This window comes from Streptomyces sp. NPDC045022 (genome assembly GCF_056432605.1).
Map to the genome: position 1 here is coordinate 653,354 of NZ_JBWKIR010000001.1, position 57,529 is coordinate 710,882.

The window sequence follows — 57,529 nt, forward strand, 5'->3', positions numbered from 1 at the left end:
AACACGCAAGTCAGTGGCGTCGTCCATGGGCATCGGTTTGGGCCTGTCCGCGGCAGCTGCAGAGGCCTGGGAAACCTCGCGGGCGTGTTCCACTCTCTGAGATTTCGTGAGCCGAGTCGGCCAATGCTCCACAGGCACCTTGCCTCCGATCAGGTCCAGCAAGAGAGGCAACAGGTCCTCGTCGGACTTCGGTGTGAGACCTTGCTTGCGTAGATCACGCATGACCTGACGCACTCGGGCGTCGCTGAAAGCAGGCATGCGCCCCTCCTCCGGGAGGCCGACCCAGCGCAGTTGGTGCCACTCATGGGTCAGCGGATCCTGGAAGTAAACAAAGCAGGGGTCACGCGGATCCCGGTGGAACACATATTTGTTCTTGGCAACCCCGCCCCGGCCAGAGAGGCGGAAACGCCACTCGTCCAAGGCAGGGCCGTCGTACCAAAGATTTCTGATTTTCACGCCTCGTCGACCGTGGATCGTCACGCGGTGTGTGGGCAACAGGCGGTAGTAGAGATCTGCTGGCGGGATCTGAAGGGCGAACCCTCCCTGTGCCATGGAGGATGCGAACAAGGAGTTCGGACTGTGGTCACCTGATGGGTCCCAACTCGGTGCATATGACCCGAACCTGCGGTTCTGCCAGATCTTCACGATCCATGTGGCAATGAGATGCTCCATCTCGGCAACCGTGAGGCATGCGTCGCCTTCTGGGTCGACGCCTCGGTCGGCACTGTCGATCCCTTGAAAGCCTGGAAGGATTCGGAACAGCAGGGACTGAATAGCGCCGAACGTCCGCTCCACGGCCTGCTTGTCCGGCGGTCGCAGCACCCGGCTCGGGCGGATGTTCGCTCCGATCACCCGCTGTACCTCGATCAGATGGTGATTCTTGTAGACCGAACCGTGGTCCGTCGTCACCGTCTCGGGCGAGAAGAACGGCAGGCCGGCGACTTTACCACCGGCGAAACCGGCCACAACTGTGCTGGGCACCCCGGGGTACGCCCACTCCATTTCGTCGCCCCAGTCGGGTCGCATGGGCAACGGCATCATGACATCACGCAGGATCATGGCAATGTCGACGGAGGTGTCCGAAACCAGAGTGAGCCGGAAAGCGACAATCGAATGTGTGTAGACATCCAGGGCCAAAGTAAGGTGCACCGAAACCGGATCACCGAATACTGTTTCGCGTACCTTCACCGGCAGGACCGTTGTGTCGAGCGCGACCACCTGACCAGGGCGGCTCACCACCACGTGTCGGCCCGTAGCCACCGCCTGGGCTCTGGCCGCCGACACCGCATAACGCTGACGGGCCCCCGAGGAGCCGAACCACTCGCGCCACACGACGCGAAGTGTTTCGTAGCTCGGTACCTTCTCCTCCTCTCCGAACTCCTCCCGCACGTACTGATGGATCAGGCGTTCACGGTCCTTGGCGGTGAGCTTGGAACGGTGCAGGGTTTCATGGCGCACAGCGAAGATCGCCTCGCGCACCGCGCTCGAGATGTGACGCCCGGTTGCCTCCCGCAGCCAGCGGTCATCGGCGCACCCCGCCGGCCCGAATCGACGTCGGTCGAGATCCCAGCGGACCAGGGTGCGGTAGCTGACCTTGTCCAACCTCTGTTCTGCCGCCAGATCCGGGTTAGCGACAGTGTCCTTTCGCAACTCCCGTACCTTCGCATGGCGGCGCTGTGTGAGCGTGGTGGAGTCGGGGTCGTACTGAGCCTTCGGCTCTCCCGGCAGCGCCTTCATGGGATCACCACTGCGAAATCCTGAATCCACCTCTCGTAGATGGTCCACGCGCAGCATCACCAACCGCTGCTTGTCAGGGGGAAGGTCGAGCATGCTCTTCGGCTGGCGCCCACGGCTTGCCGCCGGCAGATCCTTGCGAGTCCGGGTGGACTGGCGGACATCCGTGCGGTGGATCAACTGCCGTACGGTGGTCTGCCACGGCTGGTGTTCGGGCCGTACGAGAACGACTTTGCCGACCTCAGGGTGGAAGGTCTCCACTGTCCAGGGCAGGCCGTTCACAATGAATTCGTTACCCGCGGAGAGGTCCCACGCTGTGGAGGCCACCATCACCGAACCCGGGCCGCGGCTTCAGACACCGGGGAGAGACGTACGGTGCTCCGATCCATCAGCGGCCCCGACATGTCCAGGCCCAATCGACGGTGCCACAACAAATGGATCGCCTGCGCTCGGGCAACTGCTGGGATGGTGCAGTGCTCCACCAGGGCCGAGAATGGCTGCGGGCCGTCCGCGGCCGCAGACAGCAACTGTTGTTGCAAACCCAAAGGGTCCGACAGCTGCCTCCGACCTGCGGACAAGGTGTCGACCAAACCCACCACATGGTCATGCCAGCCTGTGACTACGGCGTAGTTCCAGCCTGCCGCCAGCGCGACTTCTGCGGAAGCGGCGAATTTGACGTCGTCCTCGAAGGAAATCCGGCCAACGGGACGCACATCGATGAGCAACGGAATGGTTTGCGTCAACAGCAGGAAGTCGGGAACGTGTTCCTCAGCCCCTCTAACACTGTTGAAACGTAGCCTGAAGGGCTGAGCCAAGGCTTCCACCAGCGACCCAGAGAAGTCGGCGGCCAGAAGCAGGAGTTCCTCCTCATAGCTCTCGAATCCGTGGTGCCGGTCCGTGCTGACCAGGTACTCAAGGCCTGGTCGGTGCCATTGGTCCGTGCGCCAGGTGAATCGGCGCACAGGAACGCTGGACAACACGTCGACCTGGTGGAGGTCCCTCACTGTGCCGCCGATCAGCGTTCTTCCGAAGCGCCAAGCCGTTGTCCACCGGGCGGTCCAGTCCGGCGGCATGACGAGCTGGGCGACAGCCTCTGCCGGAATCGCGTGTGTGCGTGCGAGGTCGGACAGTGAAGAGACGTCCGACCACAGGCAGGAGGCGGAGGTGTCAATCGGCGCTGGCTCGCGCAGGAGGATCTTGGACGGCATGTCTCTGCCTTGTGTTCAAAGCGGTGAGGTGGAAATTCGACTGATCATCGTGAGACGTGTCCTGATGCTGCAACTCGTCTCATCGGACCGCGGTGTCGATCAGAGCGACTGTGCTATGTGGCGGGCAATCTCGTCGGCGGCCTTGTGGGCCAAGTGGCACAGGTCCGAGCGTCGCCACTTGGTGAACCGATCTTGAGCTCTGCACGTCTGGGCAGTGCGCGTCGTGCGAGATGGATGACTACCCTTTCGAGTGAATGATCCTCTGACAATCTGGGCAGGTACTGATCGCAGAGCGGTGCCTCATTCGCGCGGCGGTGCCGTGGGTACGGAGGACGCCGTGAGCTGGGAGCCGTCGGCGTGTACCAATGTGCCAAGAAAGCTCGGTAGCCGGCGCAGCGCGATGCCGCCGCTGGTTGGCAAAAGCGCAGGTCAACGGCGACAAGAGGTGACAACCAATGGCTGTGGTCACACCTTCGGGCATGGGCGACCCCGGGCTGTTCACGCCGAACTCCGTGACCTGGCAGATGCACGGCGACCCGATGATGTGGGTCGCCGGCATCCGTGCGCTCTATCTCCAGGCCCTGCACCCGCGGGCGGTCCGCGGCGTCATGCAGAACTCCGACTTCCGCCGCGACGCGTGGGGCCGGCTGATGCGCACCGCCGACTTCGTCGGCACCACGACGTACGGCACGACCGAGGCCGCCGAACGCGCGGGCGCCCGCGTGCGCAAGATCCACAGCATGCTGACGGCCACCGACCCGGACACCGGTGAGCGGTACGGGATCGACGAGCCGGAGCTGCTGTTGTGGGTGCACTGCGCGGAGATCGACTCGTACCTGCACATTCTGCGCCGCTCCGGCTTTCCGCTCAGCGACGCCCAGGCCGACCGCTACATCGCCGAACACCGGGTCAGCGCCCGTCTGGTGGGCCTCGATCCCGGGACGGTACCGGCCGACCGGGCGGAACTCGCCGCGTACTTCGAGCGGATGCGGCCCGAACTGGCCGCGGGAGCCGAGGCGCGCGAGGTGGACGATTTCCTGCTCCGTCCGCCGATACACCCCCTCCTCGTCCCGGCGCGCGAGGTGCTGTGGCGGCGCGTGGCGCACCTGGCGTACGCCGCTCTGCCGCCGTACGCCCACCAGTTGTACGGAAGACCCGCCCCGACACCCGCCGTCGTCACCCGCGGACTCCGGACCACGGGCGCCCTGCTGCGGCGTGTTCCCGCACGTCTGCGCTGGCAGCTTCCGCCCAAACACATCCTGCGCGCGATGGCGCGGCTCGGCCCGGAGGCGCGTCCCGCACCGTACAAAGTCGGGCGATAGGCCGCCATACTGGGCGAGCAGGGGGGTGTGTCGCGGACCGGGCCGGCCCGGTGCGACCGCGTGCGGTCCGGCGACGGCTCCCCGGGGGCGGGGCGGGGCGGGCGGCGACGGGGGCGGCGGATCGCTATGGGGGAGCACAGGCTGATTCAGGGCCGGTACCGGCTGCTCGACCTGATCGGGCGAGGCGGGATGGGCGAGGTGTGGCGGGCCCGGGACGAGTTCCTGGGCCGGCAGGTCGCGGTGAAATGCCTCAAGCCGTCCGGCCCGTACCACGATCCGTCCCTCACCCCGGTCCTGCGGGAGCGGTTCCGCCGGGAGGCCCGGACGGCCGCCGCGCTCTCCCACCGCGGGGTGACCGTCGTCCACGACTTCGGCGAGGACGGCGGCGTCCCCTACCTGGTGATGGAACTGCTCGAGGGCCGTGACCTGAGCCGGCTGCTGGAGGACAACAAGGGGCATCCGCTGCCCGTGGACGACGTGGCCGAGATCGCCGGCCAGATCGCCGGCGCCCTCGCCTACACCCATCAACAGGGCATAGTGCACCGCGATCTGAAGCCGGCCAACATCGTGCTGCTGACCGACGGTACCGTGAAGATCTGCGACTTCGGCATCGCCCGTCCCGGCCACGACATCGGCTTCACCGCCCGGCTGACCGGCACCGGTGTCGCACTGGGCACCCCGCACTACATGTCCCCGGAGCAGATCGGCGGCGGCGCGGTCGACCAGCGCAGCGACCTGTACTCGCTGGGCTGCGTCCTGTACGAAATCGCCACCGGCGCGCCGCCGTTCGACCTGGAGGACGCCTGGGCGATCCTCATCGGCCACCGCGACACCCCGCCCCGGCCGCCACGCGAACAGCGCCCGGAGCTGCCGTCCTTCCTCGACCGCGTCATCCTCGACCTGCTCGCCAAGCGACCCGAGGAACGTCCGTACGACGCCACCGAGTTGGCCCTGCGCATCCAGGCCGGACGGGCGATCGCCGCCGGTGTCCCGGCCGTCTCGTCCCCGCTTCCCGGTCTTCCGCTCGCGACAGGCCTGCCGTCCTGGACCCGCGGCATGACCACCGGCCACAAGGCGGTCGGCGCCGGGCCGCACGCCCTGCCCCCGGACCCCGGTGCCGTCCTGACGGGCCGGTGGTCCCCCGGTGCGGCCGGTGCGCCGGCCCTGCTCGCCGGCTCGGCACCGGACGCGCTCGCCGCCCTCACCGCACGGCACCACGAGGGCATCCGGCTGGCCGGGCAGGGCCGCTGGGCGGAGGCGGGCGAGGTGCACCGGGCGGTCGCCGCCGAACGGGCCGCCGTCCTCGGCCCCGACCACCCCGAGACCCTGGCCAGCCGCCACGAGGCCGCCTTCACCCTGATCCGCACCGGCCGCGCCGCCGAAGCGCTGCGCGCCTACGCGGACGTCGCCGAGGCGAGAACGCGCGTGCTCGGCCCCGACCACCCCGACACCCTCGCCGCCCGCCAGGAGACCGCCTACGCCCTGGGCCGGCTGGGCCGCCACTTCGAGGCCCACCAGGTCTACACCGAGGTGCTGGCCGCCCGGGAACGCGCCATGGGCCCCGACCACCCGGACACCCTGCGCTGCCGGCACAACCTCGCCTGCGCGCTCGGCCGGCTCGGCCGGCTGGACGACGCCTGCCACATGGCCCGGGACGTGGCCGCCACCCGGGCCCGGCTGCTCGGCCCGGACCACCCCGACACGCTGGTCTCCCGCTGCGAAGTGGCCTACGCCCTCGGCCAGTCCGGCCGCTGGCAGGAGGCCCTGCACCTCTACCACGAGGTCGCCGCGGCCAGAGCCGCGGTGCTCGGTCCCGACCACCCCGACACGCTCGCCGCCCGCTACGAGACCGCGCTCAGCCTCGGCCGGCTCGGCCGCAGCGCGGACGCCCTGCGCCGGTACCGGGACCTCATCGAGGACCGCACCCGCGTGCAGGGCCCCACCCATCCGGAGACCCTGCGTGCCCGGCACGGCCTCGGCGTCCACCTCGGACGGCTCGGCCGATGGGAGGAGGCCCTGACCGAGGCCCGCGACGTGTGCGCGCTCCGCGAGCGGGTCCTCGGCCCCGGCCACCCCGACACCCTCGTCAGCCGACGTGAGGTCGCGGTCGCGCTCGGCTGGCTGAGCCGATGGGCGGACGCCCTCACCGAGTACCGCCGGGTCACCGCCGCCCGCGAGCACATCCTCGGCCCGGACCACCCCGACACCCTCGCCGGCCGCAACGACGAGGCCCACTGCCTGGACCGCCTCGGTCGCGGCACGGAGGCCGCAGATCTGTACCGCCGGGTCGCGGTGATCCGCCAACGGCGGCCATCCGGCCAACCCTGACGGGACCGGAAACCGGTGTCCGGGGGAGCCGAAAGCCGTCGGCCGGTGCCCTGCGGGGTGTGGCCTCTTGCCGGGTCGGGCTCTGGCCGCCGTGGATCAGCACGTGTTACGAAGGACCATGCCTGCCAACGAGGGAACCCGCGCCTACGACGTCGTCATCGTCGGCGGCGGCCACAACGGCCTGGTCGCCGCCGCCTACCTGGCCCGGGCCGGCCGCTCCGTGCTGGTGCTGGAACGGCTGGACCACACGGGCGGCGCCGCCGTATCCACCCGCCCGTTCGCCGGTGTCGACGCCCGGCTGTCGCGCTACTCGTATCTGGTCAGCCTGCTCCCGCAGAAGATCGTGCGCGACCTCGGACTGGATTTCCGGGTCCGTGCCCGCACCATCTCCTCGTACACCCCCGTGGAGCGGGAGGGACGGCCGACCGGACTCCTCGTCGGCGGTGGCGAGCAGCGCACCCGGGAGGCCTTCGCCCGGCTGACCGGCGGCGAGCGCGAGTACGCGGCCTGGCAGCGCTTCTACGACATGACCGGCCGGGTCGCCCAGCGCGTCTTCCCGACGCTCACCGAGCCCCTGCCCACCCGCGACGAGCTGCGCCGCCGCATCGACGACGAGACCGCCTGGCGGGTGCTGTTCGAGGAGCCGATCGGCGTCGCCGTCGAGGAGACGTTCAGCGACGACCTGGTACGGGGTGTCGTACTCACCGACGCGCTGATCGGCACCTTCGCCGACGCCCACGACCCCTCCCTCGCCCAGAACCGCTGCTTGCTCTACCACGTCATCGGCGGCGGAACCGGCGCCTGGGACGTGCCCGTCGGCGGTATGGGCGCCCTCACCGACGCACTGGCCGCTGCGGCCCGCTCGGCGGGCGCGGTCATCGCCACCGGGCATGAGGCGGTCCGCATCGACACCGACGGGCACACCGCCGAGGTCGCCTACCGCACGGCCGACGGCGAGGGCGTCGCCGCCGCCCGGCACATCCTGGTGAACGCCTCCCCGCAGGCACTGGCCGCCCTGACCGGCGACACCGCGCCCGAGCCCGCCGAGGGCGCCCAGCTCAAGGTCAACATGCTGCTCACGCGTCTCCCCAAGCTCCGCGACCCCGACGCCGACCCCCGTGAGGCCTTCGCCGGCACCTTCCACATCGCCGAGGGATACCGGCAGCTGGCCACCGCCCACGCCCAGGCCGCCGCCGGTGAACTCCCCGCCACGCCACCGTCGGAGATCTACTGCCACTCCCTGACCGACCCCACCATCCTCGGCCCCGACCTCGCCGAGCGCGGCTACCAGACGCTCACCCTCTTCGGACTGCACACTCCGGCCCGGCTCTTCGACCGGGACAACGACGCCGTCCGCGAGGAGCTGCTGAAGTCCACCCTCGCCCAGCTCGACGCCCACCTCGCCGAACCGCTCGCCGACTGCCTCGCCACCGACGCCGACGGCCGCCCCTGCATCGAGGCGAAGACTCCGCTCGACCTCGAACGCGACCTGCGGCTGCCCGGCGGCAACATCTTCCACCGGGCCCTGTCCTGGCCGTACGTCCACGAGGACACGGGCCGCTGGGGCGTGGAGACCCGGCACCCCAATCTCCTGCTGTGCGGCGCGGGCGCGGTCCGCGGGGGAGGGGTGAGCGGTGTACCGGGACACAACGCGGCGATGGCGGTGCTGGAGCGGGCAGGGTCGGCCGGCTGACGGGCGGCCCTCACACGGGCTGCTGGACCCAGGACAGCCTCAGGCCGTAGCGCGCCGCCAACTCCTCGTAGCGGCAACGCACTTCGTCCACGGTGAGCCGTGCGGCGGCGGCATACACAGGAAGAACCGCCTCCTTGATCTCCTGTGTGGGGTCGATGCCCGGTGAGTAACCGTCGCGGTCCTTGGACAGCAGCACCCTGTCGGCCTCCGCCGTCTCCGTGGACGCGAGGGACCACAGCGCAGCCCGTCGTACCTGGCCGGATGTCTCTTCGTCCGTCATGGCCCCGTGCAGCACGCGGAGAGCCCGCTCGTCTCCCAGGGCGGCGAGAGCGGCCGTCATGCGTGCGCCGGGTTCCAGGGATGCCGTCCCGCTCGCCGCCAGCAGTGGCCGCAGCGCCCTGGCGTCACCGAGCCGTCCGAGCGCGTCGATGACTTCGGTGCGGGGATCTCCGTCGCCGTCCAGCAGCGCCGCCAGGAGCGGGTCGACGGCTTTCGGATCGCCGAGGGAACCCAGTGCTTCGACGACGGCGGAGTCCGGTGCGCCGTGGCTGTCGATCAGAACGGCGAGCAGTGGGTCCAGCGCCCTGGGGTCACGGATCTGTCCGAGGGCCTGGGCGATCTGAGGCACCGGCCGCCCGTCGGCGTCGTGCAGGAGGCCGAGCAGGGGATCCACCGCTCGGGAGTCGCGGAGCCGACCGAGGGCCTCGACGACGGTGTAGCGGTGCGGATCGTCCTCGGTGGCGGCCAGCAGGCCGAGCAGGGGCTCGACGGCTCTGGGGTCGCCCAGGAAGCCGAGGGCTCGAACGACGCCCGCGTCAGGCGGTCCGTCGGTGTCGGTCAGGAGGGTGAGCAGGGGGTCCAGCGCTTCGGGGTCGCGGAGTTCCCCGAGGGCGCGGACGACGTCGGCACGGGGTGTGCCGTCGGCGTGCGTGATCCGGGCGAGGAGCGGACGCAGCGCCCTCCGATCGCCCAGGCGGGCCAGCGCGAGGGGCACGGCTGCGCTCGGCGGGACGCCGGTGTCGGCCAGCAGGGCGTGCAGGGGCTCGACCGCTTCGGTGGAGCCGAGGTCGCCGAGAGCCCTGACAACGGCCTCGCGGGGTCTGCCGCGGTCGTTGGTGAGCAACCGCAACAAGGGCTCCAGCGCCAATGGGCTGTCCAGCTCGTTCAGGAGAAGGGCGGCGTCGACGCCTGCGCGCGGGTGATGAGTGGCGGCGACGACGGGAGCCAGGACTCGGGGGAAGAGTTTCACGTAATAGGAGGCGATCTGATCGCGGGTCTCGCCGTTGGCGACGACGAAGTGATCCATCACCGCTGCTGCCATGCGCTCGGACGCCGGTGTGGAAGTGTCGTCGAAGCACCACAGCAAGAACACGATCGCCTTCGGAAGAAGGCGGTTCGAGGCGACCGCGTCCGCCAGTCGTTGCAACTCACCATCTGTCGGTGCCCAGAACGCGTCCGGGCGTGCCGACTTGAGCCAGCCCAGTGCCCATGCTGCCGCCATGGCCTCACAGGGGCCTCGTGAGAGCAGGGCCAAGAGCCCCTCCACCAGGCCCGGAACCATCACGAGCTTGCCGCTGAACGCCCCTTCCATCAAGGCCAGTGCCGCCTCGGTCACCACTTCCTTCTTGGCCTCGCCGAGGAGGGCGACCTGGTTGCGCACCCAGGTGCCGAGTGCCTCGCCCCCAGGCGGCGCGGCCTGCCCCAGCACCAGGGAGGCCGAACCGGCCAGCCTGCCGAAGTCCCCGGGGTTCTCCACCCATGTGGTGACGATGCCGCGGCTGAGCAGGGCGGCCCAGTGGGAACCTCCCACCTCCTGCAGCGCCGAGTCGGCCGCCGTGATGGCGGGGCCGGTTCCGTCTTCCTCGGTCAGTACGGCAATGAATCGCTCGACGACCTCGGCGGCCACCTCCTCGCTGACGTTGGGCTCGTCGGCGAGGCAGGAACAGGCCAGGGTGGCCCGCGGCCTGGCCGTGGCCGCGCCCTCCTCCCCGGGCGACGGGGTGCAGATGGCGCGGAGGACATCGTCCACGTCGTCGTCGTTGCACGTCACCACGCTCAGCCGGATGGCCTCGCGCCAGTTCTCCGCGACAGCCACGTCTTCGCCTCGCACCGAGGTGGTGAACGTGGAGGTCTGCGCGGTGAGCGTCGCGATCTGTTCCGCCAACGACTTCTGCCGGTCGCGGCCCGGGTATCGTCCCGTCACCAGGGCCAGTCCGGCGAGGTATTCCTGGAACGTCAGATGCCGGAACTCGTAGACCGGAACGAGGCGGCCATGGTGGCGGACGTGCCCGGATTCGACCAGGATTCCGGTCTGTCGTTCCAGCAGGCGCAGGAACTCGATGGCGGAACGCCGACGGACCGGGCGGACGGCCGGGAACTCCCGGCGCATCCGGTCCAGGGTGTCGACGATCTCGTCCTGCAGGAGTTGCTGGGCCCCCGACTCGCACATGGAGTAGGCCAGGTACTGGAGTTGCGGGAGGGCCTCGTGCGGGTCGATTCGCTCGTCCACGTCACTGCGCCAGTGCAGGAGCACGTCGACGGCCTCGCGATAGAGGTCCGCGCGATGACTCGGCAGCTTTCCGACCTTTTTCTTCACCAGCGCCATGGTGGTCAGGAGCATGGGGTTGCCGGTCAGCCGCTCGATGCGGTCGGTGCTGTGGATGTCGCTGATGAGCTGTTCCGCCGCGGTGTACCGGCGGGCCGGTGTCTCGGCCACGACGCACCAGCGGCGGGCGAAGTCGTCTTTGTCGCGGGGAGTGAGGTCTTGCACGGTGACGTGCTCGAACCCACGCGTGATCCGCAGCCCCATCTCCTTGTAGCCGACGATCCGTGACGTGACGATGATGGGCGCCTCGGGGAAGGCGATGTGTATTTTCTCCACCTTGCGGCAGAAACGGGCCCGCAGTGAGGCATCGGATATCTCGTCGAGTCCGTCGATCAGCAGCAGCACACGACCGCGGCGGAGCCGGTCGAGCAGAAAGGGAGTGAGCTCGCCGGCCTCGTCGTCGGAAAACCCCAGGTCGCACAGATGATGCCGGATCATCCGCTCCGGTGACCCGGTGATCCTTCGTCTGTCCAGGTCGCGGCAGCGGATGAACAGCGGGAGCCAGTCGGCCTCGGGCAGGGTGTCGACGTCCGGCAGCTGACTCCAGTCGGGATCCGACTTGAGGCGGAGAAGATACGCCGTGGCGATCCAGCGCAGCAGGGTGCTCTTGCCGGCGCCCGGATCACCCAGTACCACCAGGCGTTTCGAGGCTCCGAGCCGCTCGCCGATCGAGAAACGGGCTCCGGGACCCTCGTTGCCGTCCTCGCCCTTTCGGTCCGCCTCGAGGCTCTGCAGTTTCTTGTCGCGATCGTGCGGATCGATGCCCGGCGGAATGTCCACCGAGACGCGCAGGGACACGTATAAGCTGCGCAGGAGCAGGTTTCTGGTGAAGAGTTCGCGGTCGCCGATGGGGAAGTTGGCGAGATCGACGATGTCGCACGTCTCGAGCGTGAGATCCCGGTACTGCTGTTCGAGAAGGTCCCGGCCCAGGTCGGCCGGGTTCTTCTTCGCTCCGGTCGGATAGTACTCCGCGAGCGACTTGAGGAGTTCGGAGATCGCCCTGGCCGGGTCCTCCCAGTACCGTGCGATCCTGCCGTCCAGTGCCAGCGGGTCCAGGTACGCGTTCCTCTCCATCTGGAGAGCGAAAATCCTGGCCTCCCCGTGCCGCCTCGCGGCACTGACCAGGTGAACAGGCAGCCCCGTGCCGATCGCCATGATCGTCGCACAGAGGACCACCGGGCAGCCCTGGGAAATGGCGAGGGACGCCTTCTGCAGCAGCGAGTCGCCGACGAACAGCGAACCGTGGTGCAGCACCTCGTATCCGGCGCTCTCGAGAGGCTCGGCGATCTTGGCGGCGAGTTCCTCGTCGCCCTCGGCGTGCGCAATCAGGACCTGGACCATTGAGCCCCCCGGAATGGTCAGCGGATCGCCTTGATGAGTTCTTCGAATCCGAGGTCCCAGTCCTGGGAAAGGTCCGCGTACCGGAGATCCGACAGGATCGCGGGAGTCGAACCGCTGAACCTCACCGGCAGGATGCGTACGTCGAAGCCCTCCAGTTGGCGATGGAGAGCGGACATCCACTCCCGGGTGGTCCAGGGGCTCATGACCCCGGCATCCGAATAGCACAGGACGAGATAGGACATGCCCTCGAGGCCGGAGTTCATCCGGTCGACGATGGAATCGCCGATGCCGATTTCCCATTCGTCGAACCAGACGGTGTGCCCTGCGGTGGAGACGCCCTCGGCCAGCCGGCGGGCTGCGGGCGCGTCGACCATGCGATGACTGATGAAGACGTTCGCCATGCCCGTTCCTTTTGTCGACCGCCTGTGCAGCGGGAGGCCGCCCCGATCCGGGGGGTGCACAAGGCCATGTGATGCCGACATATGCTACCCAGCGATCGCCGTGGTCGGCTACGCCGACGACGTCCGGCGGATCCGCCGAGTACCCCGTGTCCCGGGCGAGTTGGCCTGGCCGGCAGATCGGCGACGAGCCGGAGGGGCGGCCGGCCGGTGCAGGGCCCCGTGGATCTGACGGAGCATCAGAAGAGCTCTTCCGTCGTCCGGGTGACTGCGGCATCCTGCGCCCATGCAGACGGAGCTGAGCAAACGCCTGGGAGTCGAGTACGCCGTCTTCGGCTTCACGCCGTTCCCCGCCGTCGCCGCGGCCATCAGCCGGGCCGGCGGGTTCGGCGTGCTCGGCGCGGTCCGCTACACCGCCCCCGACGACCTCGAACGGGATCTCGACTGGCTCGACGCGCACGCCGGGGGCCGGCCCTACGGGCTGGACGTGGTCATGCCCGCGAAGAAGGTGGAAGCCCCGGGAAACCGGACACTGACCGAGGCCGACGTCGAGGCGATGATCCCCGAGGGGCACCGGCAGTTCGTGCGGGACACCCTCGCCAGGTACGGGGTGCCGGAGCAGGCCGAGGGCCAGGCGTCCGGGTGGCGCATCACCGGGTGGATGGAGCAGGTCGCCCGCACCCAGCTGGACGTCGCCTTCGGCTACCCGATCCGGCTGCTCGCCAACGCACTCGGCTCCCCGCCCGCCGACATCGTCGCCCGCGCCCACGACCGGGGCGTGCTCGTCGCCGCGCTCGCGGGCAGCGCGCGGCACGCCCGCAAACACCAGGAGGCGGGCATCGACATCGTCGTGGCCCAGGGCTACGAGGCCGGCGGCCACACCGGGGAGATCGCCTCCATGGTGCTCACCCCCGAGGTCGTGGAAGCCGTCGACCCGCTGCCCGTGCTGGCCGCGGGCGGGATCGGCAGCGGCCGGCAGCTGGCGGCCGCCCTGACCCTCGGCGCCCAGGGTGTGTGGCTGGGATCCATATGGCTGACCACCACAGAAGCCGATCTGCACTCGCCCGCCCTGACCCGCAAGCTGCTCGCCGCCGGCTCCGGGGACACCGTGCGCTCCCGCGCCCTGACCGGCAAGCCCGCACGTCAGCTCCGGACCGAGTGGACCGAGGCCTGGGAGGACCCGGCCGGGCCCGGCACTCTGCCCATGCCGCTGCAGGGCCTGCTGGTCGCCGAGGCGGTCTCCCGCATCCAGCAGTACGAGGTGGAACCGCTGCTCGGCCTGCCCGTCGGCCAGATCGTCGGCCGGATGACCAGCCGACGCAGCGTCCAGGCCGTCTTCGACGACCTCACCCGCGGCTTCGAGCAGGCCGTGGACCGCATCAACCGCATCGCCGGAAGGAGCGGCCGGTCATGAGCACACCCCCCGCCGGATTCTGGGCGCAGGCCGCCCAGGACCCGAACCGCACGGCCCTGATCGCCCCCGATGGCGAGGAATGGACCGCCGGACGCCTGCACCGCGCCGCCAACCGGCTCGTGCACGGGCTGCGCGCGGCCGGACTGCAGCGCGGCGACGCGTTCGCGGTCGTCCTGCCCAACGGCGTCGAGTTCCTCACCGCCTACCTGGCCGCCGGTCAGGCAGGCCTGTACCTCGTCCCGGTCAACCACCACCTCGTCGGCCCGGAGATCGCCTGGATCGTTGCCGACTCCGGCGCCAAGGTGCTCATCGCGCACGAGCGGTACGCCGCCGCCGCGCGCGCCGCGGCCGACGAGGCGGGACTTCCGGCCACACACCGGTACGCGGTCGGCACGGTCGACGGCTTCCGGCCCTACCTCCGGCTCCTCGACGGCCAACCGGACTCCGCGCCCTCCGGCCGTGAACTCGGCTGGGTCATGAACTACACCTCCGGTACGACGGGACGCCCGCGCGGCATCCGCCGCCCGCTGCCCGGCAAGACACCCGAGGAGGCCTACCTCGGCGGCTTCCTCGGCATCTTCGGCATCATGCCGTTCGACGACAACGTCCATCTGGTCTGCTCGCCGCTCTACCACACGGCCGTCCTGCAGTTCGCCGGCGCGTCCCTGCACATCGGCCACCGCCTGGTGCTGATGGACAAGTGGACCCCGCAGGAGATGCTCCGTGTCATCGACAGCCACAACTGCACGCACACCCATATGGTCCCGACCCAGTTCCACCGTCTGCTGGCCCTCCCGGACGAGGTGAAGGCCCGCTACGACGTCTCGTCCCTGCGGCACGCCATCCACGGCGCCGCCCCCTGCCCGGACCATGTGAAGCGGGCCATGATCGACTGGTGGGGGCACTGCGTGGAGGAGTACTACGCGGCCAGCGAGGGCGGCGGCGCCTTCGCCACCGCCGAGGACTGGCTGAAGAAACCCGGCACGGTCGGCAAGGCCTGGCCCATCAGCGAACTCGCGGTCTTCGACGACGACGGCGACCGGCTGCCCCCCGGCCGGCTCGGCACCGTGTACATGAAGATGAGCACCGGCGGCTTCTCGTACCACAAGGACGAGGCCAAGACCCGCACGAACCGCATCGGCGACTTCTTCACCGTCGGCGACCTCGGCTACCTGGACGAGGACGGCTATCTCTTCCTCCGCGACCGCAAGATCGACATGATCATCTCCGGCGGGGTCAACATCTACCCGGCCGAGATCGAGTCCGTGCTCCTCTCCCATCCGGCCGTCGCCGACGCCGCCGCCTTCGGCATCCCGCACGACGACTGGGGCGAGGAGGTCAAGGCCGTCGTCGAACCGGCCCCCGGCCACCGGCCGGGTCCGGCCCTCACCGCCGTCCTGCTCGACCACTGCGCCGAGCGGCTCGCCGGCTACAAACGGCCCCGAAGCGTCGACTTCGTCACCGAGATGCCCCGCGACCCCAACGGCAAGCTCTACAAGAGGCGGCTGCGCGACCCCTACTGGGAGGGGCGCACCCGGCCGGTATGACGGCGGCCCCGGGTGCTTGACCGGCACGTCCGGCGGCCCGAGGATCGGCTGTCATGATGCAGGGACACGGCAGCACGGTCGACGGGGTCCTACGGCGCAGCGCCCGGCGCACCCCGGCGCGCGTCGCGGTGGAGTACGGCGGCCGCAGATGGACGTACGAGGAACTCGACGACGCCGTCTCCCGCGCGGCCGCGCTCCTGCGTGCGCAGGGGCTCACGCCGGGCGACCGGGTCGGCGCCTACGGCCACAACTCCGACGCCTACCTGATCGGGTTCCTGGCCTGCGCCCGCGCGGGTCTGGTCCATGTGCCGGTCAACCAGAACCTCACCGGGGACGACCTGGCGTACCTCGTCGGCCAGTCGGGCAGCACGCTGGTCCTCGCCGATCCCGGCCTGGCCGGACGACTTCCGAAAGACGTACGGGTGTTGCCGCTGCGGGATGCGGAGGACTCGCTCCTGACCCGGCTGCCGGACACACCGCCGTACGACGGGCCCGAGCCCCGCACCGAGGACCTGGTGCAGCTGTTGTACACCTCCGGCACGACCGCCCTGCCCAAGGGCGCGATGATGACCCACCGGGCCCTGGTGCACGAGTACCTGAGCGCGATCACGGCCCTCGACCTGAGCGCCGGAGACCAGCCGGTGCACGCGCTGCCGCTGTACCACTCCGCGCAGCTGCACGTGTTCCTGCTGCCCTACCTCGCGGTCGGCGCGACCAACATCGTCCTGGACGCGCCGGACGGGGACCGGCTCTTCGATCTCATCGAAGCGGGCCGCGTGGACAGCCTGTTCGCGCCGCCCACGGTGTGGATCGGCCTGGCGAACCGGCCCGACTTCGCCACCCGCGATCTCGGCGGTCTGCGCAAGGCGTACTACGGCGCGTCCGTCATGCCCGTGCCGGTGCTGGAGCGGCTGCGGGAACGCCTGCCGGGGCTGGCCTTCTACAACTGCTTCGGCCAGAGCGAGATCGGCCCGCTCGCCACCGTGCTCGGCCCCGACGAACACGCGGGCCGGCTGGACTCCTGCGGCCGGACCGTCCTGTTCGTGGACGCCCGCGTCGTGGACGACGCGGGGGAGAACGTCCCCGACGGCACGCCGGGCGAGATCGTCTACCGTTCACCGCAGTTGTGCGAGGGCTACTGGGACAAGCCCGAGGAGACCGCCGAGGCGTTCCGGGACGGCTGGTTCCGCTCGGGCGACCTCGCGGTGCGCGACGCCGACGGTTACTTCACCATCGTCGACCGGGTGAAGGACGTCATCAACTCCGGCGGGGTGCTGGTCGCTTCCCGTCAGATCGAGGACGCCCTGTACACCCACGAGGCGGTGGCCGAGGCCGCTGTGTTCGGCCTGCCGGACGAGCGGTGGATCGAGGTGGTCACAGCGGCCGTCGTCCCGTGCGGCGAGGTGACGGAGGATCAGCTGATCGCCCACGTGAAGGAGAATCTCCCGGCCTTCAAGGCCCCCAAGCGGGTGCTGTTCGTGGACGCTCTGCCGCGCAACGCCAGCGGGAAGATCCTCAAGCGCGAGCTGCGGGACCGCTTCAGCGGCTGACCGGGTTCTTCGCCGGCGACAGCGCGTCGGTCGGCAACCGCCAGTGCGGCAGCGCGGATTCGCCCGGTTCGACGCCGATCACCTGCACGGCCACGTGGTCGGCGCCCGCGGCCACATGGCCGTGCGGCTTGCGGACGACCGTGTCCGGGTCACCCCAGTACACCAGGTCGGCCACGAAACGGTCGCTGCCGCCGCCGGAGAGGTCGTCGTCCGTGTATCCGAGCCGGCGGAACTTGACCAGGTTGTACGGGATTTCGAGGTAGCCGCGCAGATGCTCGTGCGCCAGGGCGTGGCCCGTCCCCGGCGCGTGCCAGGGCGCGGGCCCGGCCCGGATCGGTCTCGAACAGCACCGCGTGTCCGACGGCCAGGAAGGCGTCCGGCCCGGCGCCTTGCGTGCTAACGCGGACGCAGGTCCACGATCCGGCGGATCTTGCCCACCGAGCGTTCCAGCGACTCCGGCTCCACGATCTCCACGTCGACGGACACGCCGATGCCGTCCTTCACGGCCGCGACGATGGACCGGGACGCCTCCTGGCGTACCTCGGGTGTCGCGCCCGGGCGGGCCTCGGCCCGGACGGTCAGCGCGTCCAGACGGCCCTCCCGGGTGAGACGCAGCTGGAAGTGCGGCGCCACGCCGGGCGTACGCAGCACGATCTCCTCGATCTGGGTGGGGAACAGGTTGACCCCGCGCAGGATCACCATGTCGTCACTGCGGCCGGTGACCTTCTCCATCCGCCGGAAGACCCGGGCCGTGCCGGGCAGCAGCCGGGTCAGATCACGGGTCCGGTACCGGACGATCGGCATGGCCTCCTTGGTCAGCGAGGTGAACACCAGCTCGCCCCGCTCGCCCTCCGGCAGCACCTCGCCCGTGATCGGATCGACCACCTCCGGATAGAAGTGGTCCTCCCACACGGTCAGCCCGTCCTTGGTCTCCAGACACTCCTGGGCCACACCCGGACCGATCACCTCGGACAGGCCGTAGATGTCGACGGCGTCGATCGCGAACCGCTCCTCGATCTCACGCCGCATCTGCTCGGTCCAGGGCTCGGCCCCGAAGACACCCACCCGCAACGAGGTGCCGCGCGGATCCACGCCCTGCCGTTCGAACTCGTCCAGCAGCGTCAGCATGTAGGAGGGAGTCACCATGATGACGGCCGGTTCGAGATCCCGGACCAGCTGCACCTGCCGCGCCGTCATACCGCCGGAGGCCGGGACGACCGTACAGCCCAGGCGTTCGGCACCATAGTGGGCGCCCAGACCCCCGGTGAACAGCCCATAGCCGTACGCCACATGCACGATGTCACCGGGCCGCCCGCCGGCTGCACGGATCGACCGCGCCACCATGTCGGCCCACATGGAAAGGTCGTTGTCCGTATAGCCGACCACCGTGGGGCGTCCCGTGGTGCCGCTGGAGGCGTGCAGCCGGCGGATCCGCTCGCGGGGCACGGCGAACATGCCGTACGGGTAGTTCTCCCGCAGGTCGGCCTTGGTCGTGAACGGGAAATGCGCCAGATCCGCGAGCGAACGGCAGTCCTCCGGGCGGACGCCGGCCTTGTCGAACGACTCCCGGTAGAACGGCACGTGGTCATAGGCGTGCCGCAGCGAGGCACGCAGTCGCTCGAGCTGAAGCGCCCGTAGCTCCTCGGGCCCGAGCCGCTCGCCCGCGTCGAGCAGATCCGTCGCATCCGCCATCGAGACGTCTCCCTTGCCGGCCTCACATTTCGGGCGACCGATCATTCGGTCGATCTGTCGGGGCCAGTAATTCAGGCCACCCTGCCCTGAGGCAAGAGGGCGGCGGCGACTTTCCCTGCGCCGGCGCCCTGGGAACGGAAGCACCGGCGCCCGGGCCCCTCATCGTGCGTGCGGAAAGGCGTTGCCTGCCGGTGGGGTCGACCCTCATGATCAGCAACATGCCGACCTTCACAGCAGCCGACGGCACCCGGCTCGCCTACCACCTGCGGGGTGAGGGCGAACCCCTCGCCGTCCTGCCCGGCGGTCCCATGCGCGCCTCCGCCTACCTCGGGGACCTGGGTGGACTGACCGCGCACCGCCGGCTGGCCCTGCTCGACCTGCGGGGCACCGGCGACTCCGCGGTACCGGCGGACCCGGCGACGTACCGCTGCGACCGGATGGTCGAGGACGTGGAGCTATGGCGCGCCCACATGGGCCTGGAGCACATGGATCTGCTCGCCCACTCGGCGGGCGCCGCCCTGGCGATGCTCTACGCGGCCCGCCACCCGCACCGGATACGACGGCTCCTGCTGATCACCCCCAACCCGTCCGCTCTGGGCCTGCGGGCGACGGCCGAGGACCGGCTGGCGGCGGCCGGGCTGCGCACGCGCGAGCCGTGGTTCGAGGACGCCTTCCCCGCCTTCCGGGCCTGGCTCGCGGGGGACGCCGACTTCGACGACGTGTTCCTGCCGTTCTTCCACGGCCGCTGGGACGACGCCGCCCGGGCGCACACGGACGCCGAACTGCAGCAGACCAACGACGAGGCGGGGGAGTGCTACTTCGCCGACGGCGCGTTCACCCCGGACGCGACCCGTGCCGCGCTCGCCACCCTGACCGCCCCCGTCCTCGTGTACGCGGGCGAACTCGACGGCGGCCCCCGCCCCGGCCTCGCGCGCCGTGTCGCGCAGGCCTTCCCGAACGCCGAGTCCGCCGTCCAGCCCGGCGCCGGCCACTACCCCTGGCTGGACGACCCGGAATGGTTCCTGGGCCGTACGCGTGCCTTTCTCGACCGGTCCACGGGCACCGCTCAGCCGTCGGCGGATTAGACCGCCCCGCACCGGACCGCTCGGCTAGCGTGCCGGACATGGACACCGCGGCGCTGCACACCGTCGAGGCGAACGGAATCACCCTGGCCTGCCGCACATGGGGCCCGGCGGACGCCCCGGCCGTGCTGCTGTTGCACTGCCGGGGCGCCGATGGCGCGGACTGGACACCGATCGCCGAACGCCTCGCGGCGCCACCCCGGCCCCGCCGGGTGTACGCCCCGGACCTGCGCGGCCACGGACACAGCGACTGGCCCGGGGACGACTACTCGGCCGAGACGATGAGCGAGGACGTCCATGCCCTGCTGGCCGCCCTCGGACTCACCGGCGCCGACGTCGTGGGGCATTCGCTGGGAGGCCTCGTCGCGTATCTCCTCGCGCAGCGGCATCCCGGTGCCGTACGACGCCTGGTGCTGGAGGACGTGTGCGCGCCGGTGCCGCTGGACCCGCCCCGGCCGCCCGCCGAACGGCCCGACGGGGAGCTGCCGTTCGACTGGGCGATGGTGCGGGCCGCCGATCGGCAGCGTAACGCGCCCGATCCTGTGTGGTGGGACCACATGGACCGGATCACCATGCCCACGCTGGTCATCGGGGGCGGCCCCACCAGCCTCATCCCGCAGGACCAGGTCGCCCAGCTGGCCGAGTCGATACCGGACGCCCGGCTGGTGACCCTCGAGGCCGGGCACTTGGTGCACGAGACCCGGCCGGAGGAGTTCCTCGCCGTGGTGGAGGAGTTCCTCGACGAGTGAGCCCCGGTGAGCGCCGGGGAGCTTCGGTGGCCGTGGTCAGTCCCGCCGTGGCCCGTACGCCGCCATGAACCGGTCCCGGAACTCACTCATCGCCCAGACCGGGGCGTCCGCGGCAGGCTCCAGTCCCACCGGACTCGAGTCCAGGCGAAGTGATCAGCATGTTCCTACCCACAGGGAACTGATGTTGTCGTTTCTGTTGTACTGGGAGGTGTTTCCCTGCCAGTTCCCTACCGGCCACGTGGCGCCGTCACGGTTGATGTTCAGCCACGTGCAGAAAGTCTTGCCGGTCCTGTTCCACACAGAGGAGATCTGGTCGTTCAGGTTGAAGTCGCGGAGGTCGTCGGAGCCCAGCTGGAAGCGCGCCATCCGGCCCCATCCACCCGCGTCCTCCCAGACGCAGAACCAGCCGACCGGGCAGTCCTGGTACGCGTTGACCGACTTCGGAGCCGCCGGGGTGGCGGCTACTGCCGCCGCGGCTGGTGTGGCGAGCGCCGCGGACATTGCCAAGCCTGCCGTGGCGGTGAGGGTGAAGAGTGAGCGGCGCAGTGACATCACAGGATCCTTTAGTCGGGAACATGTGGATTACTGCCTGCCTACTAGAGCAGCTGCAAGCGGGGAGCGACATGCGGAAACAGGCCTTTACCGCGGGCATGTCGCCACATCCCTGCAGGGGCGGCAGGAGGAGGCGTCCGCTCGCGTCGCGGGCCTGCGGTGGCCCCGGCCCACGGCGGACCCGGCTTGCGGCATGCCGGGCCTTCGGGGCTCCGACTACCGGTGATCCGCCGCCACCGCCACCTCCCGTGCCCACCGGTAGTCGGCCTTGCCGCTGGGGGACCGCTGGACGGCGTCCGTGATCACCAGCTGGCGGGGGACCTTGTAACCGGCCAGCCGGGTACGGCAGTGGCTCTGGATATCGGCCAGCGACGGGTGCGGCGCTCCCTCGCGCAACTGCACCACGGCCGCCACATGGCTGCCCCACGTGGCGTCCGGCACGCCCGCCACCAGCGCGTCGTAGACGTCCGGATGTGCCTTGAGCGCCTGCTCGACCTCCTCCGGATAGACCTTCTCGCCACCCGTGTTGATGCACTGGGAGCCCCGGCCGAGGACGGTGACCACGCCGTCCTCGTCGACTGTCGCCATGTCACCCAGCAGCACCCAGCGCTGCCCGTCCCTCTCGAAGAAGGTCTCGGCGGTCTTGCGCGGGTCGTTGTAGTAGCCGAGCGGGACATGGCCGCACTGGGCGACCCGGCCGATCTCTCCGCCGGCGACCGGCTCGTGCGTCGTCGGATCCACCACCCGGGTACGGGAGTTGACCCGGATGCGGAAGCCGCGCTCGGGTCCGGAGTCGTCGGTCGCCGTCCCGTTGAAACCGGACTCGGAGGAACCGTAGTTGTTCAGCAGCATCGCGTTCGGGACCAGCTCGCGCAGCTGCCTGCGCACCGTCTCCGACATGATCGCGCCCGACGAGGAGATGCTGAACAGGGCCGAGCAGTCGGTGCCCCTCATCGGCCCGTTCAGGGCGTCGATCAGCGGCCGGAGCATCGCGTCGCCGACCAGCGACATGCTGGTGACCTTCTCCCGTTCGACGGTCCGCAGCACCTCCTCCGGGCTGAACTTGCGGTGCAGAACGACGCGTTGGCCGAGGTGGAAACCGATGAACGCGGTGAGGGTCGAGGTGCCGTGCATCAGCGGGGGAGTGGGGAAGAAGGTGATCCCGGCACCGCCCGCGGCGACCCGCTCGGCCAGTTCTTCCGGCGCCTTCACCGGTTCCCCGGTCGGCGCCCCGCCCCCGAGCCCCGCGAAGAACAGGTCCTCCTGGCGCCACATCACGCCCTTGGGCATGCCCGTCGTGCCACCGGTGTAGATGATGAACTGGTCGTCCCCCGACCGTGCCGGGAAGCCGCGCTCGGGTGACCCGGCGGCCTCCGCGTCGGCGAACGGCACCGCCCCGGGCGCCCGTGCCGGGCCCGCGCCCACCCGCAGCAGATGCCGAAGTCCCGGCGCACGCGGCAGCGCCCCCGCCACCCGGTCCTCGAACTCCGCCTCGAAGGCCAGCGCGACGAGATCCGCGTCCCGGTAGAGGTACACCAACTCCTCTTCGACATAGCGGTAGTTGACGTTGACCGGGACGACCCTGGCCTTCAGGCAGCCCAGTACCGTCTGCAGGTACTCGACCCCGTTGTACAGGTGAAGGCCGAGGTGCTCACCGGGTCGTACGCCGCTGTCGATCAGATGGTGCGCGATGCGGTTGGCGGCGGCGTCCAGCCCGGCGTACGTCAGCCGGCGCTCCGCGCCCGTGCCGGGGTGGTCGAGGTACACGAGCGCCTCGCGGTCCGGGACCGCGTCGACGACCGACTCGAACAGATCGGCAAGGTTGTACTCCACCGCTCCTCCTGACCCCGGCAGTCCGGACGAAGAAAGGCGCATCCGTGGGTTCGCCGGTCATCAGAGCAAAGGGGAAAGCAACTGTGAAGGGACCGCACCAACAAATCTGACTGACTGTCAGAAAACCCTTGAAGTGCCCCGCCGCCTCCTGCAACCTGTTCTCGTTCTTACCGAGGGGAGATGGCCCATGGGTGGGACGGAACACCTCACCGTGCGGCGCGAGGGTGCCACACTGGTACTCACGCTCAACAGGCCCGACGCCAGGAACGCGCTCTCGCTCCCGATGCTCGTCGGCCTGTACGACGGCTGGCTCGAGGCCGACGCGGACGACGCGATCCGCTCCATCGTGCTCACCGGGACCGGCGGCGCCTTCTGCGCCGGAATGGACCTCAAGGCACTGGCCGGGAACGGCATGCAGGGGGAGCACTACCGCGACCGGCTCAAGGCCGACCCCGACCTGCACTGGAAGGCGATGCTGCGCCACCACCGCCCGCGCAAACCGGTGATCGCCGCCGTCGAGGGGTACTGCGTCGCGGGCGGCACCGAGATCCTCCAGGGCACCGACATCCGGGTCGCCGGCGAGTCCGCGACCTTCGGACTGTTCGAGGTCAGGCGTGGGCTGTTCCCGATCGGCGGCTCCACCGTCCGGCTGCAACGCCAGATCCCACGCGCCCACGCCCTGGAGATGCTGCTGACCGGCCGGCCGTACAGCGCCCAGGAGGCCGCCGGCATCGGCCTCATCGGGCATGTCGTGCCCGACGGGACAGCGCTCGCCAAGGCGTTGGAGATCGCCGAACAGATCAACGCCTGCGGGCCGCTCGCCGTCGAGGCCGTCAAGGCGTCCGTGTACGAGACCGCCGAGATGACGGAGACCGAGGGGCTCGCCGCCGAACTCGCCCGCGGCTGGCCGGTCTTCGACACCGCCGACGCCAGGGAGGGCGCCCGCGCGTTCGCGGAGAAACGGCCCCCCGTCTACAAGCGCGCCTGACCCGAGGAGCTGCCATGCCCGAAGTCCTCAAAGCACCACTCGTCGTCGAGTTCCCCTTCACCCGCTCCCTCGGCCCCGTCCAGAGCGCCTTCCTCACCGGCCTGCGTGAACGCGTCGTCCTCGGCGTGAAGACCACCGACGGCCGCGTTCTCGTCCCGCCCGTCGAGTACGACCCCGTCACTGCCGACGAGATCCGCGACCTGGTGGAGGTCGCCCCCACCGGCACGGTCACCACCTGGGCCTGGAACCACGAGCCCCGCCGCGGCCAGCCCCTCGCCACCCCCTTCGCCTGGGCACTGGTCCGGCTCGACGGCGCCGACACCGCCCTGCTGCACGCCCTCGACGTCCCGGGCCCCGACACCGTGCACACCGGCATGCGGGTACGTGTCCGCTGGGCCGGGGACCGCACGGGAGCCATCACCGACATCGCCTGCTTCGAGCCGTACGACGGCGACCCGGAGAGCCCGGCCGGTCACACCGGCGAGTTCGCGGACCCGGTCACCGGCATCGTCGCCGCCGCCCGTCTCGACTACACCTACTCACCCGGCCGGGCCCAGTCCGCCTACATCGAGGCCCTCGCCGGACAGCGGACCGTCGGCGAGCGCTGCCCCTCCTGCCGCAAGGTGTACGTACCGCCGAGGGGTGCGTGCCCCACATGTGGTGTCGCCACAGCAGAACAGGTCGAGGTGGGTCCGCGCGGCACGGTGACCACCTTCTGCATCGTCAACATCAAGGCGAAGAACCTCGACATCGAGGTCCCCTACGTCTACGCCCACATCGCACTCGACGGCGCCGACCTCGCCCTGCACGCCCGGATCGGCGGCATCCCCTACGACCGGGTGCGGATGGGCCTGCGGGTCGAACCGGTGTGGACCGAGGGCGCCCGCTATCCCGACCACTACCGGCCGGCCGGCGAACCCGACGCGGAGTACGACACCTACAAGGAGCTGTTGTGACGCGTGACATCGCGGTCGTCGCCTTCGCCCAGACCGGCCACCGGCGCACCAGCGAGGAGTCCTCCGAGGTCGAGATGCTCATGCCGGTGCTGCACGAGGTCCTCGACCGAACCGGTCTCAGGACCGCCGACATCGGCTTCACCTGCTCCGGCTCCAGCGACTACCTCGCCGGCCGCGCCTTCTCCTTCACCCTCGCCCTCGACGGGGTGGGCGCCTGGCCGCCGATCTCCGAGTCACACGTCGAGATGGACGGCGCGTGGGCGCTGTACGAGGCGTGGACCAAGCTGCTGACCGGTGATGCCGACACCGCGCTCGTCTACGCGTACGGCAAGTGCTCACCCGGCTCGGTGCGGGACGTGCTGACCCGGCAGCTCGACCCGTACTACGTCGCTCCCCTGTGGCCCGACGCCGTAGCCCTCGCCGCCCTCCAGGCGCAGGCCCTCATCGACGCCGGCGACACCGACGAACGCGCGCTCGCCGCCGTCGGCGCACGCAGCAGGGCCGACGCCACCACCAACCCCCACGCCCAGCTCAAGGGCAGGGTCCCGCAGGGCGGCCACCTCGTACGCCCCCTGCGCACCGGCGACTGCCCGCCCATCGGCGACGGTGCCGCCGCGGTGATCCTGGCGGCGGGGGAGCTTGCCCGCGAACTGTGCGAGCGGCCCGCCTGGATCCGGGGGATCGACCACCGCATCGAGGCCCACGGACTCGGCGTGCGCGATCTGACCGACTCGCCCTCCACCCGGCTGGCCGCCGAACGGGCCGGAGCCTTCGAACGACCCGTCGACACGGCCGAGTTGCACGCTCCGTTCAGCTCGCAGGAGGTGGTCCTGCGCAAGGCGCTCCGCCTCGGCGCCGGCGTACGCGTCAACCCCTCCGGCGGGGCCCTCGCCGCCAACCCGGTGATGGCCGCCGGACTCGTCCGCATCGGCGAGGCCGCCGCCCGCATCCACCGCGGCGACTCCGACCGTGCCCTCGCCCACGCCACCTCAGGACCCTGTCTGCAGCAGAACCTGGTCGCCGTACTCGAAGGGGATCCACGATGAGCAAGGAGCCCGTGGCCGTCGTAGGGATCGGCCAGACCAGGCATGTGGCCGCCCGCCGGGACGTGTCGATCGCCGGTCTCGTCCGCGAGGCCGGACAACGCGCCCTGGCCGACGCGGGGTTGGCGTGGGCCGACATCGATGCCGTCGTCATCGGCAAGGCGCCCGACTTCTTCGAGGGCGTGATGATGCCCGAGCTGTACCTCGCCGACGCCCTCGGCGCGGTCGGCAAGCCCATGCTGCGGGTGCACACCGCCGGCTCCGTCGGCGGGTCCACCGCCCTCGTCGCCGCCAACCTGGTCGCCGCCCGCGTCCACGGCACGGTCCTCACCCTCGCCTTCGAAAAGCAGTCCGAGTCCAACGCCATGTGGGGCCTGTCCCTGCCGATCCCCTTCCAGCAGCCGCTGCTCGCCGGGGCGGGCGGCTTCTTCGCCCCGCACGTGCGCGCCTACATGCGGCGCAGCGGAGCCCCCGACACCGTCGGCTCCCTCGTCGCCTACAAGGACCGGCGCAACGCACTGAAGAACCCCTACGCCCACCTGCACGAACACGACATCACCCTGGAGAGGGTCCAGGCCTCGCCCATGCTGTGGGACCCCATCCGCTACTCCGAGACCTGCCCGTCCTCCGACGGCGCCTGCGCCATGGTCCTCACCGACCGGGCCGGCGCCGCCCGCGCACCCCGGCCGCCCGCCTGGCTGCTCGGCGGCGCCATGCGCAGCGAACCGACCCTCTTCGCGGGCAAGGACTTCGTCTCCCCGCAGGCCGGCAAGGACTGCGCCGCCGACGTCTACCGGCAGGCCGGCATCGCCGATCCGCGCCGGGACATCGACGCCGTCGAGATGTACGTGCCGTTCTCCTGGTACGAGCCCATGTGGCTGGAGAACCTCGGCTTCGCCGAGGAGGGCGAGGGCTGGAAGCTCACCGAGTCGGGGGTGACCGAACTCGACGGGGACCTTCCCGTCAACATGTCCGGCGGTGTGCTGTCCACCAATCCCATCGGCGCCTCCGGCATGATCCGCTTCGCCGAGGCGGCTCTCCAGGTGCGCGGACAGGCCGGGGAACACCAGGTGGACGGCGCCCGCAGGGTGCTCGGACACGCCTACGGCGGCGGCTCGCAGTTCTTCTCCATGTGGCTGGTGGGGTCCGAACCCCCCGATTCCTGAAGGTCCTTCCCGCGTGGCCTGTCGGCCGTCGTGAGCGGTCGCTAGGCTGGCCGCGGACGACGAATCGGGAGGAGCACGGACGTGGCCGAGACCACCATCCAGCAGCCGCTCAAGGGCTGGGACAAGCCGGAGCTGGACCTCAGCAAGGCCGAGTGGCAGTCCAGCAGCCGAGGCGTGGGCGATGTCCAGATCGCCTTTGTCGAGGGTTTCATCGCGATGCGCAACAGCGGCCGGCCGGAAAGCCCTTCCCTGATCTTCACCCCCGCGGAGTGGGGTGCCTTCGTATCCGGCGCGAGGGAAGGCGAGTTCGACCTGACCTGAGCGAGGGGTGTTCCGACCCGATTTCCGGACACGCGACCGGCAGCGCCCTGCCGGGGCCGCCGCTTGGGCGAGGCTGGCCCCAGCAAGGGGGAAGTCGTGTTCCGGAGGTGAGGAAGCATGAGCAGTGCGCCGGTCATCGCCGCGGTCGACGGTTCCGAGGGCAGCATGCGGGCCCTGGAGTGGGCCCTGGCCACCGCCCGCCGCCGGGCGGCACCTTTGCGTGTGGTGCACGTACGGCAGTACGCCGCCTGGGGCCAGGCCGACGTACTGGTGGCCGGGCCGCCCGGGGCGGAGGGCGATCCCGTGCTCGACGAGGTGCGTGCCCGGCTCGCGGACCGCGCCGAGAGGCCGGCCGTGGAGTACGTCGCCCTGGAGGGCGTGCCGGGCGCCGTACTGCCCGAACTGGGCGCCGAAGCCCAGCTGTTGGTTCTCGGGTCTCGGGGGCGCGGCGGCTTCGTAGGCCTGCTGCTCGGCTCCAACGGCATCGCCGCCGCGCGGGACGCCGAGTGCCCGGTGGTCGTCGTACCCCCGCCCGGCCGCGAGGTGCACGGGGACGGCCCCGCCGAGCCGGGGCCCCGGGTGGTCGTCGGGCTGCACGCCGACAGCCCCGACGAGGGCGTCCTCGCCTTCGCGTTCGCCGAGGCGGCCCTGCGCGACGCCCGGGTACAGGTGATCGCCGCCTACCCGTGGCCGGTGCAGACGTGGTCCGCCCCCGGCCAGCTGGTGCCGCCCGCGATCGACCAGGACGCCGTCGAGAACGAGACCCGCGCCCTGGCCGAGGGCTTCCTCGCCCCGCACCGCAAGCGGCACCCCGAGGTCCGCGCCGACGCCGAGGCGCTGCCCGGCGACGCGGCCGGCCATCTCGTCGCCGCCTCCAGGGACGCCGACCTGGTCGTCGTCGGACGGCACCGGCGGCGACTGCTCGCCCCGGCCCGCATGATGGGCTCGGTCACCCATGCCGTACTGCTGCACGCGGCGAGCCCGGTCGCGGTGGTGCCACCCGCACCGCCGCAGGAGTAAGGCCGGTATCTCCACGGGCGACTCGGCCTAGCAGACCGCACAGCGCCCGGCAATCCGTCCGGTGCGGACTGACGCCCCGACGGCTGTGGTGCGCGGCGCCATGGTGCCCGCACACGCCCGAACCTACGGTTCCGCCACGCCCGGTGCTCCAGGCGCCACCCCTGCGCGGGAGGCCGGGACATGTGTGCCCACCGAAGGAGCCGCCATGCCACCGCACCCGTTCAGGAAGCCGCCCGGAGCGCACCGCGAGCCGGTCGCCGAAACCGACGCCCAGGGACGGCCGCCCCGCCGCCGTCGGGCCCGCCTCCTGACCCGACTCCTGGCCGTCGTCGCCGTCGTCCTCGGCACCGCGCTCGCCGGCCCCCTCCCCGCCGCCCGGGCCTCCGCCGCCCTCACCGCCGTGAGCGGCTTCGGGTCCAACCCGGGCGCCCTGGCCATGTACGTCTACCGGCCCGCCTCCCTGCCGGCACACCCGCCGGTGGTGGTCGCCCTGCACGGATGCACACAGAGCGCCCAGGTCTACGCCGACAACTCCGGACTGCCCCGACTCGCCGACAGCGACGGGTTCCTGCTGGTGCTCGCCGAGACGACCACCGCCAACAACCCGAGCAAGTGCTTCAACTGGTTCCAGAGCAGCGACAACCGGCGTGACCAGGGCGAAGCCCTGTCCATCCGGCAGATGGCCGGATACGCCGTCACCGCCTACGGCGCCGACCCCCGACGGGTCTACGTCACCGGTCTGTCCGCGGGCGGCGGCATGACGTCGGTCATGCTCGCGACCTACCCCGACGTCTTCTCCGCCGGCGCGGTCGTCGCCGGCCTGCCCTACGACTGCACCAAGGACAACAGCCCGTACACCTGCATGAACCCCGGCGTCGACCTGAGCCCGGCCCAGTGGGCCCAGCGGGTGCGCGACGCCTCTCCGTCGTACCCGGGGCCATGGCCGCGCACGGCCATCTGGTACGGCGACCAGGACACCACCGTCGTACCGCGGAACGCCACCGAACTGCGCGACCAGTGGACGGCCCTGCACGGCCTGTCCCAGACCCCCACGCGTACGACGGCCATCGGGCCGGACGCCACTCGGCAGGACCAGTACCTGGCCGCCGACGGCACGGTCGCCGTGGAGGTCGACCACGTCCCCGGCATCGGCCACGGCACCCCGGTCGATCCGGGCACCGGCAGCGAGCAGTGCGGCAGCACCGGCGCCCCGTACTTCCTGGACTCGATCTGCTCCAGCCGCTGGATCGCCCGCTTCTTCGGCCTGGACACCTCCGACCCGGGCGGCCCCGACCCGGGAGACGGAGGCAGCGCCTCCTGCTGGACGGCGAGCAACTACGACCATGTGCAGGCGGGACGGGCCACCACCAGCGGCGGATACACCTACGCGAGTGGCTCCCACCAGAACATGGGGCTGTACAACACGTTCGTCACCCACACCCTGAAGGAGTCACCCACCGGCTACTACACCCTCGCCGACAGCGGCTGCCCCTGACGGGAGGTCCATAAGAGGAGACAGTCGCCATGGTGGCCGGCGACGCTGTACGGGCCGCCATCATGGCGGCCAGACACATGTCGGGCACCACCACTGCGCCCTAACCTCCAGCGCGTCCCCAACCGCCGGAGGTAACCGCATGCTCCCCCACCGCACGTCACCGCTCGGCCGGCCGACACGGCGCGCCGCGCTCGGCGCACTGTCGCTCGCCGCCGCCTGTTCCCTCCTGGTCACCCCGGCCACGGCGGCGCCCACCGGCGCCGAGACACCGGCCGGGCACTGTGCCGGCGGCGCCCGGCTGTGGGTGCCGGGCGCCGCCCGCCAGCAGGCCGACTGCCTGGACGAACTGACCACCGCCGGGACCGTGGCCTCCGGACACACCGATCCGGCCGATTACGCCGGTCTCACCCCGACCAACCTGCCCACGCCCAGCGGCGTTCCCGGCATCCAGATCGACGGGTACTTCCCCGACATCTCCACCACCAACACCGACCACGGCTGGAACCACGACTCCCAGTTCGTCATCCGCCTGCCCGACCACTGGACCGGCGGCCTGGTGGTCGCCGGAACCCCCGGCAACCGCGAGCAGTACGCGAACGACCGGGCCATAGCCGACTGGGTGCTCGCCCGCGGCTACGCCTACGCCGCCACCGACAAGGGCAACACCGGCACCGCCTTCTACCGCGACGGCCACCGGCCCGGCGACGCCATCGCCGAATGGAACACCCGTCTCACCCAGCTCACCGGCGCCGCCCGCGCCGTGGTCGCCCAGCGCTACCACCGGCCCCCGGCCCGCACGATCGCCACCGGCCTGTCCAACGGCGGCTACCTGGTGCGCTGGCAACTCGAGAACCACCCCGAGCTGTACGACGGCGGAGTCGACTGGGAAGGCACGCTCTGGCGCTCCGACGGCCCCAACCCGTTCACCTTCCTGCCGGCCGCCCTGCGCCACTACCCCGCATACGCCGCCGGCGGCCCCGGAGCCGCCGATGCCCAGGCGGCCCTGCACCACGCGGGCTTCCCGGCCGGCTCCGAGTTCCTGTGGCCGTACCAGTACAAGGTCTACTGGGATCTCACCCAGCGCATCTACCGCGAGGAAGTCGACCCCGGCTACGACGGCATCACCGAGGCGGGCACACCGTTCTGCGCCCCCGGCACTCCCACCTGCGACGCCGACTACGACTATCCGGCCCGCCCCGCCGCCGTCCACCGCGCCGTCGGCCGCATCGCCCTCACCGGACGCATCGGCAAACCCCTGATCACCCTCCAGGGCACCCTCGACACACTGCTGCCGATCAGCGAGGACTCCGACGTCTACGCGCGCATGGTCCACGCGGCCGGGCGCGGCGGGCTGCTGCGCTACTACCGCATCGAGGACGGCACCCACACCGACTCGCTGGTCGACGCCTTCCCCGGCCGGCTCCGCCCGATGGTGCCCTGCCACCGCTCGGCGTTCACGGCACTGGAACGGTGGATCAGCGGAGATGGCCTGCCGCCCGCCGGTCACACGGTCGCCCGCCCGGCCGACGCGGACCCGGGCACCCTGCTCTCCAGCTGCCCCCTGAGCTAGGCCCTTCGTTCGGATCATGCCAGGCCCCGCGAGCCCGGCATGTTCGTTCGGATCATGCCAGGCCCCGCGAGCCCGGCATGATCCAGATAGCCGCTCCCGCGCCCGCCCGCCGGTGCGCTGCCCGGCGCCCGCGGGTCACCCACCGGAGCCCGGGCACGTACCATGGCCGCATGTCGTTCCTCCGCCGCCGCAGCGCCACTCCTGCCGGACCCGACTTCGACGTGCTGGCCATGGACCCGGGCGACTGGCCGGGCAACCTCGGCGCGGGCCTGCTGCCCGCCCCCGACGGCACCTGCCAGGGCGTCTTCCTGCGCTACGACCTCTTCGGCGGCCGCGGCCCCGCGATGATCATCGGCAATCTGCCGGAGGGCTCCCCGGCCCGCGACGTCGCCGAGGGAGAGGTCCCCTTCGAGGTGGGACAGCTGCTGCTGGCACTGGAGAACGACGAGGAGGTCACCGTCGTCGAAACCGAGGACACCCCGGTCCTCCAGGGCGACAACCTCCTCATCGTGCGGCGTCTGAAGCTGTCCGAGAGCCGGATCTCCTGTGTGCAGTTCGACCGCAGCGACGGCGTCCTCGTGACCATCGCCGCCTGGGACCGCCCCATCACCGATGACCTGTACGCCCTGCTGAAGCCGCTCCCGGCGGAGCTTTTCCAGCAGGGCTGAGCCACCGCCCGCCGCTAGCGCGCCGACCCTTCCAGGTGTACGTCCGCGGCACGGACGAAGGCGATCCGGTGACCGTACTGGATCTCGTAGTACAGGTCCTTGCCCACCACGACCCGGTGCGAGTCGGTGGTGAAGGTGACCGCGTAGTAGTACTCGCCCGGCACCTCGTCACCGACCACGTACTTCTGGCCGGCCGGGATCGTGTACGGCAGCGGCACCACCGACTGGGCGGGGACGCCCGCCGGGTAGGCCTCCTTCTCCGGGTAGGCGCGGCCGTACACGGGGACGCTCGGCAGACCCTCATTCGGGGTCACCACCAGCCCCTTCGCGGGCACCGCCGCCGGCTCCTCGCGCGGGTTCTCGAACCAGGCCTTCTGTCCCAGGTACCAGATGGCCGTCCAGTCGCCCCAGCGGTCGGCGACCGCGTACTGCTGGCCGGTGGACACCCGCGACGACAGATCGTTCACCCCGTTGGTCGGGTCGGTCTTCAGACCGATGTCCTTGATCAGCGGGGCGTTCACGTCGTGGTCGGAGTACAGCCGCACCTCGCTGGAACCGTGCGCCGTGCAGGGCTCGCCCTTGGTGGTACAGCCCGTGTACACGGGCCGGTTCGCGGCGTAGTCCGGAAGGATCGTCAGCAGTCCGGCCGTCTTGCCGGCCGTGCGCTTGAAGGGATGGCCCAGCAGCTGGAAGTAGTGCCGCCAGTCCCAGAACGGGCCGGGGTCCGTGTGCATGCCCGGGATGGTGGACGTGGTCGGTCCGGGCACGTTGTCGTGGCCCAGGATGTGCTGCCGGTCCAGCGGGATGGCGTACTTGCCGGCCAGATACCGCACCAGCCGGGCCGAGGACCGGTACATCGCCTCCGTGTACCAGGCGTCCGGCTCGGCGAGGAAGCCCTCGTGCTCGATACCGACGGACCGGGCGTTGATGTCCCAGTTACCCGCGTGCCAGGCCACGTCCTTCGCCTTGACATGCTGGGCGATGAGACCGTCGGTGGAGCGGATGGTGTAGTTCCAGGACACATAGGTCGGGTCCTGGATCAGGTTGAGCACCCCGTCCCAGGCACCCTCCGTGTCATGGATGACGATGTACTTGATGCGCTGCGAGGCCGGGCGGTCGCCGAGGTCGTGGTTGCCGTAGTCGTCGTCCCCGAACTGCGCGTAGGGCGCCGGGACCGACTCGCAGGACACCGACCTCGGGCACTCGGTGTCGTCCGTGGGAAGGGTACGCAGGCCGGCCCGCCGCAGCTGGGTGGTGTCGGCGGTCAGATCCGGGTGGGCGGCCAGGGCCACCAGCTGGCCGTCGTCGGTGGTGCGTTCCTCGCCCGTGCGCAGGACGTCGAAGACGTCGTCGGCGTAGGCCGCGGCGGTGGCCGTGTCATCGGCGCCGGAGAAGCGGGCCACCGCGCCGTACCACTCGGCCGGGTCGGCGCTCAGCGGCTCGCCCAGTTCCTTCTGCGCGGCGGCGAGCAGAGCGGCGCCGCCGGCCACGTTCGCCGCCGGATCGGTGCGCAGCTCTTCGGCCGGGATGCCGGTCAGCTCCGCCGCCTTCGGCAGCGTCTTCAGGCGGGCCGGGAGCGCGGAGCCGGCCGGCTCCGCGACATCAGGGTGCAGGGCGGCCCGGGCGGTGTCGCCCCGGGCGTCCTCCGCGCCCTCGGCGAAGTGCTCCGTGGTGGCGAGCGCGGTCCGGGCGTCGGTGAGGTGCATCGGGCCGTAGCCGCCGGTCACGCTGGGCGCGCCGCCGTGCCGGTCCCAGCGGGACTGCAGGTAGGAGACAGCCAGCAGGACCTCCTGCGGCACGTGGTAGTCGGCCGCGGCGGTGGCGAACGCGTGCTGCAGCCGGGCGGCGGAGGAGTCGGTGGAGCTGTGGGCGGGGGCCGCGCCGAGCAGTGGCAGCAGCAGGGCGGCGCAGGCGAGCGGGCCGACGGCGCGCCTCAGATGTCTGTGGCCGGGTGTGGACGTGGGGTCGGTGGCGGAACCTCGCAATGCGGCCTCCTGTGACGCGCGGGCGTGGCGGGGCGTGCGGCGGCGAGCTGGGTCAGTGGTACCGGCTTGCCGACGATCCGTCAATGATGCCTTCAGGACGGTGATTTCCCATGTCACGGAGGATTTCGGCGAGTTTCGCGGCGGCGGCGCGCGGGCCTGCGGGGCGTCACTGGCATACACCAGTGAGCAGTGCGGCCCCGACGCGTACAAAGGGTCCGAAGGGCCCTGCACACACGAAGGTCCGCGGTGCGCCGCCGCTCTGGGCGCACCGCGGACCTTCGTCCCCGTCAGCGAGTGCCGACCGCCGCGCGGACGGCCTTGCGGGCCATCTGGCAGTCGTCGTGCAGCCGCCTGAGCAGCAGCCGCTGTTCCTCGCCGGACGGCGCGGCACCCGGGTGGGCCGTACCCGGTGCCGCCGGGGCCGTATCGTGCATCGAACGCTGCACGGCCGTCTCGTACGTCCGGATCTCCCGGGTGAGCAGGAGCATCAGGTTCACCAGGAAGGCGTCCCGGGAGGCCGGGCCCGCCGACTGGGCGATCTGACTGATCTGCCGCCGGGCCACCGGCGCGTCCCCGAGGACCAGCCACAGCGTCGCCAGGTCGTACCCCGGCAGATACCAGCCCGCGTGCTCCCAGTCCACCAGCACTGGACCGGCCGGTGAGAGCAGGATGTTCGAGAGCAGGGCGTCGCCGTGACAGAACTGGAGCATGCCGTGCCGGCCCACCTCATGGGCGATGCCGTGCAGCAGCTTCTGCAGGTCCCCGAGGTCCCGGTCGGTGAGCAGGCCCAGCTCGTGGTACCGGGAGAGCCGGGCGGCGTAGTCCAGCGGCATGTCGAAGGTGCCGGCCGGGGGGCGCCAGGCGTTCAGCCGGCAGATCGCACCCAGCGCGGCCCGGATGTCCGCGCGGGGCGGGGCCTCCAACGGATGCCGCTGCAGCGCCGCCACCCGGCCCGGCATCCGCTCGATGACCAGTGTGCAGTTGTCCGGGTCCGCCGCGATCAGCCTGGGCACGCGAACCGGTGGCCGGTGCCGGACGAACGAGCGGTATGCGGCTATTTCGTGGCGGATCCGCTCGGCCCAGGCGGGCGAGTGGTCCAGGAGACACTTGGCGACGGCCGTGCTGCGCCCCGTCGTCCCGACGAGCAGGACGGACCGTCCGCTGCGCCGCAGCACCTGCACCGGAGCGAACTCCGGGCAGATCCGGTGCACCGACGCGATCGCGGTGCGCAGCTGCGCACCCTGTGGACCGGACAAGTCGAGTCGCCCGCTGAGCGGTTGGGTACCGGGTTGACCCGGCACCCGCCGGGGCCGGCCCGCGCCCAGCACGGGTCCGCCCGGCCGCGCCGCCGGATCGAGGTACGGCCCGCCGCCCGCGGGGCGGGGACGCAGCGGCCGGGGCGGGGCGGACACGGAGGATGATGCTGCGTACATGGGAGAACAGATCCCTTCGTGTGCCTGCGGTGCCTGCCTGTAAGTCTCACGCGCAACCCAGCCCGGTCGCCCGGGCACACCCTGGGGAGTGTGCCCGTCATATGCCGTCACGCGCCGTCTTGTTCGATGGCGGCGACCGGGCCGGGGTGGCGCTTTCCTACCTGACACCCGATGCCCAGTGGCACACCATCTGGCGGACCCTGGCGAACCGTGGCGAATAGTCGCCCGGCAACCTCCACCGGGCTACTGTCAACTCAGCCGAGAACCTGGGGGCTTGACGTGAGCGGACAACCCAACACCCGCCTTGCGGACCTGTTCGGCCTGGCCGGCTGGTCCAAGGGCGAACTCGCGAGGCTGGTCAACCGGCAGGCGGCGGCCATGGGCCACCCCCAGCTGGCGACCGACACCTCCCGGGTGCGGCGGTGGATCGACACGGGCGAGATCCCGCGCGATCCCGTGCCGAGGGTGCTGGCGGCCCTGTTCACCGAGCGTCTCGGCCGTGTCGTGACCATCGAGGACCTCGGTCTGGTACGGCACGGGCGCGCAGGGAAGCGGCAGGGCGACGGGATCGAGGAACATCCCGACGGTGTGCCGTGGCCGCCCGAACGGACCGCCGCGGTCCTCACCGAATTCACGGGAATGGACCTCATGCTCAACCGACGCGGCTTGGTGGGCGCGGGTGCCGCGCTCGCCGCGGGATCCACACTCAGCAGCGCCATGTACGACTGGCTGCACGCCGACCCGGCCCTCAAGGCCGACGCCCCTGTCCTCGACGACCCTCTGCATGTCGACCCCGCCGGGTTCGACCGCTACGAGGCAGCCCCCATCGGATCGCAGGAGATCGAGGAACTGGAGCGCTCGGTCGAGGTGTTCCGCGCCTGGGACGCGGCCCGTGGCGGCGGTCTGCAACGCAAGGCGGTCGTGGGTCAGCTGAACGAGGTGGGCGGCATGCTCGCCTACCACCACCCACCCCATCTCCAGCGGCGCCTGTGGGGCGTCGCCGCCAATCTCGCCGTCCTCGCGGGCTGGATGTCCCACGACGTCGGCCTGGAACCCACGGCGCAGAAGTACTTCGTCATCGCCGCCCACGCCGCCCGTGAGGGCGGCGACCGGCCCCGCGCCGGCGAGGCGCTGTCCCGGGCGGCCCGGCAGATGGTGCACCTCGGCCGGCCCGACGACGCGCTGGACCTGATGAAGCTCGCCCAGTCCGGCGCCGGCGACCGCCTGCAACCGCGTACGAAGGCGATGTTCCACACCATCGAGGCCTGGGCGCAGGCGTCGATGGGCAAGGGCCAGGCGATGCGCCGCACGCTCGGCCGGGCGGAGGACCTCTTCGTCTCCGACCGGCGCGACGTGGAACCCCCGGACTGGATGCAGACCTTCAAGGACGAGGACCTCTACGGCATGCAGGCCCTGGCCTACCGCACGCTGGCGGAGTTCGACCCGAGTGCGGCCGCGTCCGCCCAGTACTACGCGGACAAGGCACTCGCCCTGCGCGTGGACGGACGCGAGCGGTCCAAGATCTTCGACCATCTGTCCATGGCGTCGGCCTGCTTCATCGCCGACGACCCCGAACAGGCCGACCGCTACGCACGGCTGGCCCTGATGTCGATGGGGTCGAACTCCTCCCGTCGCACCTGGGACCGGCTGCGCCAGATGTACCGGCTGACCGCGGAGTACTCCGGCTACCCGAAGATCCACGAACTGCGGGAGGAGATCAGGCTCGCCCTGCCCAGGCCGAGGGGCAAGGGCGACAACAGCGCACAGGCATAGGGGCCTGTGCGCCGGGTCTTCTCAGTGGACCTTGGCGACGAGTACGCACGCCTCGTCCTCACGCCCGGCCCCGCCGAACTCCTCGACGACCGCCCGTACACAGTCCTGCGCGGTGCGCGCCGCGCCGAACCGCGGCGCGAGTTCGAGCAGCCGGTCCGTGGCCGCCGAGCCGCTGTGCCCTGAGGCCAGTCCGTCGGTGTGCAACAGGAGGAGGTCGTCCGGCCGAAGGGTCACTTCGGCCTGCCCGTAGACGGCGCCCGAGGTGGCACCGAGCAGGACGCCGCCCGGCGCGTTCAGCCGGCGCCCCGTCCCGTCGCGGTACAGCAGCGGGGCGGGGTGTCCGGCCTGCGCCCAGAGCAGGGTGCGGGTCTCGGGCCGGTAGCGGCAGCAGACGGCGCTGCCCAGGGCGGGCTGCACGGCGGCGTCCAGTAACTGGTTCAGCAGGGCGAGCAGTTCACCGGGTGCTGTGCCGGTCATCGCCATGCCCCGGACGGCGCCGAGCAGCATCGCCATGCCCGAGGCGACGGCCACGCCCTGTCCGGTGAGGTCCCCGACGCTGAGCAGGGTCTGCCCGTCGGACAGCTCCAGCGCGTCGTACCAGTCTCCGCCGATGAGCGTCCCCGTCGCCGCCGGCAGGTGGTGGGCGGCGAGGTCGAGGGCCGGTGGTTCCCGGTGCGGGAGCCGCAGGGAGCCGCGCCATGGCGGTAGCACGGCCTCCTGCAGCTCGGCCGCGATCCGGTGCTCGGTCCGCTCCTGCCGGCGGCGGTGCTGCAGCGAGTCACGGGTCTCGCGCACCGTCCGCTGGCTGCGGCGCAGTTGGCTGACGTCCCGCAGTACCGCCCACATCGAGGCGGTGCTGCCGTCGGCGCCGAGCACCGGCTCGCCCATCATGTGCACGGTCCGCAGGGAGGCGTCGGGCCGTACGACGCGGAACTCCCCGTCGATCGGCTTGCCGTCGACCAGGCAGTCCGTCACCATCGTGGTCAGCCTCGACCGGTCCTCCTCCAGGACCAGGGACGGCAGTTCGTCCAGGGTGAGGGCGGGGCCGGCCGGGTCGCGGCCGAGGATCTGGTACAGCTCACCGGACCAGGTGGCCTCATCCGTCAGCAGGTTCCACTCCGCGCTGCCGACGCGGCTGAGCAGCGATCCCGGCGGGGTGGCCGCCGGAGCCGGCCGCACGACCGGGGCGCCGGCGGACACCGCCGGAGCGGGCTCCGGGCCGTCCCGTAACTGCGCCAAGTGAGCGTCCAGGTCGTTCAGCTGGTGCAGCGCGAGGTCGTACAGGGCGCGCTGCCAGCGTTCCTCCGGGTCCGCACCGTCGCTCCGGGTGTCCCGCCGTACGGCGTCCACGTCGCCCTTGAGTCGCCGCGTCTGCGTGATCAACGCCTCGACCGAGCCGCGTCCGGGCGGCTGGGCGGCTGAGCGGTCCGCGGAGACTGGGGACGGCATGACGCACTCCGATGGGGGGTGATACGGCCAAGGGGGACGGGGGACCGTTACGACTGTGGCACAGCGCGCGACGCCCCGTAAGGGATTTGGCAACACACGATACGGTGGTGCTTCCGGCATATGCCAGAGTCTTCCCGGAGCGATTCCCAGGTACGGATGACGTACGCGTCGGCAGGGTCAAATCGTAGGGATCCTACGGGAGTTGGGCCATGGTGATGGCTTCCGTGTAGCGCTCAATCGCGTGTTCGACGCTCGTGTGTTCCATGTGGCCCTCGATCGGCGGGTAACCGCCCAACTCTGACCGGATTTGACGCCATGTGCAGGGCCTCGACGGACTCCATAAAGGCATGGACGTCTGTATCGAACAACCCGCCCTTGCCCGGCTCGTCACCGCCGAGGACCGGGAGATCCCGGTGTCGGCCACCCTTCGGTACACGACGGGCGACCCGCTGGCCGTCTTCGTGGACTTCCCCGCCGAGGCCGCCCTGGACGGCGAGGAGCTCAGCTGGATCTTCGCGCGCTCCCTGCTCGACCAGGGGCTGCGGGCCCCGGCCGGCCACGGGGACGTGCAGATATGGCCGTACGACCGCACGCGGACGGTGCTGGAGTTCCACTCGCCCCACGGCCTCGCCCTGTTGCAGTTCCAGGCCTCGGAGTTGCGCCGTTTCCTGCTGCGTACCTATGAGGTGGTGGCGGCCGGGCAGGAGGACATGGCGGCGGTGGTGGAGCGGGGGCTGAGCGCCCTCTTCGGCGGGGTGTGACGGTGCGGCCCCAAGCACCACTCACGCCCCGCTACCGAAGGCCGGGGCGCGGGGCGAGATCGACGGCTACCCGGCCGCCCGTCTCCAGGGCCCGGACCCCCGCCTCGGCGACGGCGGACACCGCGTAGCCGTCCCAGACGTCCGGGCCGGTGACCTCACCGCGCCGGGTGGCGTCGACCCAGGCCTGCACCTCGCGGTCGTAGGCGTCGGCGAACCGCACGAGGTAGTCCCGCGCCACCTCCTCCGCGGCGCTGCCCCTGGTCGTGACCACCATGGTGTGCTCGTCGCCGATCCGGGCGCTGCCCGCCTCGCACACGGCCTCGCAGCGCACCTGGTAGCCGAAGCCGCAGTTGACGAAGACCTCGACGTCGACGAGGGCGCCCCGCTCGGTCTCGAACAGGACGAACTGCGGATCGATCAGGCCCTCGGGGGCGCCCGCGGCAGGCCCGGGCCGCAGCACGGTCACCGCCGTCAGCTCCTGCCCGAGCAGCCAGCGGGCCGCGTCGATCTCATGGGAGACGGAGCTGTTGATCAGCATGGCGCTGGTGAAACCGGCGGGGGAGGAGACGTTGCGGTGGGTGCAGTGCAGCATCAGGGGCCGGCCGAGGCTTCCCCCGTCCAGCAGGGCCTTCAGCCGCCGGTACTGGGCGTCGTAGCGGCGCATGAAGCCGATCTGCGCCAGCCGGCGACCGAGCCGGGCCTCCGCCTCCACGACCCGCAGTGCGCCGGTGGAGTCCGGCACCATGGGTTTCTCGCACAGCACCGGCAGCCCGCGGGCGAAGCAGGCGAGCAGCGCCTCCTCGTGGGCGGGACCGGGGGAGGCGATCAGCACGGCCCGCACGCCGGGCGCGTCGAGAGCGGCGGGCCAATCGGCGTGCACCGTCACGCCGGGAAGGCCTGCCGCCGCCTGCTTCGCCCGCTCCACATCGGGATCGGCCACGGCCGCGACTCGGGCGCCGCTGACCACCTGGTCGAGACGTCGTATGTGGTCGGCTCCCATGTGGCCGGCACCCAGTACCGCCACACCCAGCAGGTCACCCATGCGCCCGCTCCCTCCCGCCGACAGTCACGGCGTAGCGTACGCCGACGGGAGAGCGCTTACCCCGGGGCTGCAGGGCCTCGGCGGGGCTCAGTACCGCAGTACGGCCGCGATGCCGTCGGCGTCGCCCAGGGTGCCGTCGGGGACGAAGCGCACCTCGGCGCCGGTCTCCAGGCACTGCTCGACGATCTCGTCCACGATGTCGTCGTGGGCGTCCAGATCGCCCGGCTCGGCCGGCATCAGATGCTCGCCGAGGTCGCGGACGGTCGCGCGGAAGTTCTCCTCCACGGCGAGCAGCCGGACCCGGCCCTCGCGGGCGCTCTGCCACAGCTCGTCCAGCCCGGCCGCGAAAGTCCGGTGGCCGCGCGCGGAGGTCAGTTCCCCGACCACGGACGTGGCGTCCCTGGTCGTCTCCGCATCCAGAATGGGCCGGATGGCCTGCCACACGGTCTCGGGGTCGGCGTGCGCGAGCCCGCCCCGGCGCACCTGCACGGCGGCCCTGGCCACGCTGCCGGCCTCGTCCAGCAGCGCGAGCGCGGCCTGTTCACCGGTGACGTACAGCGGGCGCGGCTGCTCGCGCAGGACCGCGCCCATGGCGGTGTCCGCCTCCCGCAGGAACTGCCGCGTGCCCTCGTCGCGGAAGGTGCTCGGCAGATCGCCGACGCGCATCTGGCGCTCGGCGTCGAAGTTCTCCCGGTTGCGGATGAACGGGAAGCCCCCGGAGCGGTCCTCGACGACCCGGTCCGGGCCGCCGTTCCACAGCGTGACGCGGTCCGCGGAGACCGACAGCACCCAGAAGGGGCGCTCGGCGGCCTGTGCGGCGACCAGGTTGCGGGTGAGGAAGGTATCCGCGAGAACGACCCGTTCCGGGACGGTGCGGCCCAGCGACCAGACCTGGTGCTCGCCCGGGGCGGCGAAGATCACCAGGCCGTCCTCGGCGTGTGTCAGGTCCACCTCGGCCAGCGCGCGGTCGAGTTGTGCCTCGACGTCGGCGCGCCGGTCGCGGGTGACGGCGGGGTCGGACTCCAGGCGTTTGCGGGCCTCGGCCACGACATTGCGCAGCCGGACCGGATCCTGGCCGTTCTCGGGTTCGCGGCGGTGCGTCGGGGTCAGCACGGACACCGCCGGGTAGGGACGCGGGCGCCGCAGTTCGGCGAGGGTAGCGGGACTCAGTGCGTGCTCCATGAACAGCACGATAGGGCGGATTCGCCGCTACGGCATTCGGGGTAATCCGTACCGGAAGCCCGGGGGTGTTCCTGGGCGGGCGCCGGTGACGCGGTGCCGTGCGGCCGGTTACCGTACCCGTCAGTAACCAGACCGTACCGCGCCCCAGGAGGCCCCATGCCGCAGCTCGAAGTCGACGGAGCGGCCCTGACGTACGACGACGAGGGCCCGCGCGACGCACAGGACGTGCCCCTCGTGTTCGTCCACGGCTGGACCGCGAACCGGCACCGATGGGACCACCAGCTGGCGCACTTCTCCGGCAGACGGCGGGTGATCCGCCTCGACCTGCGCGGCCACGGGGACAGCACCGGCGCCGGGGTACGCACGATCGCGGCACTCGCCGAGGACGTCCTCTCGCTGCTCGATCACCTGGAGGTCGAGCGGTTCGTGCTGATCGGCCACTCCATGGGCGGCATGATCGCGCAGACCATCGCCCTCGCCCACCCCGACCGGGTGGAGCGGATGGTGCTGGTCAACTCCATCGGCCGCATGACGTACAGCCGCGGCAGGGGCCTGCTGATGGCGGCCTCCACGCTGGTGCCGTTCAAGCTGTTCGTCGCCGCCAACATCCAGCGGGCCTTCGCGCCCGGATACCCGCGCGAGGAGATCCGCGAGCACATCCGCGCCTCCGCCGGCACCCCGCGTGAGGTCGTCATGACGCTGTACGGCGCGATGCGGGCCTTCGACGTCCTGGACCGGGCCGGTGAGATCCGTACGCCCACCCTGATGGTGCACGGCTACCACGACGCCCAGCTGCCGGTGCGGCAGATGCTCCGGATGGCCAAGGCCTACCCGGACGCGGTCGTGCGCATAGTGGACGCGGGGCACGAACTGCCCGTGGAGAAGCCTGTCGAACTGACCGAGGTGCTCGACCGGTTCGTGACCGGGAAGCCGTGAACCGGAGGCGCTTGGAGAAGTTTTTGCCCCTGGCCGGTTCCTGACGGCACCGCCCCGGCGGCATGGGCTTCACCGGATTTCGCGCAAGCAAAACACGGCCGAAACCGTGGGGGCCCGCGCGCCGTCCGTGTTACGGCCGCGTTGACCCCGCCGGGTGCCTGACGGAGGCTCGTCGTATAGGTGCTCGATACAACTGGTTTTCCGTTCGGTCGCTCTCCTTCCCGAAAGCGCAGGTGAGTGAGGGCCCCGCGGTGAGCCGGAGGCAGGAGGTAGCGCATGTGCGGCATCACCGGATGGGTCTCCTTCGACCGCGACCTGGCCACCGAGGCCACCACATTGCATGCGATGACCGAGACGATGGCCTGCCGGGGCCCCGACGACCGCGGCGTCTGGACCGAGGGTCCCGCCGCCCTGGGGCACCGCCGGCTCGCCATCATCGACCTGCCCGGCGGCCGGCAGCCGATGTCCCTCGTGACCCCCGACGGAGCCGTCGCCCTGGTGTACTCCGGCGAGGCGTACAACTTCACCGAGCTGCGCCGGGAACTCGAAGGCCACGGCCACCGGTTCACCACCGACTCCGACACCGAGGTCGTCCTGCACGGCTACCTCGAATGGGGTGACGCGGTCGCCGAACGCCTCAACGGCATGTACGCGTTCGCCGTGTGGGACGGCCGCCACGACAAGCTCGTGATGATCCGCGACCGCATGGGCATCAAGCCGTTCTACTACTACCCGACCCCCGACGGCGTCCTGTTCGGCTCCGAGCCCAAGGCGATCCTCGCCAACCCGCTGGCCCGCCCCCGCGTCTCGCTGGACGGCCTGCGCGAGCTGTTCGTCCTGATCAAGACGCCCGGACACGCGATCTGGGACGGCATGCGGGAGATCGAACCGGGCACCGTCGTCACCGTCGACCGCTCCGGCCTCGCCACCCGCGTCTACTGGCGGCTCGAAACCCGCCCGCACACCGACGACCGTGACACCACCATCGGCACCGTGCGCTCGCTCCTCGACGACATCGTGCGCCGCCAGCTGATCGCCGACGTGCCGCGCTGCACCCTGCTCTCCGGCGGCCTCGACTCCTCGGCCATGACCGCGCTGGCCGCCCGCCAACTGGCCGAGCACGGCGAGAAGGTGCGCAGCTTCGCCGTCGACTTCGTCGGTCAGGCCGACAACTTCGTCGCCGACGAACTCCGCGGCACCCCCGACACCCCGTTCGTGCACGACGTGGCCCGGCTCGCGGACACGGACCACCAGGACATCGTCCTCGACGCGCAGTCCCTCGCCGACCCCGCCGTGCGCGAGCAGGTGGTCCGCGCCCGCGACCTGCCGGCCGGCTTCGGCGACATGGACGCCTCGCTCCTGCTGCTGTTCCGCGCCATCCGGGACAAATCCACGGTGGCCCTGTCCGGTGAGTCCGCCGACGAGGTCTTCGGCGGCTACCTGCAGTTCTTCGACGAGGAGGCGCGGCGCGCCGACACCTTCCCCTGGCTGGTGCGGTTCGGCCGCCACTTCGGCGACGACACCGAGATCCTGCGCGCCGACCTCGCCAAGTCCCTCGACCTCCAGGGCTATGTCGCCGACGGCTACCGCACCGCCGTCGTCGGCATCGACCGCCTGGACGGCGAGAGCGACTTCGAGTACCGCATGCGGCAGATCAGCCACCTGCACCTGACCCGCTTCGTCCGCGCCCTGCTCGACCGCAAGGACCGGATGAGCATGGCCGTCGGCCTCGAGGTCCGGGTGCCGTTCTGCGACCACCGGCTGGTCGAGTACGTCTACAACGCCCCGTGGGCGCTGAAGTCCTTCGACGGCCGGGAGAAGAGCCTGCTGCGGGAGGCGTCCGCGGACGTCCTGCCGCGGTCGGTGTACGAGCGGGTCAAGAGCCCGTACCCGTCGACGCAGGACCCACGCTATGCCCGCGCCCTGCAGGACCAGGCCCGGGACCTGCTCTCCCGGCCCTCCCACCGCGTCTTCGACCTGGTCGACCGGGACCGGCTCCGGGAGGCCGCCGAACGGGACGCACCGGTCAGCACCCAGGTCGCCCGGCGCGGCCTGGAACGCACCCTGGACCTCGCCCGATGGCTGGACCTCTACGCGCCGGAGCTGGCCCTCAGCTGAGGCCGATGGCCCGGTCCGCGGCCGCCGCCGTGCGCTGCCACCACGTCGTCACCGGTTCCCACACCAGGACCTCCTTCCCGGTGCCGAGCTGCGCGGCGGTGAAGGAACGGCCCCAGTGCGCCGCCGACGCGGCCACGGTGAGCGACTCCACCCGGCGGGCCTCGGGGTCCGCCGGATCCCCGATGGTCCGGACGTCCGCGTGGGCCGTGCCACCCGCCGCGAGCCGGTAGGTACCGGTGCCGCCCTCCGGCACCGGCAGCGCGGCCCCGTCCAGGTCCCCGAAGGTCACCGTGGGCACCCGGTCGACGACGCAGGCACGGGCGCCCCGATTGGTGACACTCACGCGCACCACGGTCGGGTCGGCGGCCATGGCCTTCGCCCGGACCGTCAGTGCCTTCTCGGCGCAGTGCGCGGGCTGGGCGTGGCCGGTGGCGGCCTGGCTCTGCGGCGCGGTCAGCAGCAGGGCCGCCGCGGCGGCCGAGGCGGCGGGTACGGCGATGGCGGCGCGGATGCGCATGGTGGCTCCCCCTGTCGTGGTCAGATACACGGTGCGGCGGCCGAAGCGCGCCTGCCCAGTGTGACGGCCGGGGCTGCCGGAAGGTTGTGCCGTATTCGGGCCTGTCACGCGCTTGCGCCACTCCTGTCATCAATTGGTGGCGTTCGCGCCTTCGGCGCATGATGCCGCTCCCGCGCCTGTCAGCTCCGCGCCTGTCAGCTCCGCGCCGTCAGCCGGAGCGGTCCGTGCCGCCGCTCCAGTTCTTCCCGTCCGACGGGCAGGAGCTGCCGTTCGCGGGCAGGGAGCCGTAGAGCAGGAAGTCGTTGATCTTGCGGTGGACACACGTGGAGGAGGAGTAGCCGGTGTGGCCCTCACCCTTGTTGTCGAGGACCACGGCCGACGGGCCGAGCCGTTCGGCCGTCTCCACGGTCCACCGGTACGGCGTCGCCGGGTCGCCGCGCGTCCCCACGAGCAGCAGCTTCGCCGAGTCGACGTCCTTGACCCGGTCACGGATGAAGTCCGTGCCCTTGGGGCGGCCGTAGCACATCAGCAGCTGGGCGAGCCGGTAGCGGCCGAAGACCGGTGAGGCCTCCTCGTACGCGGCCCGCAGTTCCTTCAGATCCTTGGTGATCCGGGCGTCGGCGGGGCGGTCCGGGTCGTCCGCGCAGTTGATCGCCATCAGCGCGGCCGGCAGGTTGTCCGCCGGGACCTCGTCGGGGTCGACGAGACCGCCGTCCTTCCGGTGCCGCTCCCGGGGTACGCCGATGCCGCCGGCGGAGAAGTTCAGCACGCCCCGGGTGTCGCCGTCCTCGACCAGTGAGGCCAGCGCGCGCTCCAGCGAGGGCCACAGGTCCTTGCTGTAGAGGGCCTGCCCGATGGCTCCCACCAGGTCCTGGCCGGAGAACGAGCCGCCGAGATCAGTCGGCACCGGGTTCTCGTCGAGGGAACGCACGATCCCGACGACCTGGCCCCCGGCCGCACGCCGGTCCTTGCCGAACGGACAGGCGACATCCGTCGTACACCAGTCCAGGAAGTCGTTCAGCGCGGTCTGCTGCCCCTCGGCGCCCGCGACGCCCTGCTCGGACAGCGGCTCGGTCAGCGTGTCCACGCCGTCCAGGGCCAGCCGGCCGACCTTGTGCGGGAACTGCGCCGCGTACACCGCGCCGAGCCGCGTTCCGTAGGAGAAGCCGAGGTAGTTGAGCTTCTCGTCGCCGAGCGCCTGACGGATGACGTCCAGGTCGCGGGAGGCGTTCACGGTGCCGATGTGGGGCAGCACCGGCCCGGAGTGCCGGGCGCACTGGTCGGCGACCTGCCGCAACTGTTTGAGCAGCGCCTGCGGGCGGGCTGTGTCGGTGGTCCCGCTCACCACGGCGGAGGCCTCGCCGCCGCCTTCGCCACAGCTGACGGGGGAGGAGCGGCCGACACCGCGCGGGTCGAAGGTGACCACGTCGTAGCCGTTGGTCAGGTCCATGAACTGCCGGCCTTCCTCGGCCAGCGCACTGATGCCCGCGCCGCCCGGGCCGCCGAAGTTCAGCAGCACCGAGCCGTGCCGCGTGCCCGTGGCGCGATAGCGGGCCAGCGCCACGTCCAGGGTGCCCGCGCGCGGGCGGGCGTAGTCGAGCGGCACGGTGACCTTCGCGCACTCGAGGTCCTTCGGCATGTCCGGGCCCGCGCAGGCGGCCCAGGCCACCTTCTGCCGGTAGAAGCGCGACAGGTCGGGCTGCGGCCGGTCGGCGGCAGCCGCGGGCAGCCCGGCACCGAGCAGTGCCAGGGCGAGGGCTCCGGCACCCGCGCAACGCCGCACGGCGGGCCGTGGGGACAGCTTGGCCAGCATGGTCGCCTCCCGGGGCGCCCGCCACGGACCGGGGGACGGCGCCCTCGGATCACCATAAGCGGGCTCCGGACGACCCGCCTCCGGGCGAGCGGGGCGGACCCCGGTTCCGTACTCTTCGCGCCCTCCGTACCTGTTGGTGATCATTGAGAGGCTTTACAGGAGGTTCGATAAGCCTGCCACTCGATGGGGTGAAAGGCCGATAAGCCATAACTCGGATGGTTCATCTGCGTTTCTAGAGGTGCGGGTGAGTGCCCGCGACGATGTCTGGAAGGCAGGGAACCTATGAGACGGGCCACCCGAAACGGTGTGATCGCCGTCGCCGCCGCGTCCGGCGCGATGGCCATGGCGCTGCCGGTGTCCGCCGCCTTCGCGGCCGACGGTGCCGCGGCCGAGGGCGCCTCGGCCGGCTCGCCCGGGCTGATCTCCGGCAACGGCATCCAGCTCCCGGTGCACGTGCCGGTGAACGTGTGCGGCAACACCGTGAACGTCGTGGGGCTGCTCAACCCGGCCGCGGGCAACGCGTGCGCGAACACCGGCGGCGCCGGGAAGGGCGGCTCGGCCTCGTCCGGCGGGGCGTCCTCCGGCGGGGCGTCCGCCCAGGGCGGCACGGAGGACTCGCCGGGTGTCGTCTCCGGCAACGACATCCAGCTCCCCGTCCACCTGCCGGTGAACGTCAACGGCAACAGCGTCAACGTGGTGGGCCTGGGCAACCCGGCCGTGGGCAACCAGTCGGTCAACGGCCCCGGCGACCACCCCGGCACCCCTCGCCACCCCCATGCCCCGGCCCCGAAACCCCCGGCCCACGCCAAGACCCACCCCGCCCCGCGCCACCCCGCCCCGCAGACCGCGGCGCTGGCCCACACCGGGACGGACCTGACGGCCCCCCTCGTCGCCGGCGGCGCCGCGTCCCTGCTCACGGGCACGGTCCTGTACCGCCGCTACCGCCCGGGCCGCACCCACTGACCCGGCACCCCCGAGTCCCCACCGGACGCCGGCCCGGTGGGGACTCGCCGTAAGGTTCACAGGCTGTCGATCCAGTCAGCCATGTTCGTGAAGGGGCCCGCTCCGGTCGCGGTCGACGGGTCGCTTGGCCATGACGACCACTCCCGGCCCACTCTGCTCATCCGCGGGGAGCCTGAGTTCGGCGACCGGGAGCAGTCCAGCCTGCTCGATCAGGTCCACGAGTTGTTCCGGCCGCCATTTGTGTGTCGTCCAACGAACGGGTACACCTCCGTAGGCCTCGGTGCGCACCGCGTCCTCGTCGCCGACGTGTGTCGCGGTGAGGAAGTGTCCGCCTGGCTTCAACGCGCGCGCGAACAGGGCGAGAACCTGAGGAAGGACCTCACGGGGGAGGTTGAACAGCGACCACCATCCGAGCACACCGCCGAGGGACGCCTCACCAAGGTCGAGGTCGGTGGCGGAGGCGACACCGAAGCGGCATTGCGGGTGAAGACGGCGCGCGTCCTCGATCATGCGGGGAGAGAGATCCACCCCGGACACGTCGAGTCCGCGTTCGGCAAGGTAGGCGGTCACCGTTCCGGGTCCGCAGCCGACGTCGAGGACCGGCCCGAGCTCGCTCACGGTGTCGGCGAAGGCGTCGATCGATGCCTTGAGCCACGGATGACAGCGGATGTCGCCGAATCCCGTCGTCGACACCATGTGGGCGTAGTTGTCGGCCACCCGGTCATAGGACTCACGTACCACGTCGAGATCGGCTGGGCGGTCAATATGGTGTGCGCGCATCGGCCAACCATAGGACTGTACGACGGCCTTGGGGCCCGTGGGCGCCCCCGCGAACCGGAGCCGGTGGCGGTCGACCGGCCTGCGCGGCCCGGAACCGCGGTGGCCGACCGGATCACTCCGTCACGAGCAGGCACTCGGCGAGCAGGTCGACGACGTCGCGCCAGGCTCGCTGCGCGTGCCGTGGGTGGCAACCGACGCCGGGGACCACGGTCTGGTCTGCCGGCGGGTGGTGGAAGGCGTGCAAGGCGCCGCCGTAGACCACGAGGCGCCAGTCGACGCCCTCGGCCTGCATCTCGGCGGTGAACGCGTCCCGTTGCGCGGGCGGCATGGTCGGGTCTTCCGACCCGACCCCGGCCCACACCGGGCAGCGAATGCGCGCCGCCTCGCCCGGTCGGCCCGTGGCCAGTGCGTTGATCGTCGCGATCGCGCGCAGATCGACGCCGTCGCGCCCGAGTTCCAGCACGATCGCGCCCCCGGTGCCGTAGCCGACGGTGGCGATCCGGTCGGGGTCGGTCCGTGCTTCGGCGCGCAACACGTCCAGCGCCGCGTGGCCGATGCCCCGCATCCGGTCCGGGTCGGCGAGCAGGGGGGTGAGGGCGTCGGCCCGGCGGCCCTGTGTTCGCCACCCGCCTCGATGCCGCTGCTCCTGAGCGCCGTGACCGGCCCTGGCCTGCGGCACGCAACGGCCGATCTCCCCGTGGCGCGGCCCCCGTTGATCCGGAAGGATGCTCCACGGCAGTCCGACCCCGACGGAAACGGAGCGCACCGATGACCTTTGCGGCCCCCCACGACCTCGTCGTCACGCAGGCCACCCTCGCCGACTGGCCGGTGATCAGCGGGTGGGCGGCGGCGGAGGGCTGGAATCCCGGACTGTCCGACGGGCCCGCCTTCTTCGCCCAGGACCCCGACGGGTTCTTCCTCGGCCGGATCGACGGGGAGCCGGTGTCAGCCATCTCCGTCGTCAACCACGGCCCCGACTACGCCTTCCTCGGCTGTTACCTCGTCCGCCCCGACCTGCGCGGTCACGGCCACGGCCTCACCACCTGGAAGACCGCCCTCGCCCACGCGGGCAACCGCACCGTCGGCCTCGACGGAGTCGTCGCCCAGCAGGACAACTACCGCCAGTCCGGCTTCCAACTCGCCCACCGCACCATCCGGTTCACCGGCATCGCCCCCGAGCGGGAGGCTGCCCGGGGTGTACGGCCTGCCGGGCCCGCCGACCTCGCCGGGATCACCGCCTACGACAGCGCCTGCCATCCGGCCGACCGCCCGCGCTTCCTCGCCGAGTGGCTCACCGGCCCCGGCCACCGGACCCTCGTACGCCATGACGGCGAACGGCTCGTCGGCTACGGCGTGATCCGCCCCGGCCACGACAGCCTGCGCATCGGGCCCCTCTTCGCGAACACCGCCGAGGACGCCCGAGCCCTGTTCGCCGCCCTTGTCGCCGACGTCACCGGCCGCGAGGTCGCCATCGACGTGCCCGAGCCGAACGCGGCCGGCCTCGCCCTCGCCGAAGAGGCGGGATTCCACGCCTCGTTCGAGACGGCCCGCATGTACACCGGTCCGGTGCGCGACCATGCCCATGAGCGCGTGTTCGGCGTCACCACGCTCGAACTCGGCTGACCCGCGGGGGGATTCGGCACGTGCGGCTGGTAGCGGCGGTGAAGGTCCCGCACCTGCGCCACCCCCGGCACCGGCCCCCTGCGGCGGTCCTCCCGGGGCGCGACCTCTTGGCCGGGCAGGGGACCACCGGCGGCGCGGGCACACACGCTTCGGCCGGCCCCCCATCAGCCTTCCGCACGACTTCCCGCACTGGAACACGGTCTACGGCTACTTCGCCAAGTGGGCGACAGAAGGCATGTTCGCCCCCCCCCGTGCCAGATCCTGCTCTGCGGCCGGGGTGGGCCGCGAGCCCAAGTGGGACGGTTCTCCGGACCTTCCCGGTGTCTCATTCGGGTGCCCGATAGAGGGCTTCCTCGACTGTTTGTGTCGTGTATGGGCGGGTCTCGTCCGACGATTGGAGCACCCCAGGGCGGGGCCAGAAGCGGGCCTTTCGGAACTCAGCCCGTGTAACGGGTGTCAAGAACGGGCCGCTGGCTCCGTCCTCGGTATACCGGTGGCCTCAAAGGGCCGCGCAACGCAGAGGGAGAACCGTCATGACGCTTCAGCGGATGGACAACGTCGGCATCGTGGTCGAAGACCTGGACGCCGCCGTCGCCTTCTTCACCGAACTGGGCATGGAGGTCGAAGGCACGGCGCAGATCGAGGGCCTCTTCGCGGATCAGGCCGTCGGACTCGACGGAGTCCGCAGCGACATCGCGATGATGCGGACCCCGGACGGCCACGGCAAGCTGGAGCTCGCGCAGTACCACACCCCCGCGGCGATCGGCGACGGATCGCACAACCCGCCGCCGAACACGCTGGGCCTGCACCGGGTCATGTTCGCCGTCGACGACATCGACGACACCATCGCCCGCCTGCGCCCCCATGGCGCCGAACTAATCGGCGAGGTAGCCCAGTACAAGGACATCTACCGCCTCTGCTACCTCCGCGGCCCCTCAGGCATCATCCTCGCCCTGGCCGAGCAGATCAGCTGACGGCCCTTCACAGCCGGCCTGCGAGCGATCAGAGCAATCCGCTGGACGGATGAGAAGGACATGCGACGAACGCCCGTCTCGTCCATCTCCAAAGCGAGCCAGCACCCCCACCGCCGTGTCTCACGAGACACGGCGAGGTCTGGAGGAAGGACCGGTTCGGGGCCCTGATCTCCGTGGAAGCGGGCCGGGGGGGTGCTGCGTTCGAGGCGCGGCACCGAGATGGCGCCGGCGTTCCCTGAGATCGTCGCCGGGACCGCGCATCGCCCTGACGCCACAGCGCTGGACGGCGTTATGTGCCCTGTACGGGTGTCACACACCCAAGGTGTCTCAGGCGGCGCACCTCCATAGACGAGACGCGTTCGCCTCCGATCATTCGGGGAGCCGAAGAAGGAATAGGTCCGCGCGGCCGTGGGCATGGCACAGATAACCTGTGCGAATGACGGGGATTCAGCGGGCCGCTGGCGCGGTCGTCGGCTCAGCGGTGGGTGACGCCCTGGGCGGCCCCTTCGAGTTCGGTCCCCAAGGAGCGTTCTCCGCGCGGTTTCCCGCGCCTGGTGCCGGTGGCGAGATGTGCGGAGGCGGTGGCTGGGACCCCGGCGAGGCCACTGACGACACGCAGATGGCTGTCCTGCTCGCGGAGTCGCTGTTGGAGCGGGGCGGACTGGATCTGCCGGACATCTTCGCCCGCTTCCAGCGGTGGGCAGCATCAGAACCGAAGGACATCGGCTTGCAGACCGAAGACGTCCTGACCAACGGCATGCCCTGGGATCTCGCCGCCGCGATCCATTTCCAGGTCAATCAGCGAGCCGCGGGGAACGGCTCCTTGATGCGGGCAGCGACCTCTGCGGTCTACTTCGCGGCCGCCGGCCAAGAAGCCACCATGGACGCGGCCCGCCGAATCGCTGCCCTGACCCATGGGGACCAAGCGGCGTGGGAAGGCACCGCGATCTTCCACGAACTCATCCGCGTCACGTTCGAGGACACCGACCCTCTCACCGCGCTCCCGGACATCTTGGCCTTCGTCCATCCCGACCACCGCGGCCGCTACGCCACAGTCCTCGCGCCCGATTGGCATCCCGATCAGGCGACCGAGTTCAACGGTGCCGTCTGGCCCTGCCTGGGCTCCGCCGTCTGGGCCCTGCGCACCACCAACAGCTTCGAAGACGCGGTACGCGCGGCGATCGACCTCGGCGGTGACACGGACACGGTCGCCGCAGTGACTGGAGGCCTCGCGGGGGCGTACTACGGACTGGATGCAATCCCCGCCGACTGGACTCAGCCGCTCCATGTCCCGCTCCCCGGATTCGACGGACGCGTGCTGCGCCTGGCAGATCTGCTCCACCTTGCACACCGCCTCGGAGCGCGCCCTTTTTGAGACAGGCGTGGCAGCCCGCATAAACGGCGAGTTGGTCGTAAGGGAGGCAGGCCGGCTCGCCTTCGAGCGACTGCAGACCCGGCTTCAGCGGCGCGGGGGTCGGCGGCGATGAATTGCATTAGCTGCAACAGTTCGTAGCCCCTCGCCTCGGACGTCTCCGCTGTTCGGGGACCCTGACGCGGGAATGCCCGTGGCTCCCTTGCGTAGCTGATCAGCACCGAACGGTATGGACGCAACAATGATGTGTTTGCCTGCGGGCCACGATGGCCGAGCACCAGATGTTCCAGACCCCGGACCTGGTGCCGCTCCTGGCTGAACGCGGCGTGAGCCTGTCGCGTGAGCAGGTCTACCGCTTGGTGAAGTAGCCGCCCCAGCGGATGAGCATGGACACACTGGTCGCGCTGTGCGACATCCTCGGGTACGCGCCGAACGGTCTCATCAAGCCGAGGGTGGTCAACGCGCAGGTCAGGAAGACCGCGGATGGACAGGCTGAGCCGCTGTCGCTGAAGGAGCGGCGTACGACGATCCGGCGCCCGGGTCAGCCGTGAGGCCCCTGACGCCGGAGCCAGGTCCGCTTCGCGCCGAGCTCGCTGCCGCCCAGGAGCAGCGCGGGTGAGCACCGCTCGGGGCAGTTCAGCGCCAAGCGGGTCCCGGTCAGGCTGCCGGGGCGGTCAGGACGGCCTTGGCCGCCAGCCGGAGATTCCTGATCATCGGATTCGGGTCGCCCTTGCGGCTGACCAGGACCACCTGGCTCGGGGGAGCGCCCTCGACCGGGACGGTGACGAGGTTGGGACGCAGTGAGCTACGCCGATCGCCGACCGGTAGCACGGCGATCGCCCTGCCGCTCGCGACGAGTTCGAGCTTGTCCTCGTAGCTCTCGATCGGCGGCACGCTGGCCCCGAGGATCCGGTAGGAAGTCCAGTCCGCGGTCTCGAACGCGCACGGCGCCGCCTCCTCGCCGGCCAGTTCTTCCGCGGTCACCGACGTGCGGTCGGCCAAGGGATGGCCGCGCGGGACCACGAGCATCCGGGGCTCCTCGTACAGCGGCGTGGTGAACACGTCGTCGGCGGCGAGCGGCAGCGGGGCCCGCGCGATCAGGGCGTCGACGCGCTTGTCGGACAGCGCCCCGACGTCGCGGCAGCTCAGGTACCGGGTGGCGATCTCGGCGTCCGGGTAACGGCGGCGCAGTTCCCGTACGGCGGCAGTGATCACCAAGTCTTCAACGTAGCCGATGGCGATTCGTTCGGTCTCGGCTAGTTCACGCACGGCCAGCTCGGCCTGGCGGGCGGCCTGCAGCAGGGCTTGGGCACGGGGGAGGAACCTCTGGCCGGCCGGAGTGAGCCGGGTGCCCTTGGGGTCGCGGTCCAGCAGTCGTGCGCCGAGATACTTCTCGAGCCGTTGGATCTGGCGGCTCAGCGCCGGCTGGGCCACGTGCAAGTCGGCGGCGGCCCGGCCGAAGTGCTGGTGCGCCGCCACCACGGTGAAGTAGCGCACCAGCCGCAGTTCCAGGTCCTGTCCGAGATCGTTCACCCTTCCAGCGTAGGCGTCATGCCGCTTCGGAATGATCAGGTTGCCGAACCGGTCTTGGACGGCCATGCCGTCCTGGGCCTTGACTGAAGGAGCAACGTTTCCCCAAGAAAGCGACAGGTGCGATGAAGGCGATCCAGTTCCACGAAGCGGGCGGGCCGGAAGTTTTGCAGTATGACGAGGTGCCGGTTCCCGAGATCGGCCCGGGCGAGGTGCTCGTCCGGGTGCACGCGGCGGGCATCAACCCGCCGGACTGGTATCTGCGTGAGGGGATGAAGGTCATGCCGGCCGAGATGAGGCCGGCGCTGGAGTTCCCCCTGATCCCCGGAACGGACATGTCGGGCGTGGTCCAGGCGGTCGCTCCGGACGTGCTGGGGTTCGCCGTCGGTGACGAGGTCTTCGGCATGCTGCGGTTCCCCGGATTCGACGGCCGGACATACGCCGAGTATGTGGCCGCGCCGGCTTCGGACCTGGCTCACAAGCCGGCCGGTATCGACCACGTGCAGGCGGCTGGGGCGCCGATGGCCGTGCTTACGGCCTGGCAGTACCTGGTTGATCTCGGCCACGACGTGCCGTCTCCTTTCACCGGCCAGGTGCACCAGCCGGTGCCGATCACGCCAGGGATGACCGTGCTGGTCAACGGGGCCGCCGGTGGAGTGGGCCACTTCGCGGTGCAGCTGGCGAAATGGAAGGGGGCACACGTAATCGCGGTGGCCTCGGGCCGGCACGAGCAGTTCCTGCGCAAGCTCGGCGCCGATGAGTTCATCGACTACACCAGGACGCAGGCCGCGGACGTGGTCAGCGGTGTCGACCTGGTGATCGACACCGTCGGTGGCCCGGACAGCTCACGCTTCCTGACCGTGCTCAAGCGCGGCGGCACCATGCTTCCGGTGTTCTTCGCCCAGTACGACCCGGAAGAGACAGCGAGTCTGGGCATCACAGTCTCGAACATTCAGGTGCGTTCCAACGGGCCCGAGCTCGCCGAGATCGGGCGCGTGTTCGACGAGGGCAAGCTCCAGGTCGGGGTGGACAGCACCTACCCGCTGCCCGAGGCGGGCAGCGCACACACGCGAGCCGCACAGGGCCACCTCCAAGGCAAGATCGTGCTGACGGTGGTCTCCTGATCGCCGAACTCCAGCAGGCGGTGGCGAACTACGCCCACGCCCTGGACGAGCTGAATGTGCCCGAGCTGGAAGCGGTCCTGACCGAAGACACCACCTGGACCTTCACGATGCCCGGACAGGGAGTGCTCGGCCCGGTCGCCGGACGCGCGGCGGTGCTCGACTTCATCCGTGACGGGTACACGGCGGGGCTAGGTGTATTGATACGCGGCGGCGCGGTCGCTCGGCACGTCGCCGAACGCGGCGGCGATCTGCTCCGACGTCAGCAGCCAGGAGACCGTCAAGACGTTCGTGTCCTGCATTCTCGGCAAACTCGGGCTTCGCGACCGCGTTCAGGTTGGTCGTGTATGCCTACCGCCGGGGCCTGGTGATCTGATGCGGGTCAATGCGGGTCCGCACAGCGGCCGGCCGCGCGGCATCAAGGTGGTCGCGTGGACGTATGGGTGAAGCGGCCGCACGGCGCCGACTACGACGCTCCGCCCATGGCCAGCGCGGTTCGCGCCAGCCCGCGCAGCCAGGCGTGGGCGGGGTCGGTGTCGTAGCGCTGATGCCACGACAGGTATACCGGTGCCGACGGCAGTTCGAGCGGGAGGGGGAGCACGACGAGGCCGAGGTCGGCGACCGCTGACCGCGTGGTGGCTTCGGGGACGCTGATCAGGAGATCGGAGCCGCGCGCGAACTCCAGCGCGGCCGCTTCCGTGGGCGCGGTCGCCACCACGCGGCGGGTGAGGCCGAGCCGCGCGAGGGCGTCGTCGAGGGCATTGCTGAGGTTTCCACGTCGCGAGACGGCGACGTGCTCAGCGGCGGCGTACCGCTTTGCGGTGACGGTCCTGACGCGGGTGAGGGGGTGCCCCTGCCTGACGACGATGACGAGGCGGCTCTCGCCCACGTTCTCGGCACGGATGTCCGGTGCGCTCGGGCGGTTGGCGTTCGCCTCCAGGTCGACCTCGCCGCGCCGCAACTCGGGGGTGTCGACGCTCGATTCCGCGACGAAGCGCAAGCGCACGCCCGGCGCCTCTTTGCGCACGGCCGAGAGCAGTGTGGGGCCGCTCAAGGCGACCAGGGAATCGTGCCAGCGGAGGGTGAAAGTGCGCTCCAACGTTGCCAGATCGAGTTCACGGCTCGGTGCCAGCACCCCCTGGACCTGGTGCAGCAACTCGTGCACCTGTTCCCGGACGGCGATCGCGTACGGCGTCGGGGTCATCGTGCGGCCGGTGCGCACCAGGATCTGATCCCCGGTCGTGCGCCGGATCCGGCCCAGACTCCGGCTCATCGCGGGGGCGGTGACGTGCAGGCGCGCGGCCGCCCCGGCCACACTTCCCTCCTCCAGTAGCGCGTCGAGCGCGGCGAGCAGGTTCAAATCCAATTGCATGTGAGTAATCCTATCCGTGCTTGACATGCATTTGAAGTTAATCAAAGGGCTCTATACCTTCGAGACGAGAGCGCAAGACGGAACGCACTGCTTGCCCCGACCGGCCTCATCACCCCTCCTCACACGGGAGTACCACCATGTCCGAAACGCTTCAGACCACTGACGTCGCCGCCTCCGACGCCGACCTGCTCGGCCAGACCGCGATCGCCGTGCGCGCGGCCGGTTCGGCGCTGCGCGAGCGTTTCGGCGAGGTGGTCCGCTACCAGACCCGCGAAGAGCTGATGCGCGCGCTCGCCGCCAACGACGACACGGCCCTCGACATCCTGCGCCCCCGTCTCACGCGCCTGCGCCCGGACGCCGGCTGGGTGGAGGACGAACTGGACGGCGGGGCACTGCCGCCCGGCGAATGGTGGGTCGTGGATCCGGCCGAAGGCAACGTCAACCACCTGCACGCCCTGCCGGAGTGGGCCGTGACCGCCACCCTCGTGCGTGAGAACCAGCCGGTGCTCA

At 70.9% G+C, this 57,529-nt stretch carries 45 protein-coding genes and 4 pseudogenes (2 of these 49 cut by a window edge); 30 read left to right on the forward strand and 19 right to left on the reverse strand.

Features of this window, described 5'->3' with window-relative positions; all coding sequences use genetic code 11:
• Positions 1–2,016, reverse strand: partial view of a transposase gene (locus AC07C1_RS02890; RefSeq protein WP_478936451.1) — the 5' portion only. The gene continues 225 nt to the left of window position 1, outside the view; 2,016 of the gene's 2,241 nt are visible here — the first part of the coding sequence; the start codon lies at positions 2,014–2,016; its stop codon lies off the left edge, out of view.
• Between the two features lie 47 nt (positions 2,017–2,063).
• Complete coding sequence (locus AC07C1_RS02895) at positions 2,064–2,942, reverse strand: TnsA-like heteromeric transposase endonuclease subunit (RefSeq protein ID WP_478936452.1); 879 nt, start codon at positions 2,940–2,942, stop codon at positions 2,064–2,066.
• A 455-nt stretch (positions 2,943–3,397) separates the two neighbouring features.
• Between AC07C1_RS02895 and AC07C1_RS02900 the strand changes: the two genes are divergently transcribed.
• The 3 genes from AC07C1_RS02900 (at position 3,398) to AC07C1_RS02910 (ending at position 8,285) form a co-directional block, all read left to right on the forward strand.
• Positions 3,398–4,264, forward strand: coding sequence for an oxygenase MpaB family protein (locus AC07C1_RS02900; protein WP_478936453.1), 867 nt, complete (start codon positions 3,398–3,400; stop codon positions 4,262–4,264).
• Positions 4,265–4,390: 126 nt separating this feature from the next.
• Positions 4,391–6,592: a serine/threonine-protein kinase gene (locus tag AC07C1_RS02905; protein ID WP_478936454.1), complete on the forward strand. Its 2,202-nt coding sequence runs from the start codon at positions 4,391–4,393 to the stop codon at positions 6,590–6,592.
• A 118-nt stretch (positions 6,593–6,710) separates the two neighbouring features.
• Entirely contained in the window at positions 6,711–8,285 is a 1,575-nt protein-coding gene (locus AC07C1_RS02910; RefSeq protein WP_478936456.1) for a phytoene desaturase family protein, read from the forward strand.
• A 10-nt stretch (positions 8,286–8,295) separates the two neighbouring features.
• Here AC07C1_RS02910 and AC07C1_RS02915 read toward each other — a convergent pair whose 3' ends face one another.
• Positions 8,296–12,231 (reverse strand): HEAT repeat domain-containing protein, encoded by a 3,936-nt coding sequence (locus tag AC07C1_RS02915; protein WP_478936457.1) that lies wholly within the window; start codon positions 12,229–12,231, stop codon positions 8,296–8,298.
• 17 nt (positions 12,232–12,248) lie between these two features.
• On the reverse strand, positions 12,249–12,632 hold the full coding sequence (locus tag AC07C1_RS02920; RefSeq protein ID WP_478936458.1) for a toll/interleukin-1 receptor domain-containing protein: 384 nt from the start codon (positions 12,630–12,632) through the stop codon (positions 12,249–12,251).
• 283 nt (positions 12,633–12,915) lie between these two features.
• On the opposite strand from AC07C1_RS02920, the gene AC07C1_RS02925 reads away from it, so the two are divergent.
• The 3 genes from AC07C1_RS02925 to AC07C1_RS02935 are packed head-to-tail and all read left to right on the forward strand — an operon-like array spanning position 12,916 to position 17,140.
• Positions 12,916–14,043, forward strand: a complete 1,128-nt coding sequence (locus AC07C1_RS02925; RefSeq protein WP_478936459.1) for an NAD(P)H-dependent flavin oxidoreductase — start codon at positions 12,916–12,918, stop codon at positions 14,041–14,043.
• Positions 14,040–15,590: an acyl-CoA synthetase gene (locus AC07C1_RS02930; protein WP_478936460.1), complete on the forward strand. Its 1,551-nt coding sequence runs from the start codon at positions 14,040–14,042 to the stop codon at positions 15,588–15,590. Before AC07C1_RS02925 ends, AC07C1_RS02930 begins: the two co-directional genes overlap by 4 nt.
• Before the next feature lie 53 nt (positions 15,591–15,643).
• Complete coding sequence (locus AC07C1_RS02935; RefSeq protein ID WP_478936461.1) at positions 15,644–17,140, forward strand: acyl-CoA synthetase; 1,497 nt, start codon at positions 15,644–15,646, stop codon at positions 17,138–17,140.
• On the opposite strand, the gene AC07C1_RS02940 is transcribed toward AC07C1_RS02935, so the two are convergent.
• Both AC07C1_RS02940 and paaK read right to left on the reverse strand, forming a co-directional pair.
• Positions 17,130–17,315, reverse strand: coding sequence for a hypothetical protein (locus AC07C1_RS02940; RefSeq protein ID WP_478936462.1), 186 nt, complete (start codon positions 17,313–17,315; stop codon positions 17,130–17,132). The two genes, AC07C1_RS02935 and AC07C1_RS02940, sit on opposite strands and share 11 nt — an antisense overlap.
• A 221-nt stretch (positions 17,316–17,536) precedes the next feature.
• Entirely contained in the window at positions 17,537–18,832 is a 1,296-nt protein-coding gene (gene paaK, locus AC07C1_RS02945) for a phenylacetate--CoA ligase PaaK (RefSeq protein ID WP_478936463.1), read from the reverse strand.
• A 218-nt stretch (positions 18,833–19,050) separates the two neighbouring features.
• Here paaK and AC07C1_RS02950 point away from each other — a divergent pair, with 218 nt between their 5' ends.
• Positions 19,051–19,917 carry an alpha/beta fold hydrolase gene (locus AC07C1_RS02950; protein WP_478936464.1) on the forward strand — a complete coding sequence of 289 codons (867 nt, stop codon included), beginning with the start codon at positions 19,051–19,053 and terminating at the stop codon, positions 19,915–19,917.
• 38 nt (positions 19,918–19,955) lie between these two features.
• Positions 19,956–20,663: an alpha/beta fold hydrolase gene (locus AC07C1_RS02955; RefSeq protein ID WP_478936465.1), complete on the forward strand. Its 708-nt coding sequence runs from the start codon at positions 19,956–19,958 to the stop codon at positions 20,661–20,663.
• Between the two features lie 153 nt (positions 20,664–20,816).
• Here AC07C1_RS02955 and AC07C1_RS02960 read toward each other — a convergent pair whose 3' ends face one another.
• A complete protein-coding gene (locus tag AC07C1_RS02960; RefSeq protein WP_478936466.1) occupies positions 20,817–21,215 on the reverse strand; it encodes a peptidase inhibitor family I36 protein in 399 nt (132 codons plus the stop codon).
• A 216-nt stretch (positions 21,216–21,431) separates the two neighbouring features.
• The gene (locus tag AC07C1_RS02965) at positions 21,432–23,048 is read right to left on the reverse strand and encodes an acyl-CoA synthetase (protein WP_478936467.1); all 1,617 of its coding nucleotides are present in this window, start codon (positions 23,046–23,048) and stop codon (positions 21,432–21,434) included.
• Positions 23,049–23,235: 187 nt separating this feature from the next.
• Here AC07C1_RS02965 and AC07C1_RS02970 point away from each other — a divergent pair, with 187 nt between their 5' ends.
• From AC07C1_RS02970 to AC07C1_RS03010, 9 genes are all read left to right on the forward strand, one after another.
• Entirely contained in the window at positions 23,236–24,036 is an 801-nt protein-coding gene (locus AC07C1_RS02970) for a crotonase/enoyl-CoA hydratase family protein (RefSeq protein ID WP_478936468.1), read from the forward strand.
• Between the two features lie 14 nt (positions 24,037–24,050).
• Positions 24,051–24,992 (forward strand): Zn-ribbon domain-containing OB-fold protein, encoded by a 942-nt coding sequence (locus AC07C1_RS02975; protein ID WP_478936469.1) that lies wholly within the window; start codon positions 24,051–24,053, stop codon positions 24,990–24,992.
• The gene (locus tag AC07C1_RS02980) at positions 24,989–26,038 is read left to right on the forward strand and encodes a thiolase domain-containing protein (RefSeq protein WP_478936470.1); all 1,050 of its coding nucleotides are present in this window, start codon (positions 24,989–24,991) and stop codon (positions 26,036–26,038) included. The genes AC07C1_RS02975 and AC07C1_RS02980 overlap by 4 nt, the downstream gene beginning before the upstream one ends.
• Positions 26,035–27,201, forward strand: a complete 1,167-nt coding sequence (locus AC07C1_RS02985; RefSeq protein WP_478936471.1) for a thiolase domain-containing protein — start codon at positions 26,035–26,037, stop codon at positions 27,199–27,201. Before AC07C1_RS02980 ends, AC07C1_RS02985 begins: the two co-directional genes overlap by 4 nt.
• An 81-nt stretch (positions 27,202–27,282) precedes the next feature.
• The gene (locus AC07C1_RS02990) at positions 27,283–27,522 is read left to right on the forward strand and encodes a DUF397 domain-containing protein (protein ID WP_478936472.1); all 240 of its coding nucleotides are present in this window, start codon (positions 27,283–27,285) and stop codon (positions 27,520–27,522) included.
• A gap of 117 nt (positions 27,523–27,639) precedes the next feature.
• Positions 27,640–28,542 carry a universal stress protein gene (locus tag AC07C1_RS02995; protein ID WP_478936474.1) on the forward strand — a complete coding sequence of 301 codons (903 nt, stop codon included), beginning with the start codon at positions 27,640–27,642 and terminating at the stop codon, positions 28,540–28,542.
• Positions 28,543–28,747: 205 nt separating this feature from the next.
• Complete coding sequence (locus AC07C1_RS03000) at positions 28,748–30,037, forward strand: extracellular catalytic domain type 1 short-chain-length polyhydroxyalkanoate depolymerase (protein ID WP_478936475.1); 1,290 nt, start codon at positions 28,748–28,750, stop codon at positions 30,035–30,037.
• A 139-nt stretch (positions 30,038–30,176) separates the two neighbouring features.
• Positions 30,177–31,607: a 3-hydroxybutyrate oligomer hydrolase family protein gene (locus AC07C1_RS03005; RefSeq protein WP_478936477.1), complete on the forward strand. Its 1,431-nt coding sequence runs from the start codon at positions 30,177–30,179 to the stop codon at positions 31,605–31,607.
• Between the two features lie 170 nt (positions 31,608–31,777).
• The gene (locus AC07C1_RS03010) at positions 31,778–32,275 is read left to right on the forward strand and encodes a hypothetical protein (RefSeq protein ID WP_478936478.1); all 498 of its coding nucleotides are present in this window, start codon (positions 31,778–31,780) and stop codon (positions 32,273–32,275) included.
• Between the two features lie 14 nt (positions 32,276–32,289).
• Here AC07C1_RS03010 and AC07C1_RS03015 read toward each other — a convergent pair whose 3' ends face one another.
• Both AC07C1_RS03015 and AC07C1_RS03020 read right to left on the reverse strand, forming a co-directional pair.
• Positions 32,290–34,260 carry an N-acetylmuramoyl-L-alanine amidase gene (locus tag AC07C1_RS03015; RefSeq protein WP_478936479.1) on the reverse strand — a complete coding sequence of 657 codons (1,971 nt, stop codon included), beginning with the start codon at positions 34,258–34,260 and terminating at the stop codon, positions 32,290–32,292.
• Positions 34,261–34,547: 287 nt separating this feature from the next.
• Positions 34,548–35,693 carry an aminoglycoside phosphotransferase family protein gene (locus tag AC07C1_RS03020; protein WP_478936480.1) on the reverse strand — a complete coding sequence of 382 codons (1,146 nt, stop codon included), beginning with the start codon at positions 35,691–35,693 and terminating at the stop codon, positions 34,548–34,550.
• 279 nt (positions 35,694–35,972) lie between these two features.
• Between AC07C1_RS03020 and AC07C1_RS03025 the strand changes: the two genes are divergently transcribed.
• Complete coding sequence (locus tag AC07C1_RS03025; RefSeq protein WP_478936482.1) at positions 35,973–37,466, forward strand: DNA-binding protein NsdB; 1,494 nt, start codon at positions 35,973–35,975, stop codon at positions 37,464–37,466.
• Positions 37,467–37,487: 21 nt separating this feature from the next.
• On the opposite strand, the gene AC07C1_RS03030 is transcribed toward AC07C1_RS03025, so the two are convergent.
• Positions 37,488–38,915: a PP2C family protein-serine/threonine phosphatase gene (locus tag AC07C1_RS03030; RefSeq protein WP_478936483.1), complete on the reverse strand. Its 1,428-nt coding sequence runs from the start codon at positions 38,913–38,915 to the stop codon at positions 37,488–37,490.
• A gap of 347 nt (positions 38,916–39,262) precedes the next feature.
• Here AC07C1_RS03030 and AC07C1_RS03035 point away from each other — a divergent pair, with 347 nt between their 5' ends.
• Positions 39,263–39,676 carry an SsgA family sporulation/cell division regulator gene (locus AC07C1_RS03035; protein ID WP_478936484.1) on the forward strand — a complete coding sequence of 138 codons (414 nt, stop codon included), beginning with the start codon at positions 39,263–39,265 and terminating at the stop codon, positions 39,674–39,676.
• 31 nt (positions 39,677–39,707) lie between these two features.
• Here AC07C1_RS03035 and AC07C1_RS03040 read toward each other — a convergent pair whose 3' ends face one another.
• Both AC07C1_RS03040 and AC07C1_RS03045 read right to left on the reverse strand, forming a co-directional pair.
• Entirely contained in the window at positions 39,708–40,718 is a 1,011-nt protein-coding gene (locus AC07C1_RS03040; protein WP_478936485.1) for a Gfo/Idh/MocA family protein, read from the reverse strand.
• A gap of 87 nt (positions 40,719–40,805) precedes the next feature.
• Complete coding sequence (locus tag AC07C1_RS03045; RefSeq protein WP_478936486.1) at positions 40,806–41,900, reverse strand: baeRF3 domain-containing protein; 1,095 nt, start codon at positions 41,898–41,900, stop codon at positions 40,806–40,808.
• Between the two features lie 156 nt (positions 41,901–42,056).
• Here AC07C1_RS03045 and AC07C1_RS03050 point away from each other — a divergent pair, with 156 nt between their 5' ends.
• Complete coding sequence (locus AC07C1_RS03050; protein ID WP_478936487.1) at positions 42,057–42,836, forward strand: alpha/beta fold hydrolase; 780 nt, start codon at positions 42,057–42,059, stop codon at positions 42,834–42,836.
• 276 nt (positions 42,837–43,112) lie between these two features.
• Positions 43,113–44,954 carry an asparagine synthase (glutamine-hydrolyzing) gene (gene asnB / locus AC07C1_RS03055; protein ID WP_478936488.1) on the forward strand — a complete coding sequence of 614 codons (1,842 nt, stop codon included), beginning with the start codon at positions 43,113–43,115 and terminating at the stop codon, positions 44,952–44,954.
• Here asnB and AC07C1_RS03060 read toward each other — a convergent pair.
• On the reverse strand, positions 44,947–45,471 hold the full coding sequence (locus AC07C1_RS03060) for a DUF4232 domain-containing protein (protein ID WP_478936489.1): 525 nt from the start codon (positions 45,469–45,471) through the stop codon (positions 44,947–44,949). The two genes, asnB and AC07C1_RS03060, sit on opposite strands and share 8 nt — an antisense overlap.
• A gap of 208 nt (positions 45,472–45,679) precedes the next feature.
• Complete coding sequence (locus AC07C1_RS03065) at positions 45,680–47,284, reverse strand: alpha/beta hydrolase (protein WP_478936490.1); 1,605 nt, start codon at positions 47,282–47,284, stop codon at positions 45,680–45,682.
• 282 nt (positions 47,285–47,566) lie between these two features.
• Here AC07C1_RS03065 and AC07C1_RS03070 point away from each other — a divergent pair, with 282 nt between their 5' ends.
• Positions 47,567–48,247 carry a chaplin family protein gene (locus AC07C1_RS03070; protein WP_478936491.1) on the forward strand — a complete coding sequence of 227 codons (681 nt, stop codon included), beginning with the start codon at positions 47,567–47,569 and terminating at the stop codon, positions 48,245–48,247.
• 75 nt (positions 48,248–48,322) lie between these two features.
• Here AC07C1_RS03070 and AC07C1_RS03075 read toward each other — a convergent pair whose 3' ends face one another.
• Positions 48,323–49,027, reverse strand: coding sequence for a class I SAM-dependent methyltransferase (locus AC07C1_RS03075; protein ID WP_478936492.1), 705 nt, complete (start codon positions 49,025–49,027; stop codon positions 48,323–48,325).
• A gap of 112 nt (positions 49,028–49,139) precedes the next feature.
• Positions 49,140–49,616 (reverse strand): annotated as a pseudogene (locus AC07C1_RS03080) (dienelactone hydrolase family protein); the annotation flags it as partial.
• 179 nt (positions 49,617–49,795) lie between these two features.
• On the opposite strand from AC07C1_RS03080, the gene AC07C1_RS03085 reads away from it, so the two are divergent.
• The 4 genes and pseudogenes from AC07C1_RS03085 (at position 49,796) to AC07C1_RS03100 (ending at position 53,547) form a co-directional block, all read left to right on the forward strand.
• Positions 49,796–50,650 (forward strand): GNAT family N-acetyltransferase, encoded by an 855-nt coding sequence (locus AC07C1_RS03085; RefSeq protein ID WP_478936494.1) that lies wholly within the window; start codon positions 49,796–49,798, stop codon positions 50,648–50,650.
• Between the two features lie 533 nt (positions 50,651–51,183).
• Entirely contained in the window at positions 51,184–51,624 is a 441-nt protein-coding gene (locus AC07C1_RS03090; protein WP_478936495.1) for a VOC family protein, read from the forward strand.
• A gap of 436 nt (positions 51,625–52,060) precedes the next feature.
• Positions 52,061–52,999 (forward strand): ADP-ribosylglycohydrolase family protein, encoded by a 939-nt coding sequence (locus tag AC07C1_RS03095; RefSeq protein ID WP_478936496.1) that lies wholly within the window; start codon positions 52,061–52,063, stop codon positions 52,997–52,999.
• Positions 53,000–53,262: 263 nt separating this feature from the next.
• Positions 53,263–53,547, forward strand: a pseudogene (locus AC07C1_RS03100) (helix-turn-helix domain-containing protein).
• Positions 53,548–53,653: 106 nt separating this feature from the next.
• On the opposite strand, the gene AC07C1_RS03105 reads toward AC07C1_RS03100, so the two are convergent.
• Positions 53,654–54,529, reverse strand: a complete 876-nt coding sequence (locus tag AC07C1_RS03105) for a LysR family transcriptional regulator (RefSeq protein WP_478936497.1) — start codon at positions 54,527–54,529, stop codon at positions 53,654–53,656.
• Positions 54,530–54,651: 122 nt separating this feature from the next.
• Here AC07C1_RS03105 and AC07C1_RS03110 point away from each other — a divergent pair, with 122 nt between their 5' ends.
• The 3 genes and pseudogenes from AC07C1_RS03110 to AC07C1_RS03120 all read left to right on the forward strand — a co-directional run.
• A complete protein-coding gene (locus AC07C1_RS03110; protein WP_478936498.1) occupies positions 54,652–55,650 on the forward strand; it encodes an NADP-dependent oxidoreductase in 999 nt (332 codons plus the stop codon).
• Positions 55,650–55,829, forward strand: a pseudogene (locus AC07C1_RS03115) (nuclear transport factor 2 family protein); the annotation flags it as partial. The gene AC07C1_RS03110 and the pseudogene AC07C1_RS03115, both read left to right, overlap by 1 nt.
• A 79-nt stretch (positions 55,830–55,908) precedes the next feature.
• Positions 55,909–56,023 (forward strand): annotated as a pseudogene (locus AC07C1_RS03120) (DNA-binding response regulator); the annotation flags it as partial.
• A 90-nt stretch (positions 56,024–56,113) separates the two neighbouring features.
• On the opposite strand, the gene AC07C1_RS03125 reads toward AC07C1_RS03120, so the two are convergent.
• On the reverse strand, positions 56,114–57,019 hold the full coding sequence (locus AC07C1_RS03125) for a LysR family transcriptional regulator (RefSeq protein ID WP_478936500.1): 906 nt from the start codon (positions 57,017–57,019) through the stop codon (positions 56,114–56,116).
• Between the two features lie 137 nt (positions 57,020–57,156).
• On the opposite strand from AC07C1_RS03125, the gene AC07C1_RS03130 reads away from it, so the two are divergent.
• On the forward strand, positions 57,157–57,529 hold the beginning of the coding sequence (locus tag AC07C1_RS03130; RefSeq protein WP_471020646.1) for a 3'(2'),5'-bisphosphate nucleotidase CysQ. The gene runs 446 nt beyond the window's last position; the window shows 373 of its 819 coding nt (coding positions 1–373); it begins with the start codon at positions 57,157–57,159; the stop codon falls past the right edge of the window.

Bases quoted from the DNA above. Each gene is read 5' to 3' on its own strand.
- AC07C1_RS02895 (WP_478936452.1), bottom strand. From the start codon at position 2,942: ATGCCGTCCAAGATCCTCCTGCGCGAGCCAGCGCCGATTGACACCTCC.
- AC07C1_RS02900 (WP_478936453.1), top strand. From the start codon at position 3,398: ATGGCTGTGGTCACACCTTCGGGCATGGGCGACCCCGGGCTGTTCACG.
- AC07C1_RS02905 (WP_478936454.1), top strand. From the start codon at position 4,391: ATGGGGGAGCACAGGCTGATTCAGGGCCGGTACCGGCTGCTCGACCTG.
- AC07C1_RS02910 (WP_478936456.1), top strand. From the start codon at position 6,711: ATGCCTGCCAACGAGGGAACCCGCGCCTACGACGTCGTCATCGTCGGC.
- AC07C1_RS02915 (WP_478936457.1), bottom strand. From the start codon at position 12,231: ATGGTCCAGGTCCTGATTGCGCACGCCGAGGGCGACGAGGAACTCGCC.
- AC07C1_RS02920 (WP_478936458.1), bottom strand. From the start codon at position 12,632: ATGGCGAACGTCTTCATCAGTCATCGCATGGTCGACGCGCCCGCAGCC.
- AC07C1_RS02925 (WP_478936459.1), top strand. From the start codon at position 12,916: ATGCAGACGGAGCTGAGCAAACGCCTGGGAGTCGAGTACGCCGTCTTC.
- AC07C1_RS02930 (WP_478936460.1), top strand. From the start codon at position 14,040: ATGAGCACACCCCCCGCCGGATTCTGGGCGCAGGCCGCCCAGGACCCG.
- AC07C1_RS02935 (WP_478936461.1), top strand. From the start codon at position 15,644: ATGATGCAGGGACACGGCAGCACGGTCGACGGGGTCCTACGGCGCAGC.
- paaK (WP_478936463.1), bottom strand. From the start codon at position 18,832: ATGGCGGATGCGACGGATCTGCTCGACGCGGGCGAGCGGCTCGGGCCC.
- AC07C1_RS02950 (WP_478936464.1), top strand. From the start codon at position 19,051: ATGCCGACCTTCACAGCAGCCGACGGCACCCGGCTCGCCTACCACCTG.
- AC07C1_RS02955 (WP_478936465.1), top strand. From the start codon at position 19,956: ATGGACACCGCGGCGCTGCACACCGTCGAGGCGAACGGAATCACCCTG.
- AC07C1_RS02960 (WP_478936466.1), bottom strand. From the start codon at position 21,215: ATGTCACTGCGCCGCTCACTCTTCACCCTCACCGCCACGGCAGGCTTG.
- AC07C1_RS02970 (WP_478936468.1), top strand. From the start codon at position 23,236: ATGGGTGGGACGGAACACCTCACCGTGCGGCGCGAGGGTGCCACACTG.
- AC07C1_RS02975 (WP_478936469.1), top strand. From the start codon at position 24,051: ATGCCCGAAGTCCTCAAAGCACCACTCGTCGTCGAGTTCCCCTTCACC.
- AC07C1_RS02985 (WP_478936471.1), top strand. From the start codon at position 26,035: ATGAGCAAGGAGCCCGTGGCCGTCGTAGGGATCGGCCAGACCAGGCAT.
- AC07C1_RS02995 (WP_478936474.1), top strand. From the start codon at position 27,640: ATGAGCAGTGCGCCGGTCATCGCCGCGGTCGACGGTTCCGAGGGCAGC.
- AC07C1_RS03000 (WP_478936475.1), top strand. From the start codon at position 28,748: ATGCCACCGCACCCGTTCAGGAAGCCGCCCGGAGCGCACCGCGAGCCG.
- AC07C1_RS03005 (WP_478936477.1), top strand. From the start codon at position 30,177: ATGCTCCCCCACCGCACGTCACCGCTCGGCCGGCCGACACGGCGCGCC.
- AC07C1_RS03010 (WP_478936478.1), top strand. From the start codon at position 31,778: ATGTCGTTCCTCCGCCGCCGCAGCGCCACTCCTGCCGGACCCGACTTC.
- AC07C1_RS03020 (WP_478936480.1), bottom strand. From the start codon at position 35,693: ATGTACGCAGCATCATCCTCCGTGTCCGCCCCGCCCCGGCCGCTGCGT.
- AC07C1_RS03030 (WP_478936483.1), bottom strand. From the start codon at position 38,915: ATGCCGTCCCCAGTCTCCGCGGACCGCTCAGCCGCCCAGCCGCCCGGA.
- AC07C1_RS03035 (WP_478936484.1), top strand. From the start codon at position 39,263: ATGGACGTCTGTATCGAACAACCCGCCCTTGCCCGGCTCGTCACCGCC.
- AC07C1_RS03040 (WP_478936485.1), bottom strand. From the start codon at position 40,718: ATGGGTGACCTGCTGGGTGTGGCGGTACTGGGTGCCGGCCACATGGGA.
- AC07C1_RS03045 (WP_478936486.1), bottom strand. From the start codon at position 41,900: ATGGAGCACGCACTGAGTCCCGCTACCCTCGCCGAACTGCGGCGCCCG.
- AC07C1_RS03050 (WP_478936487.1), top strand. From the start codon at position 42,057: ATGCCGCAGCTCGAAGTCGACGGAGCGGCCCTGACGTACGACGACGAG.
- asnB (WP_478936488.1), top strand. From the start codon at position 43,113: ATGTGCGGCATCACCGGATGGGTCTCCTTCGACCGCGACCTGGCCACC.
- AC07C1_RS03060 (WP_478936489.1), bottom strand. From the start codon at position 45,471: ATGCGCATCCGCGCCGCCATCGCCGTACCCGCCGCCTCGGCCGCCGCG.
- AC07C1_RS03065 (WP_478936490.1), bottom strand. From the start codon at position 47,284: ATGCTGGCCAAGCTGTCCCCACGGCCCGCCGTGCGGCGTTGCGCGGGT.
- AC07C1_RS03070 (WP_478936491.1), top strand. From the start codon at position 47,567: ATGAGACGGGCCACCCGAAACGGTGTGATCGCCGTCGCCGCCGCGTCC.
- AC07C1_RS03075 (WP_478936492.1), bottom strand. From the start codon at position 49,027: ATGCGCGCACACCATATTGACCGCCCAGCCGATCTCGACGTGGTACGT.
- AC07C1_RS03085 (WP_478936494.1), top strand. From the start codon at position 49,796: ATGACCTTTGCGGCCCCCCACGACCTCGTCGTCACGCAGGCCACCCTC.
- AC07C1_RS03090 (WP_478936495.1), top strand. From the start codon at position 51,184: ATGACGCTTCAGCGGATGGACAACGTCGGCATCGTGGTCGAAGACCTG.
- AC07C1_RS03095 (WP_478936496.1), top strand. From the start codon at position 52,061: ATGACGGGGATTCAGCGGGCCGCTGGCGCGGTCGTCGGCTCAGCGGTG.
- AC07C1_RS03110 (WP_478936498.1), top strand. From the start codon at position 54,652: ATGAAGGCGATCCAGTTCCACGAAGCGGGCGGGCCGGAAGTTTTGCAG.
- AC07C1_RS03125 (WP_478936500.1), bottom strand. From the start codon at position 57,019: ATGCAATTGGATTTGAACCTGCTCGCCGCGCTCGACGCGCTACTGGAG.